Source organism: Microbacterium sp. NPDC028030 (assembly GCF_040637855.1).
In the GTDB taxonomy this organism is placed as follows: Bacteria; Actinomycetota; Actinomycetes; order Actinomycetales; family Microbacteriaceae; genus Microbacterium.
Genome location: NZ_JBEZXF010000002.1, coordinates 337663 through 393681 on the forward strand (window position 1 = coordinate 337663; position 56019 = coordinate 393681).

At 68.4% G+C, this 56019-nt stretch carries 52 protein-coding genes and 4 tRNA genes (1 of these 56 only partly in view); 28 read left to right on the forward strand and 28 right to left on the reverse strand.

The genetic code is table 11. From position 1 onward, the window contains the following. Nucleotides 1-131: 131 nt before the first annotated feature. Nucleotides 132-1370, forward strand: a complete 1239-nt coding sequence (locus AB0E56_RS10460; RefSeq protein ID WP_359798716.1) for an RNA polymerase sigma factor — start codon at nt 132-134, stop codon at nt 1368-1370. Further along, nucleotides 1370-2062, forward strand: a complete 693-nt coding sequence (locus AB0E56_RS10465) for a coenzyme F420-0:L-glutamate ligase (protein ID WP_359798717.1) — start codon at nt 1370-1372, stop codon at nt 2060-2062. The genes AB0E56_RS10460 and AB0E56_RS10465 overlap by 1 nt, the downstream gene beginning before the upstream one ends. A gap of 62 nt (nt 2063-2124) precedes the next feature. Here AB0E56_RS10465 and AB0E56_RS10470 read toward each other — a convergent pair whose 3' ends face one another. Beyond that, complete coding sequence (locus AB0E56_RS10470) at nt 2125-3141, reverse strand: sugar-transfer associated ATP-grasp domain-containing protein (RefSeq protein WP_359798719.1); 1017 nt, start codon at nt 3139-3141, stop codon at nt 2125-2127. A gap of 80 nt (nt 3142-3221) precedes the next feature. On the opposite strand from AB0E56_RS10470, the gene AB0E56_RS10475 reads away from it, so the two are divergent. Both AB0E56_RS10475 and AB0E56_RS10480 read left to right on the forward strand, forming a co-directional pair. Then, nucleotides 3222-3926, forward strand: coding sequence for an alanine racemase C-terminal domain-containing protein (locus AB0E56_RS10475; RefSeq protein WP_359798720.1), 705 nt, complete (start codon nt 3222-3224; stop codon nt 3924-3926). Further along, nucleotides 3923-4963 (forward strand): alanine racemase, encoded by a 1041-nt coding sequence (locus AB0E56_RS10480; RefSeq protein ID WP_359798721.1) that lies wholly within the window; start codon nt 3923-3925, stop codon nt 4961-4963. The genes AB0E56_RS10475 and AB0E56_RS10480 overlap by 4 nt, the downstream gene beginning before the upstream one ends. Before the next feature lie 18 nt (nt 4964-4981). On the opposite strand, the gene AB0E56_RS10485 is transcribed toward AB0E56_RS10480, so the two are convergent. Beyond that, nucleotides 4982-5200 carry a hypothetical protein gene (locus AB0E56_RS10485; protein WP_359798723.1) on the reverse strand — a complete coding sequence of 73 codons (219 nt, stop codon included), beginning with the start codon at nt 5198-5200 and terminating at the stop codon, nt 4982-4984. Between the two features lie 177 nt (nt 5201-5377). Between AB0E56_RS10485 and AB0E56_RS10490 the strand changes: the two genes are divergently transcribed. Next, complete coding sequence (locus tag AB0E56_RS10490; protein WP_359800036.1) at nt 5378-7507, forward strand: DNA topoisomerase IV subunit B; 2130 nt, start codon at nt 5378-5380, stop codon at nt 7505-7507. 75 nt (nt 7508-7582) lie between these two features. On the opposite strand, the gene AB0E56_RS10495 is transcribed toward AB0E56_RS10490, so the two are convergent. Beyond that, the gene (locus AB0E56_RS10495) at nt 7583-10024 is read right to left on the reverse strand and encodes a DNA topoisomerase IV subunit A (RefSeq protein WP_359798724.1); all 2442 of its coding nucleotides are present in this window, start codon (nt 10022-10024) and stop codon (nt 7583-7585) included. Nucleotides 10025-10068: 44 nt separating this feature from the next. On the opposite strand from AB0E56_RS10495, the gene AB0E56_RS10500 reads away from it, so the two are divergent. Continuing rightward, nucleotides 10069-11190, forward strand: a complete 1122-nt coding sequence (locus AB0E56_RS10500) for a nucleotide pyrophosphatase/phosphodiesterase family protein (RefSeq protein ID WP_359798726.1) — start codon at nt 10069-10071, stop codon at nt 11188-11190. Nucleotides 11191-11193: 3 nt separating this feature from the next. On the opposite strand, the gene sepH is transcribed toward AB0E56_RS10500, so the two are convergent. Next, complete coding sequence (gene sepH / locus AB0E56_RS10505) at nt 11194-12237, reverse strand: septation protein SepH (RefSeq protein ID WP_359798728.1); 1044 nt, start codon at nt 12235-12237, stop codon at nt 11194-11196. Between the two features lie 198 nt (nt 12238-12435). Here sepH and AB0E56_RS10510 point away from each other — a divergent pair, with 198 nt between their 5' ends. Beyond that, nucleotides 12436-12729 carry a DUF4193 domain-containing protein gene (locus AB0E56_RS10510; protein ID WP_046747247.1) on the forward strand — a complete coding sequence of 98 codons (294 nt, stop codon included), beginning with the start codon at nt 12436-12438 and terminating at the stop codon, nt 12727-12729. A gap of 72 nt (nt 12730-12801) precedes the next feature. On the opposite strand, the gene AB0E56_RS10515 is transcribed toward AB0E56_RS10510, so the two are convergent. Continuing rightward, entirely contained in the window at nt 12802-13266 is a 465-nt protein-coding gene (locus AB0E56_RS10515) for a DUF3093 domain-containing protein (RefSeq protein ID WP_359800038.1), read from the reverse strand. Between the two features lie 12 nt (nt 13267-13278). Between AB0E56_RS10515 and dut the strand changes: the two genes are divergently transcribed. The 5 genes from dut to dxs all read left to right on the forward strand — a co-directional run bounded on the left by dut (nt 13279) and on the right by dxs (nt 20149). Continuing rightward, a complete protein-coding gene (dut, locus tag AB0E56_RS10520) occupies nt 13279-13752 on the forward strand; it encodes a dUTP diphosphatase (protein ID WP_359798729.1) in 474 nt (157 codons plus the stop codon). Next, complete coding sequence (locus AB0E56_RS10525) at nt 13745-14332, forward strand: DUF3710 domain-containing protein (protein WP_183150117.1); 588 nt, start codon at nt 13745-13747, stop codon at nt 14330-14332. Before dut ends, AB0E56_RS10525 begins: the two co-directional genes overlap by 8 nt. Then, nucleotides 14329-15063, forward strand: a complete 735-nt coding sequence (locus AB0E56_RS10530) for a DUF3159 domain-containing protein (protein ID WP_359798731.1) — start codon at nt 14329-14331, stop codon at nt 15061-15063. Before AB0E56_RS10525 ends, AB0E56_RS10530 begins: the two co-directional genes overlap by 4 nt. A gap of 108 nt (nt 15064-15171) precedes the next feature. Further along, the gene (gene acnA, locus AB0E56_RS10535; RefSeq protein ID WP_359798732.1) at nt 15172-18051 is read left to right on the forward strand and encodes an aconitate hydratase AcnA; all 2880 of its coding nucleotides are present in this window, start codon (nt 15172-15174) and stop codon (nt 18049-18051) included. Between the two features lie 157 nt (nt 18052-18208). After that, a complete protein-coding gene (dxs, locus tag AB0E56_RS10540) occupies nt 18209-20149 on the forward strand; it encodes a 1-deoxy-D-xylulose-5-phosphate synthase (RefSeq protein WP_359798734.1) in 1941 nt (646 codons plus the stop codon). A gap of 48 nt (nt 20150-20197) precedes the next feature. Here the strand turns inward: dxs and AB0E56_RS10545 are convergent, their stop codons facing one another. The 3 genes from AB0E56_RS10545 to AB0E56_RS10555 all read right to left on the reverse strand — a co-directional run bounded on the left by AB0E56_RS10545 (nt 20198) and on the right by AB0E56_RS10555 (nt 23060). Further along, entirely contained in the window at nt 20198-20893 is a 696-nt protein-coding gene (locus AB0E56_RS10545; protein WP_359798736.1) for an SPFH domain-containing protein, read from the reverse strand. Nucleotides 20894-21033: 140 nt separating this feature from the next. Further along, nucleotides 21034-22485 carry a glycerol-3-phosphate dehydrogenase/oxidase gene (locus tag AB0E56_RS10550; RefSeq protein ID WP_359798737.1) on the reverse strand — a complete coding sequence of 484 codons (1452 nt, stop codon included), beginning with the start codon at nt 22483-22485 and terminating at the stop codon, nt 21034-21036. Next, nucleotides 22482-23060 carry a helix-turn-helix domain-containing protein gene (locus tag AB0E56_RS10555; RefSeq protein ID WP_359798738.1) on the reverse strand — a complete coding sequence of 193 codons (579 nt, stop codon included), beginning with the start codon at nt 23058-23060 and terminating at the stop codon, nt 22482-22484. Before AB0E56_RS10555 ends, AB0E56_RS10550 begins: the two co-directional genes overlap by 4 nt. A 20-nt stretch (nt 23061-23080) precedes the next feature. On the opposite strand from AB0E56_RS10555, the gene AB0E56_RS10560 reads away from it, so the two are divergent. From AB0E56_RS10560 to AB0E56_RS10570, 3 genes are read left to right on the forward strand one after another with little or no spacing between them, the layout of a single operon-like run. Beyond that, a complete protein-coding gene (locus tag AB0E56_RS10560; RefSeq protein ID WP_359798740.1) occupies nt 23081-24703 on the forward strand; it encodes an FAD-binding oxidoreductase in 1623 nt (540 codons plus the stop codon). A 1-nt stretch (nt 24704) separates the two neighbouring features. Next, nucleotides 24705-25610: a YegS/Rv2252/BmrU family lipid kinase gene (locus AB0E56_RS10565; protein ID WP_359798742.1), complete on the forward strand. Its 906-nt coding sequence runs from the start codon at nt 24705-24707 to the stop codon at nt 25608-25610. Further along, complete coding sequence (locus tag AB0E56_RS10570) at nt 25603-27234, forward strand: GMC family oxidoreductase (RefSeq protein WP_359798744.1); 1632 nt, start codon at nt 25603-25605, stop codon at nt 27232-27234. The genes AB0E56_RS10565 and AB0E56_RS10570 overlap by 8 nt, the downstream gene beginning before the upstream one ends. A gap of 128 nt (nt 27235-27362) precedes the next feature. On the opposite strand, the gene AB0E56_RS10575 is transcribed toward AB0E56_RS10570, so the two are convergent. The 4 genes from AB0E56_RS10575 to AB0E56_RS10590 all read right to left on the reverse strand — a co-directional run bounded on the left by AB0E56_RS10575 (nt 27363) and on the right by AB0E56_RS10590 (nt 32561). Beyond that, nucleotides 27363-29507 carry a 3-hydroxyacyl-CoA dehydrogenase NAD-binding domain-containing protein gene (locus tag AB0E56_RS10575; protein ID WP_359800040.1) on the reverse strand — a complete coding sequence of 715 codons (2145 nt, stop codon included), beginning with the start codon at nt 29505-29507 and terminating at the stop codon, nt 27363-27365. Between the two features lie 8 nt (nt 29508-29515). Then, nucleotides 29516-30721, reverse strand: a complete 1206-nt coding sequence (locus tag AB0E56_RS10580; protein WP_359798745.1) for a thiolase family protein — start codon at nt 30719-30721, stop codon at nt 29516-29518. A gap of 72 nt (nt 30722-30793) precedes the next feature. Next, nucleotides 30794-31987, reverse strand: coding sequence for an HRDC domain-containing protein (locus AB0E56_RS10585; RefSeq protein ID WP_359798746.1), 1194 nt, complete (start codon nt 31985-31987; stop codon nt 30794-30796). After that, nucleotides 31980-32561 (reverse strand): DUF3000 domain-containing protein, encoded by a 582-nt coding sequence (locus AB0E56_RS10590; RefSeq protein ID WP_359798748.1) that lies wholly within the window; start codon nt 32559-32561, stop codon nt 31980-31982. The genes AB0E56_RS10585 and AB0E56_RS10590 overlap by 8 nt, the downstream gene beginning before the upstream one ends. A gap of 25 nt (nt 32562-32586) precedes the next feature. On the opposite strand from AB0E56_RS10590, the gene AB0E56_RS10595 reads away from it, so the two are divergent. Beyond that, a complete protein-coding gene (locus AB0E56_RS10595) occupies nt 32587-33741 on the forward strand; it encodes an alpha/beta fold hydrolase (protein ID WP_359798749.1) in 1155 nt (384 codons plus the stop codon). Here the strand turns inward: AB0E56_RS10595 and AB0E56_RS10600 are convergent. Both AB0E56_RS10600 and AB0E56_RS10605 read right to left on the reverse strand, forming a co-directional pair. Further along, nucleotides 33725-34156: a SufE family protein gene (locus tag AB0E56_RS10600; protein WP_359798751.1), complete on the reverse strand. Its 432-nt coding sequence runs from the start codon at nt 34154-34156 to the stop codon at nt 33725-33727. The genes AB0E56_RS10595 and AB0E56_RS10600 overlap by 17 nt on opposite strands. 19 nt (nt 34157-34175) lie before the next feature. After that, on the reverse strand, nt 34176-35069 hold the full coding sequence (locus tag AB0E56_RS10605) for a sulfurtransferase (RefSeq protein ID WP_359798753.1): 894 nt from the start codon (nt 35067-35069) through the stop codon (nt 34176-34178). A gap of 145 nt (nt 35070-35214) precedes the next feature. On the opposite strand from AB0E56_RS10605, the gene zapE reads away from it, so the two are divergent. The 3 genes from zapE to AB0E56_RS10620 all read left to right on the forward strand — a co-directional run bounded on the left by zapE (nt 35215) and on the right by AB0E56_RS10620 (nt 38230). After that, a complete protein-coding gene (zapE, locus tag AB0E56_RS10610; protein WP_359798754.1) occupies nt 35215-36252 on the forward strand; it encodes a cell division protein ZapE in 1038 nt (345 codons plus the stop codon). A gap of 134 nt (nt 36253-36386) precedes the next feature. After that, nucleotides 36387-37625, forward strand: coding sequence for an ammonium transporter (locus AB0E56_RS10615; RefSeq protein ID WP_359798756.1), 1239 nt, complete (start codon nt 36387-36389; stop codon nt 37623-37625). A 20-nt stretch (nt 37626-37645) separates the two neighbouring features. Continuing rightward, nucleotides 37646-38230: a type II toxin-antitoxin system PemK/MazF family toxin gene (locus AB0E56_RS10620; protein ID WP_359798758.1), complete on the forward strand. Its 585-nt coding sequence runs from the start codon at nt 37646-37648 to the stop codon at nt 38228-38230. A 28-nt stretch (nt 38231-38258) separates the two neighbouring features. On the opposite strand, the gene AB0E56_RS10625 is transcribed toward AB0E56_RS10620, so the two are convergent. From AB0E56_RS10625 to AB0E56_RS10650, 6 genes are read right to left on the reverse strand one after another with little or no spacing between them, the layout of a single operon-like run. Beyond that, nucleotides 38259-39134, reverse strand: a complete 876-nt coding sequence (locus AB0E56_RS10625; RefSeq protein ID WP_359798760.1) for a DUF1684 domain-containing protein — start codon at nt 39132-39134, stop codon at nt 38259-38261. A gap of 2 nt (nt 39135-39136) precedes the next feature. After that, a complete protein-coding gene (locus AB0E56_RS10630; protein ID WP_359798762.1) occupies nt 39137-40519 on the reverse strand; it encodes an acyl-CoA thioesterase/bile acid-CoA:amino acid N-acyltransferase family protein in 1383 nt (460 codons plus the stop codon). Continuing rightward, complete coding sequence (locus AB0E56_RS10635) at nt 40516-41490, reverse strand: Ldh family oxidoreductase (protein ID WP_359798764.1); 975 nt, start codon at nt 41488-41490, stop codon at nt 40516-40518. The genes AB0E56_RS10630 and AB0E56_RS10635 overlap by 4 nt, the downstream gene beginning before the upstream one ends. 10 nt (nt 41491-41500) lie before the next feature. Continuing rightward, on the reverse strand, nt 41501-42316 hold the full coding sequence (locus AB0E56_RS10640; protein ID WP_359798766.1) for an ABC transporter permease: 816 nt from the start codon (nt 42314-42316) through the stop codon (nt 41501-41503). Beyond that, entirely contained in the window at nt 42313-43077 is a 765-nt protein-coding gene (locus tag AB0E56_RS10645) for an ABC transporter ATP-binding protein (protein ID WP_359798768.1), read from the reverse strand. Before AB0E56_RS10645 ends, AB0E56_RS10640 begins: the two co-directional genes overlap by 4 nt. Then, complete coding sequence (locus AB0E56_RS10650) at nt 43074-44135, reverse strand: ABC transporter substrate-binding protein (RefSeq protein WP_359798770.1); 1062 nt, start codon at nt 44133-44135, stop codon at nt 43074-43076. The genes AB0E56_RS10645 and AB0E56_RS10650 overlap by 4 nt, the downstream gene beginning before the upstream one ends. 181 nt (nt 44136-44316) lie before the next feature. Here AB0E56_RS10650 and AB0E56_RS10655 point away from each other — a divergent pair, with 181 nt between their 5' ends. After that, nucleotides 44317-44703, forward strand: a complete 387-nt coding sequence (locus AB0E56_RS10655) for an SPW repeat protein (RefSeq protein WP_359798772.1) — start codon at nt 44317-44319, stop codon at nt 44701-44703. Nucleotides 44704-44770: 67 nt separating this feature from the next. On the opposite strand, the gene AB0E56_RS10660 is transcribed toward AB0E56_RS10655, so the two are convergent. Both AB0E56_RS10660 and AB0E56_RS10665 read right to left on the reverse strand, forming a co-directional pair. Then, the gene (locus tag AB0E56_RS10660) at nt 44771-45241 is read right to left on the reverse strand and encodes a hypothetical protein (RefSeq protein ID WP_359798774.1); all 471 of its coding nucleotides are present in this window, start codon (nt 45239-45241) and stop codon (nt 44771-44773) included. Between the two features lie 103 nt (nt 45242-45344). Then, nucleotides 45345-45764 (reverse strand): GIY-YIG nuclease family protein, encoded by a 420-nt coding sequence (locus AB0E56_RS10665; protein ID WP_359800041.1) that lies wholly within the window; start codon nt 45762-45764, stop codon nt 45345-45347. Nucleotides 45765-45901: 137 nt separating this feature from the next. Here AB0E56_RS10665 and AB0E56_RS10670 point away from each other — a divergent pair, with 137 nt between their 5' ends. The 3 genes from AB0E56_RS10670 (at nt 45902) to AB0E56_RS10680 (ending at nt 49690) form a co-directional block, all read left to right on the forward strand. Beyond that, entirely contained in the window at nt 45902-46987 is a 1086-nt protein-coding gene (locus tag AB0E56_RS10670) for a PQQ-dependent sugar dehydrogenase (protein ID WP_359798776.1), read from the forward strand. 76 nt (nt 46988-47063) lie between these two features. Then, a complete protein-coding gene (locus AB0E56_RS10675) occupies nt 47064-48029 on the forward strand; it encodes a TIGR03885 family FMN-dependent LLM class oxidoreductase (RefSeq protein ID WP_359798778.1) in 966 nt (321 codons plus the stop codon). After that, nucleotides 48026-49690, forward strand: coding sequence for an alpha-amylase family protein (locus AB0E56_RS10680; RefSeq protein ID WP_359798780.1), 1665 nt, complete (start codon nt 48026-48028; stop codon nt 49688-49690). The genes AB0E56_RS10675 and AB0E56_RS10680 overlap by 4 nt, the downstream gene beginning before the upstream one ends. 5 nt (nt 49691-49695) lie before the next feature. Here AB0E56_RS10680 and AB0E56_RS10685 read toward each other — a convergent pair whose 3' ends face one another. Then, nucleotides 49696-50061: an SdpI family protein gene (locus tag AB0E56_RS10685; protein ID WP_359798782.1), complete on the reverse strand. Its 366-nt coding sequence runs from the start codon at nt 50059-50061 to the stop codon at nt 49696-49698. A gap of 158 nt (nt 50062-50219) precedes the next feature. Continuing rightward, nucleotides 50220-50295: transfer RNA gene (locus AB0E56_RS10690), tRNA-Val, on the reverse strand. A gap of 151 nt (nt 50296-50446) precedes the next feature. On the opposite strand from AB0E56_RS10690, the gene AB0E56_RS10695 reads away from it, so the two are divergent. The 3 genes from AB0E56_RS10695 (at nt 50447) to AB0E56_RS10705 (ending at nt 50743) form a co-directional block, all read left to right on the forward strand. Then, nucleotides 50447-50519: transfer RNA gene (locus AB0E56_RS10695), tRNA-Gly, on the forward strand. A 54-nt stretch (nt 50520-50573) separates the two neighbouring features. Beyond that, nucleotides 50574-50644: transfer RNA gene (locus AB0E56_RS10700), tRNA-Cys, on the forward strand. A 27-nt stretch (nt 50645-50671) separates the two neighbouring features. Further along, nucleotides 50672-50743 (forward strand) — tRNA-Val (locus AB0E56_RS10705). A gap of 176 nt (nt 50744-50919) precedes the next feature. Here the strand turns inward: AB0E56_RS10705 and AB0E56_RS10710 are convergent. Beyond that, complete coding sequence (locus AB0E56_RS10710) at nt 50920-51342, reverse strand: hypothetical protein (RefSeq protein WP_359798784.1); 423 nt, start codon at nt 51340-51342, stop codon at nt 50920-50922. A 159-nt stretch (nt 51343-51501) separates the two neighbouring features. On the opposite strand from AB0E56_RS10710, the gene AB0E56_RS10715 reads away from it, so the two are divergent. Continuing rightward, complete coding sequence (locus AB0E56_RS10715; RefSeq protein WP_359798786.1) at nt 51502-52344, forward strand: PhzF family phenazine biosynthesis protein; 843 nt, start codon at nt 51502-51504, stop codon at nt 52342-52344. Between the two features lie 13 nt (nt 52345-52357). On the opposite strand, the gene AB0E56_RS10720 is transcribed toward AB0E56_RS10715, so the two are convergent. From AB0E56_RS10720 to AB0E56_RS10730, 3 genes are all read right to left on the reverse strand, one after another. Beyond that, nucleotides 52358-53092, reverse strand: coding sequence for an SDR family oxidoreductase (locus AB0E56_RS10720; RefSeq protein WP_359798788.1), 735 nt, complete (start codon nt 53090-53092; stop codon nt 52358-52360). 375 nt (nt 53093-53467) lie between these two features. Then, a complete protein-coding gene (locus tag AB0E56_RS10725; protein WP_359798790.1) occupies nt 53468-54823 on the reverse strand; it encodes a deoxyribodipyrimidine photo-lyase in 1356 nt (451 codons plus the stop codon). 90 nt (nt 54824-54913) lie between these two features. Next, nucleotides 54914-55324 carry a hypothetical protein gene (locus AB0E56_RS10730; protein ID WP_359798792.1) on the reverse strand — a complete coding sequence of 137 codons (411 nt, stop codon included), beginning with the start codon at nt 55322-55324 and terminating at the stop codon, nt 54914-54916. 178 nt (nt 55325-55502) lie between these two features. Here AB0E56_RS10730 and thrS point away from each other — a divergent pair, with 178 nt between their 5' ends. Further along, a protein-coding gene (thrS, locus tag AB0E56_RS10735; RefSeq protein ID WP_359800042.1) for a threonine--tRNA ligase crosses the window boundary here: on the forward strand, nt 55503-56019 show its 5' portion. 1409 nt of this gene lie beyond the right edge of the window; the window shows 517 of its 1926 coding nt (coding positions 1-517); it begins with the start codon at nt 55503-55505; the stop codon falls past the right edge of the window.

Genomic DNA, 56019 nt, shown 5'->3' on the forward strand with positions numbered 1-56019 from the left:
TCGCCACACGTGTGCGATACTAGGACTCTGACCCGTTGTCAATCAGTGTTTTCGAGCGCTGGACTTGACAAGGGTCTTACTAGTGTCCGAAATGTCCCGGGGCTACACAGCAGCTCCGTGAAAGGCGAAACGTGACTCCTGCCACGACGAAGAACACCCGGACGAAGAAGGCTGCCGAAGAGACGACCGCCGACGCTCCGGTCGAGACCGATGCACCCGAGAAGCCTGCGCCCCTGAGCGCGGCGAAGCGTGCCGCTGCGAAGCGCGCCCCCGTCAAGAAGAAGAAGTCCGAGGACGTCGTCGAAGAGGACGAGGCTCCCGCAGCTGCCGCTGTGGAGGACGACGAGGACGAAGACGCCAAGCCCAAGTTCACCGAGCCGCTGCCGACCGGCGCCATCGTCATCTCGTCGAACGACGACGAGGACGTTCCGGTCTACTCGACGCAGATCACCGGCGCCACCGCCGACCCGGTCAAGGACTACCTGAAGCAGATCGGCAAGGTCGCACTGCTGAACGCGGCCGAAGAGGTCGAGCTCGCGATGCGCATCGAGGCCGGACTGTTCGCCGAGGAGAAGCTCTCCGCGATGTCGGTTGCGGAGAAGACGAGCCAGCTCGGTCTCGATCTGCAGTGGGTCGCGCGCGACGGACAGCGGGCGAAGAGCCACCTGCTCGGCGCCAACCTGCGTCTCGTCGTCTCGCTCGCCAAGCGCTACACGGGACGCGGCATGCAGTTCCTGGACCTGATCCAGGAGGGCAACCTCGGCCTCATCCGCGCGGTCGAGAAGTTCGACTACACCAAGGGCTTCAAGTTCTCGACGTACGCCACCTGGTGGATCCGTCAGGCGATCACCCGCGCGATGGCCGACCAGGCGCGCACGATCCGCATCCCGGTTCACATGGTCGAGGTCATCAACAAGCTCGCCCGCGTGCAGCGGCAGATGCTGCAGGACCTCGGTCGCGAACCCACTCCGGAAGAGCTCAGCCGCGAGCTGGACATGACGCCGGAGAAGGTCGTCGAGGTGCAGAAGTACGGCCGCGAGCCGATCTCGCTGCACACGCCGCTCGGCGAAGACGGAGACAGCGAGTTCGGTGACCTCATCGAGGACACCGAGGCCGTCGTTCCGGCGGATGCGGTGGGCTTCACGATGCTGCAGCGTCAGCTCGAGCAGCTGCTCGACTCGCTCTCCGAGCGCGAGGCCGGCGTGATCCGCATGCGCTTCGGCCTCGGCGACGGACAGCCGAAGACGCTCGACCAGATCGGCGACACGTTCGGCGTGACGCGTGAGCGCATCCGTCAGATCGAGTCCAAGACGATGGCGAAGCTGCGCCACCCGAGCCGTTCGCAGTCGCTGCGGGACTACCTCGAGTGATGCAGGCGAACGACGGCAAGGCGCTCGAGACGAGCGTCGACGGAAACAGCTATGCGCGGATACCTCTGCGTACCCGTGTGGTCATGCCGGACGACGACCTCGACGCCATCATCACCGAGTACGCGAAGGATGCGGTACAGCCGGGCGACCTGCTGTTCGTGACCGAGAAGATCGTGGCGATCACCCAGGGCCGCTCCTACCGCCTGGACGAGATCAAGCCCCGCAAGCTCGCGCTCTTCCTGTCGAAGTACGTCACCCGCACGCCGTACGGCATCGGTCTCGGCATGCCGGAGACGATGGAGATGGCGCTGCGGGAGTGCGGCACTCCGCGGATCCTGTTCGCCTCTGCCGTGGCCGCTGTGACCAAGGCGTTCGGCCGCCGTGGTGACTTCTACCGCATCGCGGGCGACAAGGCGAGGGCGATCGACGGTCCCACCAAGCACACCATCCCTCCGTACAACGAGGCTGTCGTGCTCGGGCCGAAGGATCCGGACGGCGTCGCCGCCCGCGTGAAGAAGCTCATCGGCGGCCAGGCTGAGGTCGCCGTCGTCGACATCAACGACCTGGGCGGCAACATCCTCGGTTCGACGCTCGACAAGGCCGGCGAGAATCGGCTGGTCAAGATCCTCGGCGACAACCCGCTCGGCCAGGGGTTGGAGTCCACGCCGCTCGGCATCGTCCGCGCGATCTGAGAAGACCTGTCACGACGAAGGCCCCGGATGCTCGGCATCCGGGGCCTTTCGCGTTCGCAGTCTCAGAAGCCGATGACCTCGCGATAGCGCGGCTTGTGACCCGTGCGGATGCCCGTGACGCTCGGCTTGTTCTCGTAGACGCCGGCACCCCAGTTGCCCTCCACGAGGACCGGGCCGTCGGGGGACACGACGATGTCCCAGCCGACGTACTGCACCTGGGGCACGACGCGGGCGACCTCGTCGATGAACGCGCGCACCTGGTCCATGTGCGGCAGTTGGAAGTCCGCGATGCGGAAACCCGAGTCGGGGTGCGTCTCGTGCACATGGCCGTGCGAGTCGTACCCGGCGCCGACCGCGTGACCGTTCTCGTCGAGCATGGTGTAGAACCCGCCGAAGGTCATCTGGTCGCTCACCGCGCCACGGCCGAACTTCTGGGCCATCGCGAGGATGTGGGCCTTCTCGCCGTCGAAGAACGCGGTGATCCTGGTCGTGTTCACGGTCCCCGGGCACACGGCGGCGAGAGCGTCGTGCTGACGGATCACCTCTTCGATCAGGAGCTCTCCGCGCTCGAGGAGGCCACGGTGGAACGCGTCCCAGTCGTCGATGTCGGCGGCGTGGTAGCGGTGCACGCCGGTGCCGGCCTGGCCGACAGGTTCCTTCGTGACGATCGTGCCGAGGCGCTGCGTGAGCTCACGGACGGCGTCGGCGTTGCCCGCTTCGACGACCAGCCACTCGCGCCGCAGGAACGGCGAGAACTGCTTGTCGAACTCGACCTTGTCCTGGAAGATCCAGCGATAGTCGGGGTGGTCGTACCGCTGTGAGAGCTGGTTGGATACCGGGTGCGTCATGTAGGTCTCACGCTCGGCCTTCGTCAGCATCGCGAAGTCGTAGTCGATGTAGTCCTGGAACCCGACGTTGTGACGCGCGGCCGACCACAGCATGTCGACGACGATCGCGGGAACGGCCTTGTGGTGCTGCGCGGACGCCTCCTTGGCGCGTTCCACCACCGATCCGACATCGATGCGGCGGGCACGTCCCAGCAGGTAGCGGATGCGGGGCGCGAGGGAAAGACGAGACATGAGGCTCCAGGGTCGGGGTCCTCACCAGTCTACGGGGGCGCGAACGCTCGACCTGGGAGCCGGAAGCTAGGCTGGAGGACGTGTGTGAGACGACCTCCAGCGCCCTGCCGCTCGCGATGATCTCCCGGTCCGCCCTGGCATCCGCGGCCTCCGTCGCCGTGTCAGCGGGAGGTCGCACGGCGGATCTCCGGCGCGACGCCTGGGGTCACGGACTCCTCGCCGTGGCACATGCCGTCACGGCGGCGGGCGCGGAGAAGGTGCTCGTCGATGCCTCCGGAGAGGTCGAGGCGCTGCGCCTGGAGGGCATCATCGGTGTCACGTCGGGTGAGCCGGACATCGATTCGACGCTGCTCTACGGTCTGCCCGATGCGAGGGGGGCACTCGCGACGCGCCCCGTGATGCGCCTGACCGGCCGCGTCATGTCCACCAAGAGGCTCCACCCCGGTGACGCCGTCTCCTACGGGTACACGTTCCGGGCCGAGGCCGCGACCACCGTCGCACTCGTGACCGGAGGATACGCCCAAGGCATCGTGCGAGCGCTCGGAAACCGCGCCGATGTCGAGATCGATGGGAAGGCGCATCCGATCGTCGGGCGCGTCGCGATGGACGTCTGCGTCGTGGACCTGCAGGGCGACGACGCCGCGCCAGGTGACGAGGTCACATACTTCGGCGGCGAGGGGCCGGCTGCCACGGGTATCGCACGATGGGCGGAGATCACAGGCTTGGAATCGTCGGAGCTCGTCACCGTCTCGGGCGCCCACGCGGTGCGGGGGTGGGAAGCGTGACCCGTCCGGAGCTGCGTCTGCGCAGCAGCACTCTCCGCGCCAACATCGTCGCCGTGCGCGAACGGGTGTCGCCGTCGGCGCTCATGATCGTCCTGAAAGACGACGCCTACGGCCACGGACTGGCCTGGGCGGTCGAGAATGCTCTGCGAGCGGGCGTCGAGTGGTTCGGCAGCTACGACATCCGCAGCGGGATCGTCACGCGTCAACTCGTCGGCGGTGAAGCCAGGGTCTTCGCCTGGGCCACTTCGACCGACACGGAGATCGATGAGGCGCTGCTGCAGGACATCGATCTCGGGGTCGGGACCGTCGAGTATCTGCGGCGGATCGTCGCGCGTGCCGCCGTCCTCGGTGTGCGCGCCCGCGTGCACCTCAAGATCGATACGGGACTGCACCGCAACGGTGTGCTCGCCGAGGACTGGGCGTCGGCGATCGCGGAGGTGCGCGGCGCGGAGAAGGCGGGCCTCGTGGAACTCGTCGGCGTGTGGAGCCATATCGCCGAGGCCAGCGATGAGGAGGACGACGAAGCGCAGGCGATCTTCCTCGACGCGGTGCGTGTCGCGGAGCGATCCGGCACCGCGCCGTCGGCGCTGCACCTGACGGCGTCGGCTGCGTCCTGGTGGCGTCCGGAGTTGCGGGGCACCGTCTCGCGGATCGGCGCCTTCTGTTACGGCATCCGCTCTGCCGAAGGACCGGAACTCGAAGGCGTCGACCCCGCCGCGCAACTCATCGCCACCGTCACCGAGGCGCGGGAGGACGGCGTGACGATCGACATCGGCAGCTTCGACGGTCTTCCATCGACGCTCGCCGGGGTGACGGTCGGAACACCCGCCGGAGGACGAGCCGTCTTGCGGGTGGGCCACACATCGTCCGAGGTGGACGCGTGGTCAGGCGCTCGCGTCGGCGATGAGGTCGCGCTGTTCGGCCCCGGAACCTCGGGGGAATGGTCGGCGACCTCGCTCGCCGAACACATCGACACGGTCGGCGAGGAGATCCTCACCAGACTGACGTCGCGGGTGCGCCGCGTGGTCATCGACTGACCAGCGGCGCCCTCGCGGTCAGGGGGCGTCGATCAGGCGGGCGGTCTCGTCGTGCCAGCTGGTGGCGACGCTGCGGAGCTTCTCTTCGTACTTGCGGCCGTGGTGGGCGCAGAACAGGAGTTCGGATCCGTTGACCTCCGCGGCGATGTACGCCTGAGCGCCACAGGAATCGCAGCGATCCATGGCCGTCAGACGGAACTCGACGGTGGAGGTGTCACGTTCGGTCGTTGCATTCATCTCGGCGCCTCCTCGGGTGTCGGCTTCGCGGGGGATTTGGTCAATACAACCACGCTGTACCTGTGTGCATGCCCGGTTTGCGGCGTGTTTCGCTCAGCGCGTACGGGCGGGCCTCCGGCTGGTCCCGTCCTGCGAGTGTCTGCGGCCGGAGTCGGGGTGGCGAGAATAGACTCGGAGATTGTGAATGCCGAGTATTCCGCCCATCATCTCCAGGTCCTCGAGGGACTCGAAGCTGTCCGCAAGCGCCCCGGCATGTACATCGGATCGAACGGTTCGCCGGGGCTCATGCACTGCCTGTGGGAGATCATCGACAACGCCGTCGACGAGGCGGTGGCCGGCAACGGCTCGAAGATCGACGTCATCCTGCATGCCGACGGCAGCGTCGAGGTGCACGACCGCGGGCGCGGCATCCCGGTCGACGTGGAGCCGCGCACCGGCCTGACCGGCGTCGAGGTCGTCTACACCAAGCTGCACGCCGGAGGGAAGTTCGGCGGCGGGTCGTACGCGGCCTCCGGCGGTCTGCACGGCGTCGGCGCCTCGGTCGTCAACGCGCTCTCCGAACGGCTGGATGTCGAGGTGGACCGCGGCGGCAAGACCTACGCGATGTCGTTCCACCGCGGGGAGCCCGGCGTCTTCACGGATTCCGGCGAGAAGCGTCCCGATGCCCCGTTCACCCCGTTCGAGGAGAACAGCGAGCTCCGCGTGATCGGGAAGGCCCCGCGCGGTGTGACCGGCACACGCGTGCGTTACTGGGCGGATCGTCAGATCTTCACCAAGGATGCCGCCTTCCAGCTGGGCGACCTCGAGACTCGGGCGCGCCAGACCGCGTTCCTCGTTCCCGGCCTCGAGATCGTCGTGCGGGACGAGCGGACCGACCGCAGCGCGGACGTCGCCGGGGACGCCGAGGACACCACCGGTCAGACCGGCGTCATCGAGACCTCGTACCTCTACGAGGGCGGGATCTCCGAGTTCGTCGACTACCTCGCCATCGACCCGCCGGTGACCGACACCTGGCGCATCCAGGGCGAGGGCACCTTCAAGGAGACCGTCCCGGTGCTGCAGGCGGACGGGCACATGGTCGCGACCGAGGTCGAGCGCGTGTGTGCCGTAGACCTCGCGCTGCGCTGGGGCACCGGCTACGACACGCGCGTCCGATCGTTCGTGAACATCATCGCGACCCCGAAGGGGGGAACGCACCAGCAGGGCTTCGAACAGGAGCTGCTCAAGGTGCTCCGCACGCAGGTCGAGCAGAACGCGCGCCGGCTCAAGGTGGGCAATGACAAGCTCGAGAAGGACGACGTCCTCGCCGGGCTCACGGCGGTGCTCACGGTCAACGTGCCAGAGCCGCAGTTCGAAGGCCAGACCAAGGAGGTTCTCGGGACCCCGGCGGTGCGGCAGATCGTGGCGCAGGTGATCCGGAAGGACCTGGCACAGCGGTTCGGTTCGACCAAGCGCGACGACAAGAACCAGGCGTCACAGCTTCTCGACAAGATCGTCTCCGAGATGAAGGCGCGCGTGTCCGCGCGCGCTCACAAGGAGACGCAGCGGAGGAAGAACGCACTGGAGTCGTCGACGCTCCCGACGAAGCTCGTCGACTGCCGCACGAACGAGGTCGAGCGCAGTGAGCTCTTCATCGTCGAGGGAGACTCGGCGCTCGGTACCGCGAAGAATGCGCGCAACAGCGAGTTCCAGGCGCTGCTGCCGATCCGGGGCAAGATCCTCAACGTGCAGAAGGCGTCGGTCGGCGACATGCTGTCGAACGCGGAGTGTGCGTCCATCATCCAGGTGATTGGGGCGGGCTCCGGTCGTACGTTCGACATCGGCGCCGCGCGGTACGGGAAGATCATCCTGATGAGCGATGCCGATGTCGACGGCGCACACATCCGTACCCTGCTGCTCACACTGTTCTTCCGCTACATGCGCCCTCTGATCGAAGACGGTCGCGTGTTCGCCGCGGTTCCGCCCCTGCACCGGATCATCGTGATGAACCCCGGCTCCAAACCGAACGAGACGATCTACACGTACAGCGAGCAGGAGATGCATGCGCTGCTGGCGAAGCTCCGCAAGGCGGGCAAGCGCTGGCACGAGCCCATCCAGCGCTACAAGGGTCTCGGTGAGATGGACGCCGAGCAGCTGGCGAACACGACGATGGACCGCTCCGGACGCCTTCTGCGTCGTGTGCGGATGGAGGATGCCGAGGCCGCGGGGCGCGTCTTCGAACTGCTCATGGGCAACGAGGTCGCCCCGCGTCGCGAGTTCATCATCGACTCCTCCGACCGCCTGTCCCGCGAGTCGATCGACGCCTGACGTCAGCGGGTAGCCGAGACGAGAAGAGGGACCCGGTAGTCCGGGTCCCTCTTCTGCTGTCCGTTGCGCGATGCCTCAGACGATCGTGCGGCCGATGCTCCCGATCACACCGTCGATGGGCTGACCCGAGGCGTCTCGGCGAGCGCCCGTCTCCGGCAGCTTGCGTACCGCTCCGGTCGGGTCGACGGCTTGCGGCGGGTTCGGTCCGACCCACGCGACCGTGAGGCGGTCCTCGCCCTTCAGGAACGCATGCGCGCGCACACCACCCGTGGCGCGGCCCTTCGCGGGGTACTCCGCGAACGACGACACCTTCGCGCGGCCGGGGTCCGTCCCGGGGAGGATGCTCTCGCCGCCGGACACCGTCGCGACGACCGCGTCCGTCGTTGGATCGACGGCGCCGAAGAAGAGGACGGACGCGCGGGAGCCGAGCTTGACGCCGGCCATGCCGCCCGCCGGGGCTCCCTGCGGTCGAACCGTCGAGGCGGGGAAGCGGAGCAGCTGGGCGTCGGTCGTGACGAACACGAGATCGGTGCCGTCCGGAGCCTCGGCCGCACCGACGACGGTGTCGCCCGGCTTCATCCCGATGACCTCGAGGTCGGGTCGCACGGGGAGCGAGGAAGGCACGACGCGCTTGACCGTGCCCTGGGCGGTTCCGAGTGCGACCGGGGTGTCGCTGTCGAAGCGGACGAACGCGAGGATCTTCTCACCCTTGGTCGTGATGCCGAGGTAGTCGCGCAGCGGTGTGCCCGCGGCCAGCTGCACCGATGTCGACGGCACAGACGGCAGGTCGACGGGAGAGAAGCGCACGACACGCCCCAGACTCGTCACGGCACCGATATCCGCGCGGACCGTCGTCTCGAGTGTGGTGAGGATGGCGTCATGTTTGCTTCGCCGCGCCGGGACGGCGAGTTCCTGCCCCTCGCCGAGGTCGACCCGCACGGCACGACCCGTGGTCGACAGGACGAGCACTGTGGGGGCATCGGCGATCTGCAGGTCGACCGCGCCCTTCGTGGCACGCGGCTTCGGAGGCGCAGCGTTCATCAAGAGGGTTCGACGAGGCGTCCCGTAGGCATCGGCGGCGGCGTCGAGCTCGCGCGCGACGGCGGCGCGCAGCAGCACCGGACTCCCGAGGAGCTCCCGCAGCGACGCGATCTCGGCCAGCAACGCGTCGCGTTCGGTCTCGAGCTCGATGCGCGAGAACTTGGTCAGGCGACGCAGCCGCAGTTCGAGGATGTACTCGGCCTGCAGCTCGCTCAGATCGAAGACGGAGCGAAGACGCGTCCTGGCCTGCTCCGAGTCGTCGGAGGAGCGGATCACCTGGATGACCTCGTCGATGTCGAGGATCGCGATGAGCAGCCCCTCGACGAGGTGCAGTCGTTCTTCGCGTCGTGCGAGGCGATAGCGACTGCGACGCGTGATGACCTCGAGGCGGTGCCCGACGTAGACGCTCAGCATCTCCTTGAGGCCGAGAGTGCGCGGCTGGCCGTCGACGAGCGCGACGTTGTTGATGCTGAAGGAGTCCTCCAGCGGGGTCAGACGGTAGAGCTGCTCGAGGACGGCGTTCGGGTCGAATCCCGTCTTGACCCCGATCGCGACGCGCAGCCCGTGGTTGCGGTCGGTGAGGTCGGTGACGTCGCTGATGCCCTGCAGTTTCTTGGCCTGCACGGCGTCACGGATCTTCTCGATAAGTCGTTCGGGCCCGACCATGTACGGGAGCTCGGAGACGATGATGCCGGTGCGTCGAGGGCCGAGCGGCTCGATCGACGTCTTGCCGCGGACCTTGAGAGCGCCGCGGCCGTTCGTGTATGCGTCTTTGACCCCGTCGAGTCCCATCAGGATCCCGCCGGAGGGGAAGTCGGGTCCCGGTACGAACTCCATCAGCTCCTCGGTGGTCGCGTCCGGGTTCTCGAGCAGGTGGGTGGCAGCGGCGACGACCTCGATGAGGTTGTGCGGGGCCATGTTGGTCGCCATGCCGACGGCGATGCCGCTGGCACCGTTCACGAGCAGGTTGGGGAATGCCGCGGGGAGCACCGCAGGCTGCTGGAACTGCCCGTCGTAGTTCGGGATGAAGTCGACGACGTCCTCGTCGAGATTCTCGGTGAGCGCGAGAGCGGCGGCGGCGAGACGAGCCTCGGTGTATCGGGCGGCAGCCGGACCGTCGTCGAGCGAGCCGAAGTTGCCGTGGCCGTCGACGAGGGGCACGCGCAGCGCCCACTCCTGTGCCAGCCGCACCAGGGCGTCGTAGATCGCCGAGTCGCCGTGCGGGTGCAGCTTCCCCATCACTTCGCCGACGACACGGGCGCTCTTGACGTGTCCGCGGTCGGGGCGCAGGCCCATCTCGGCCATCTGGTAGAGGATGCGCCGTTGCACCGGCTTCAGGCCGTCACGGGCATCGGGCAGGGCCCGCGAGTAGATCACCGAGTACGCGTACTCGAGGAACGAACCCTGCATCTCCGAGGAGAGGTCGATGTCCTGGATGCGTTCCTCGACGGGCTCGGGCGGCGGCGTTTTCGGCATGGACTTCCTGAAGGCGTACGGGAGCCTGTGTCAGACTGGCTCGGATGTCCCTCATGCTACCGTCCGAGTCGCCGAGCGTCCGGAGCGTCGTCGGGGTGGCGGCGGACCTGTCGTCCGCGCTCCGCGGTGAATCCGCTGTGCTGCCGCGCGTCGATTCGGCCGTCCTCGTCGTGATCGACGGCCTCGGTGCGATCAGCCTCCGCGGTCACGCCGGACATGCGCGCGCACTGACGGCCGGGATGGCGAAGAAGGACGTCGCCCGAACCGTGTTCCCTTCCACCACCGCAGCGGCGCTCACGAGCATCGTCACCGGTGTGTGGCCCGGCGAGCACGGACTGGTGGGCTACCGCGTGCGGGACGCGAGCCGCGACGTCCTCGTCAACCAGCTCAGCGGCTGGGAGACGGACGGCATCGACCCGCTCACCTGGCAGGCGGCGGACACGATCTTCGAGCGCGTGGGTCGCGTCGGGCACCCGAGCTTCGCGGTCGGCTTCGGCGGCTACGCGCACAGCGGGTTCACCAAGGCCACCCTCCGAGGGGCGGAGTTCGTCGCGGCGACGACGGCTGCCTCCCGCATCGAAGCCGCGTACGCGCTGGCCCAGGGGAACCCGGGTTCGCTCGTCTACTGCTACCTGCCAGAGGTCGACAAGGCTGGTCACAAGCACGGCATCGCCTCTCGCGAGTGGGTCGCCGCGCTCGAGGACATCGACGCGGCCCTTTCGGTGCGGGTGCCTCCGGGAATCGGGGTGCTCGTCACGTCAGACCACGGGATGGTCGATGTGCCGGTGAACCGCCAGGTCGTGCTCGACGAGGAGCATCTGGTCGGGGTCCGCCACCTCGGCGGCGAGCCTCGGATGCTCCATGTCTATCTCGAACCCGACGCCGACTCCGCCGCGGTGACCGCGCGCTGGAGAGCCGACCTCGAGGGCATGGCCGACGTGATCACGCGTGAAGAGGCCGTTCAGTCCGGACTGTTCGGTCCGACCGTGACAGAGGCGGCCGCATCCAGGATCGGCGACCTGCTGGCGATCGCACGCGGCGCATGGGCCATCTACGACGGAACGGCCGCCGACCAGCGAGGGCGTGGAATGATCGGCCAGCACGGCGCACTCACGCCCGAGGAGCGACAGGTGCCACTGCTGCGCCTGGGGGCGTTCGCGCGCTGACCCTCACTCGTCGGTGCGTGCCCCGAAGACGATCTCGTCCCATGAGGGCATCGCGTTGCGTCGACGTCGCCGACCGCTTGAGTCGCCCGTTTCCGAGGGTGATGCCTGAGAAGACGGTTGCGTCGGCTGGGGTTCCTCTTGCTGCTGCTCGAGCGCATCGAACAGCGCGATCGGGTCGGAGTGATCGTCATCTTCGGCGTCTTCGAGCACGGGCGCGGTCTCGCGCTGACCGCGTCGGCGACGGAGCGCCTCGAGCAGATCGGCGGTCTCCGGGTTGGTGCTCTGTCCCGAGGGCGCGCGCTTGATCGCCGCATCCTGTGCGGCGACGTCGGAGCGCGCCGGAAGTGCGGGGTCGTCGATCTCGGCCTCAGGCGTCGGGAGGAGGCGGGGCCCGAACGCTCCGGAGTCGAAGCGACTCTCATCCTTGTAGGGAGATGTGGCGCGGTCTGCCTCGACCGCACGCAGGCGCGGGATGAGGCCCTCGGGGAGGGAGCCTTGGCGGGAGAGCTGCGTCGCATCCGCGTTCAACGGCGAGAGGGCGCTGCGACGCGGATCGAAGCTCCAGCGTGCGTCGTGTTCGACATCGTTGGCGGTGAACTCGAGCTTGACCGTCCAGCCCGTGTCTTCCTTCCAGCTGGCCCAGCGTTCCGAGGTGGCCGCGACCTCGGCGAGCTTGGCACGGACGGCGGCGCCGAAGGTCGGCTGGGCGTCTGGCTCGACCTCGCTGCCGATGAGCACGGGCACCGCGAGGGCCTGACCGATGATGTGCTCCCGCTCGGCGAGGACCGGGCCCTCGAATCGGGCGACGTCGTCGACGCTGATCCCGAGGAGCTCGGCGACCTCCGGAGCTGTGAGGCCGGCGCGGATCTGCGCCTGGATGTCGCGCGGGCTCGCGGCGAGCTTCTGGGCGGTGGGCTCTGACTGGCGCGTGGCGCGACGGATCTCTCGCTGCAGCATGTCGTCGATGGGCAGCGCGAACCGCTCGCCCGACTCGGTCGCGAGTACGAGGACTCCTGCTTCTGTGCCGACGATGGTGACGTTTTCCATGCGAATGCCCCTCTGATGGGTGTCCGTTCATGGTGTCACGCGACGGGCGCAGCGGCGGGGAATACCTTGGGCGTGCCGTGAGTTTGCTCTGTCGCACGGACCCGCATTTGCGTTATGCCTTTGGGTCGTGCAAACTATGGCCGCCGAATACCCGACGGCGCACCACCCACTCGCACCATGAAAGTGGAGATCTACCGCATGGCAACCGATTACGACGCCCCCCGAAAGAGTGAAGACGACTCCGAGTCGATCGAAGCCCTGAAGGAGCGTGTGCCGGACAAGAACTCCGGCTCAAGCGGGGACGAAGACTCCGACAACCCGTCGAGCTTCGACCTCCCGGGTGCCGACCTTTCCGACCTCGAGCTCGATGTCGTCGTGCTGCCAGCGCAGCAGGACGAGTTCACGTGCATGAGCTGCTTCCTCGTGAAGCACCGCTCGCAGCTCGACCACGAGGGCGCATCCGGGCCCATCTGCAAGGAGTGCGCTGCCTAGCAGCTCTCCGAGCGACGTCTCACGCGCCCCCGACCATCGGTCAGGGGCGCGCTGTCGTTTACCGGGTGTCCGTCAGGCTCTGGCAGCTCGGATGGCCGCAGCGAGGCGATCGGGGGTACGGCTGGAGATCGTCCAGGCGACGACAGGGTCGTCCGCATCGATGTTCGGCACGACGACGATGCCGTCGATGCCGCCGCGGATCAGGTGCCAACCGCGGGCGGGAAGATCGGGTCCACGTGCCTGTCTGGCTTCTTCGCCGGTCAGTGCGACGGGTTCACCCAGGAACTGTGCGTCGATGTGCGCGCGTCCTGCGCGAAGGACGGGGCCCTCCACGGCGACGACGGGGGTCGCGAGGACGAATCCGAGCACGAGGAGCGCGGAGACCGCCGCTCCCAGCACGAGGGCGAACGTCGAACCGATGGGGACGAAGACGAGCGACACCATCGGCCCGGCCACGGCGACGGTGACGAGAAGCCACAGGCTCGGGGAGAGCCGTTCGCGATAGCGGGTACGTGCGTCTGTGGCGGGGTTCTGCATTAGCCTCATGGGGTGACCGATTCCGTTGATGTCCCCATTATCGCTGCAGTCACTCCCGCGTACGCGCATCCGGGAGACGCCGGTGCAGATCTGGTCGCGGCCGAGGCCGTGCATCTCGAGCCGGGGGAGCGGGCTCTGGTCGCGACGGGCGTGCGCATCGCGCTCCCGGATGGATATGCCGCCTTCGTGGTGCCGCGGAGCGGACTCGCCGCGAAGCACGGCATCTCGATCGTCAACTCGCCCGGCACCGTCGACGCCGGGTACCGCGGTGAGATCAAGGTGAGTCTGATCAACACGGATACCCGCAGCGCGTACGATGTGGCGGTCGGCGATCGCATCGCGCAGCTGATCGTCATGCCGGTGACGCGTGCCACGTTCCTCCCGGTCGATGAGCTGCCAGACAGCGTCCGCGGTGACGGGGGATTCGGATCCACCGGATACCAGGCGGCGCTCCACCAGAACGAAGCAGGACAAGCCAATGACTGACAACAACGACACCCCTTCGAAGTCGGCGCCCGAGAACCGCGCCACCGACGGACCCTTCGACGACTCCGAGGCGAACCCGGTCCGGCCGTACATCGATCTCGGGGGGATCAAGATCCTTCCTCGTGAAGGCCTCAACCTGCGACTCGAGGTGGAGGAGCAGACCAAGCGCATCGTGGCCGTCGGCCTGGACTACGCCGACTCGTCGTTGCAGGTGCAGCCGTTCGCGGCGCCGCGATCCGGCGGTCTCTGGGATGAGACCCGTGTGCAGCTGCGCGATCAGGTGAAGGCGCAGGGCGGCCGGGTCGAGGAGCGCGACGGTCCGCTGGGCAAGGAGCTGCTCGCCGAGGTCCCGGCGACGGCGAGCGAGGGTTCGGGTCTGCGTCTCGCGCGCTTCATCGGCATCGACGGTCCGCGCTGGTTCCTCCGTGGGGTCATCGGCGGCGCGGGTGCGTCGGACCCGGAGGCCGGCGCCAAGGTCGAGGATCTGTTCCGATCGATCGTCGTCGTGCGCGGTGGCTCGCCCATGCCGCCACGCGACCTGATCCCGCTGAAGATGCCGGCGACACCGGGCTCCGCGTGAGCACGCCGGAACACGAGCCGGAGCGTGAGAAGCGCACCTCGGAACTCCTCGGAGAGGCGCTGGGCAGTGCGGCTCGCCGTGCCGGGCTCGACCCGGCGGAGAGCGCCAGCACCCACAAGGTCGTGTGGTCGGCCATCGGCGGGGTTCGCGGCATCCTGGAGTCGGTGCTGCCCAGCCTCGCGTTCGTCATCATCTTCACGATCCGTCCCGAACCGCTGATCCTCTCTCTGGGGATCTCCGTCGGCCTCGCCGCGGTCTTCACGGTCGTGCGGCTGCTGCAGAAGTCGCCGCCGTCCGCCGCAATCGGCGGGCTGGTGGCCGCGGTGGCTGCGGCCGGACTGGCGCTGTGGACGGGGCGCGGGGCCGACAACTTCGTCCCCGGCCTGATCACGAACGCCGTGTACGGCACGGTCATCCTGGTGTCGGCGTTGATCGGATGGTCGCTGATCGGCCTCGCCGTCGGGTTCCTGATGGGGGAGGGCACCACCTGGCGCAACGATCGACGCAAGCGTCGCGCATACTTCTGGCTCGGCATCGCATGGGCGGCGCTGTTCTTCGCGCGGCTCGCGGTGCAGCTGCCGCTCTACCTTGCCGGCGACGTCACAGCGCTCGGCACGCTCAAGCTCATCATGGGGCTGCCCCTGTTCGCGCCCCTCATCGCCGTCACCTGGCTGGTCGTCCGAGCGCTCCATCCTCGGGAGCCGGCGCGCGAGGATGCCGCCGAGGCATGATAGATTTATCTTGACATCAAGATAAATCGCAGGCTTTCGCCGGCGCGCAGGGCGGAGCAGACTGGTTAGGTCCGCCTTGCTAGCCGCAGGAGCTCGCTGGCGAGCAAGATGGAGGCGCCTGTCGCTCCCATCCGAATAGAAGGAGACGGATTCGTGTCCACGGTGAACAGCTTCGGTGCCAAGAGCACCCTGACAGTCGGCAGCACCGACTACGAGATCTTCCGCATCGACACGGTGCCCGGTTTCGAGAAGCTCCCCTTCAGTCTCAAGGTCCTCCTGGAGAACCTGCTCCGCACCGAGGACGGCGCGAACGTGACGAAGGCGCAGATCGAGGCACTGGGGTCGTGGGATGCCGCGGCAGAGCCCAACACCGAGATCCAGTTCACGCCGGCCCGTGTGGTCATGCAGGACTTCACCGGTGTGCCCTGCATCGTCGACCTCGCCACCATGCGCGAGGCCGTGACGGCGCTCGGCGGCGACGCGAACAAGATCAATCCGCTCTCGCCCGCCGAGATGGTCATCGACCACTCGGTGATCGCCGACCTGTTCGGCTCGGAGAACGCCCTCGAGCGCAACGTCGAGATCGAGTACGAGCGCAACGGCGAGCGCTACCAGTTCCTTCGCTGGGGTCAGACCGCGTTCAGCGACTTCAAGGTCGTCCCGCCCGGAACCGGCATCGTCCACCAGGTGAACATCGAGCACCTCGCGAAGGTCATCTACGACCGCACCGTCGACGGTGTGCTCCGTGCGTACCCCGACACCTGCGTCGGCACCGACTCGCACACCACGATGGTCAACGGCCTCGGCGTGCTGGGCTGGGGCGTCGGCGGTATCGAGGCGGAGGCGGCCATGCTCGGTCAGCCCGTGTCGATGCTCATCCCGCGCGTCGTCGGCTTCAAGCTGTCGGGCGAGATCCCCGCCGGCGTCACCGCGACCGACGTCGTGCTCACGATCACCGACCTGCTGCGCAAGCACGGCGTGGTCGGCAAGTTCGTGGAGTTCTACGGCGAGGGCGTGGCATCCGTGCCGCTCGCGAACCGCGCCACGATCGGCAACATGTCTCCGGAGTTCGGCTCCACCGCGGCGATCTTCCCGATCGACGACGTCACCCTCGACTACCTGCGCCTCACCGGCCGCAGCGAAGAGGCCGTCGCACTGGTCGAGGCGTACGCCAAGGAGCAGAAGCTCTGGCACGACGCCTCGCACGAGCCGACCTTCAGCGAGTACCTCGAGCTCGACCTCGGCACTGTGGTGCCGTCGATCGCCGGCCCGAAGCGCCCGCAGGACCGCATCCTCCTCTCCGAGGCGAAGTCGCAGTTCGAGCAGGACATCCTGAGCTATGCGACGCCCTCGACGAGCGACGACATCGTCGACCTCGAGTCGAAGCACTCGTTCCCGGCGTCCGACCCGGGACAGGTCCCCGGCGAAGAGGAGCCGACGACGCGTCCCGTGCACATCAGCAGCGGTGCGCCGACGAACGCCTCCAACCCGGTGCCCGTGACGACCCCGTCGGGGGAGAAGTACATCCTCGACAACGGCGCCGTGACCCTCGCGGCGATCACCTCGTGCACCAACACGTCGAACCCGTCTGTCATGATCGCCGCAGGTCTCGTCGCGCGCAAGGCATTGGAGAAGGGCCTCAAGCAGAAGCCGTGGGTCAAGACCACGCTCGGACCCGGCTCGAAGGTCGTCACCGACTACTACGAGAAGTCCGGTCTCGACAAGGACCTCGAGGGGCTCGGCTTCTACACCGTCGGCTACGGCTGCACGATCTGCATCGGCAACTCGGGACCGCTCATCGAAGAGGTCTCCGAAGCGATCAACTCGCACGACCTCGCCGTCACGGCCGTCCTCTCGGGCAACCGCAACTTCGAGGGGCGCATCAGCCCCGATGTGAAGATGAACTACCTCGCCAGCCCTCCGCTGGTGATCGCCTACGCTCTGGCCGGCTCGATGCACTTCGACTTCGAGAACGACGCGCTCGGCAAGGGCAGCGACGGACAGGATGTCTTCCTGAAGGACATCTGGCCGACGCCCGACGAGGTGCAGGAGATCGTCGACTCGTCGATCTCGCGCGACCAGTTCATCAAGCAGTATGCGACGGTTTTCGACGGCGACGAGCGCTGGCGCAACCTCCCGACGCCGGACGACGACACGTTCCAGTGGGACGAGAACTCGACCTACGTCCGCAAGGCACCGTACTTCGACGGCATGACCATGGAGCTCACCCCGGTCAAGGACATCGAGGGCGCGCGCGTGATGGCGACGCTCGGCGACTCGGTCACCACCGACCACATCTCGCCGGCCGGAAACATCAAGCCCGGTACGCCTGCGGCGCAGTACCTCACAGAGCACGGCGTCGACCGTAAGGACTTCAACTCCTTCGGTTCGCGTCGTGGCAACCACGAGGTCATGATCCGCGGGACGTTCGCGAACATCCGCCTGAAGAACCTCATGGTCTCGGCCGTCAACGACGGACAGGTCGTGGAGGGCGGCTTCACGCGCGACTTCACGCAGCCCGGGGGCCCGCAGTCGTACATCTACGACGCGAGCATGAACTACCAGGAGCAGGGCACCCCGCTCGTCATCTTCGGCGGCAAGGAGTACGGCTCCGGCTCGTCGCGTGACTGGGCGGCCAAGGGCACGAGCCTGCTGGGCGTCAAGGCCGTCATCACCGAGAGCTTCGAGCGTATCCACCGCTCGAACCTCATCGGCATGGGCGTCGTCCCGCTGCAGTTCCCCGCAGGCGAGAGCTGGGAGTCGCTCGGGCTCGACGGCACCGAGATCGTCTCGATCTCGGGTCTGGAAGAGCTCAACAACGGTGTGACGCCGAAGACGGTCAAGGTCACGGCCACCCCGAGCGAGCACTCGCCCGAGGGCAAGCAGACCGTGGAGTTCGACGCCGTCGTCCGTATCGACACCCCGGGTGAGGCGGACTACTACCGCAACGGCGGCATCCTGCAGTACGTGCTGCGTTCGCTGGTCTGATCGCACAGACGGAAGGGGCTCGGGTCTTCGGACACGAGCCCCTTCCTCGTGTCAAGGGGGTCTCCGTGCAGCATGGTCTGCGGGGCCCGCGGGGTAGGATCGAGAGGCGCCCGCACCCTCGTCGGGCGCTTCCGGCGGAGCCTGTGAGGAGGCGCAGATGCCCATTCTTCCGAGCATCTCAGGACCCCGTGATCTGGACGCCCTCTCGGCCGACCAACTGGAGCAGCTCGCCGCGGAGATCCGGGAGTTCCTGGTCGACAACGTCTCCCGGACGGGGGGCCACCTCGGGCCGAACCTCGGAGTGGTCGAGCTGACCATCGCACTGCACCGGGTCTTCTCCTCCCCGGACGACCCCTTCATCTTCGACACGGGCCACCAGTCCTACGTGCACAAGCTGCTCACCGGTCGGCAGGACTTCTCCGCCCTGCGGGTGCGAGGAGGCCTTGCCGGGTACCCGCAACGCGGGGAGAGCGCCCATGACGTCGTGGAGTCCTCCCACGCCTCGAGCTCGCTCAGCTGGGCCGACGGCATCTCCCGGGCGCTCACGGCGACCGGTCGTGCCGATCGCCATGTCGTCGCGGTCGTCGGCGACGGTGCTCTCACTGGCGGCATGACGTGGGAGGCGCTGAACAACATCTCCGACGACAACGACCGCAATCTCGTGATCGTCGTCAATGACAACGGGCGCTCATACGCCCCGACGATCGGTGGCATGTCGCGGTACCTCAACAGGGTGCGCACCGCCGCGGCGTACAAAGACCTGCATCAGCGCTCCGACCGCCTGTTCCGGGCCTTCGGCCCCGTCGGCCGAGCCGTCTTCCGTGGGGTCCGAGGGGGAACGCACGGCTTCCTGTCACGGTTCACCAACAACGAGGCGCTGTACTCCAACCTCGACATCAAGTACCTGGGTCCGGTCGACGGGCACGACCTCCCGGCACTGCTGGAGACCCTCGAGCTGGCGAAGTCGTACGGCGCCCCGGTGATCGTGCACGCGATCACCGAGAAGGGCCGTGGATACCAGCCGGCGCGCGACGATGAAGCCGACCAGTTCCACGCCGTCGGGAAGATCGATCCGACGACCGGGGAGACGCTGTCGTCCGGCGGCCGAGGATGGACCGATGTGTTCTCCGATGCCCTCGTCTCCGTAGGTGAGCAGCGCGGCGACGTGATCGCGATGACGGCCGCGATGCTGCGGCCGACCGGTCTCGCTCCCTTCGCTGAGCGGTTCCCCGATCGGGTGTACGACGTCGGCATCGCCGAACAGCACGCGGTCGCGTCCGCCGCCGGACTCGCCTTCGGGGGGCTGCACCCTGTGGTGGCGCTCTATGCCACGTTCATGGGGCGAGCGTTCGATCAGGTGCTGATGGACGTCGCCCTGCACCGCGCCGGAGTCACCTTCGTGCTGGATCGCGCCGGGGTGACCGGCCCGGACGGTCCCAGCCACCACGGCATGTGGGACCTGGCCATGCTCCAGATCGTCCCGCACATCCGTATCGCCGCTCCGCGAGACGGCGCCCGGCTGACGGAGGCCCTGAACGAGGCCGTCGAGGTCGACGACGCCCCCACGGTCATCCGCTTCCCGAAGGGCGAGGTCGCCGAGGATCTCCCGGCGATCGAGCGCCTGCGTGATGGCGTCGACGTGCTCGCCCGCGGCGAGAGCGAAGACGTTCTGATCGTGGCGATCGGTCCCTTCGCGGAACTCGCCTTGGACGTCGCCGATCGTCTGCGCGCGCAGGGGATCGGGGCGACGGTCATCGATCCGCGCTGGGCCATCCCGGTGCAGCCGTCCATCGTCGAGCTCGCCGGACATCACCGGCTCGTCATCACGCTCGAAGACGGGATCCGCGTCGGCGGTATCGGCACCCGGGTCCGCCAGGTCCTCCGCGAGGCCGGCATCGACACGGCGGTCGACGAGCTCGGCCTGCCGGATGAGTTCATCGACCATGCCAGTCGCGACCAGATCCTCGCGGATGCGGGACTCACGCCGTCGAAGATCGCGCAGGACATCGTCGCGCAGGTTCTCGGAACCCGCATCCCGAAGGCGCGCCACGCCGGGGAGACGGGTGCGATCGACCTTCCGCTGCACGAACGGCACTGAGCCGAGCGTCTTGAGCCGACGTCTTCCCCGGCACCGCGTCGGCGGGCGTCAGTTCAGCGCGTGCAGAGCGGCGACGGCCTGAGCGCCGCGGTCGACGTCGCGGAGTGCCGTCGAGAGGAGATACCCGTCGGTCAGGGCGTCGCCGGTCACCATGACGCGCACGAGCTCCACGCCGCAGGCGCGACGCACCTCTTCGGCACTCGCGGCGATGACGCGGTTGTTGATCTCGTCGTTGTGCGGCAGCTCGGTGCCCTCGAGTCCGCGGATGACATCTCTCAGTGCTGCTCCGACGATGTTCGAGGCCCGCTCCTTGACGTTCACGACGTCGAGCTCGAACACCCGCAGATCTCGACCGCTCGGTATCGGTCGCCATTCGAACGATGCGTGGACCCGGTGCTGGTGCCCGTTCGCTCCGCCCATCTCCCGCACCGGGAGATCGGTGGCCCGACAGCGGACGTCGATCAGGCGGTACCAGTAGAACAGCGGGAACGCGCCGTGCGAGCCCGGATCGAGCACGACCACCTCGCCGACCGCGCCTCCGCGATTGGTCGGGCGTCGCTGGGGACGATTGCGGATGATGGGCTTGCCGTTCCGCGTCCGGATGGCGGCCCAGCCCTCGTCGACGGTGACGATGAAGAGCTTCAGGAGAGCGGGAAGAACCAGGAGGGTCGTGAGGATCGCCGTTCCGGTCTTCATCAGCCCCGACATCCCTTTGCCGCCCAGCATCGTGAAGAGCATGTCCATGACACCACTGTGCAGGGCGATGTTGCGCGAGGAGGCCGAAGGAGAGCATGGATCGGGGGAGTTCATGCGCTGTTCCCCGGTCGTTCCCCAGGGCGCCGTGCCGCGGATACGGGGCGACGCGGAGCGGTCGGGGGCGGAGCTCAGCCGACGTCGGCGAGGGTGCGCGCGACGACCGGCTCCACGACCGGAAGGCACCGGTCGCGATCGGCGTCGACGAGACCGACACGGGTGCGCCGGTCGACCACGTCCTCGGCGGTCAGGGCACCCTCAACACGCACGGCGAACTCGACTTCCGCCCGGGTGAGCCCTGTCGTGTCATCGAGCACCTCACTCGCGGTGGGGACGTCGCGATCGACGAGGCGCAGCGTGGCGGTGCGACTGGGGGCCGCCTGAAGACCACGCACCTCCGACGCCAGATCCACGGCATCCTCGGCCATCCGCCGATACGTCGTCAGCTTCCCGCCGAGCACCGTCACGAAACCCGCATCGGAGACCGCCACGAGGTGTCGCCGTGAGACGTCGGCCGTCGCATCCGTCCCGCTGTCGACGAGGGGACGCAGGCCTGCGAACGCGCCGCGCACCTGATCGCGTCGGATCGGTGTCGTGAGCACCCGGTTGAGGCTTCGCAGGAGGAAGTCGATCTCCGGTGCGGTCGGTTGCGCCACGCGGGGCACGGTCCCCGGAGCGTCCTCGTCCGTGAGACCGACGATGATCCGTCCATGCGGCTGTGGGAGTGCGAAGACGTAGCGACTGATCGAACCCTCGTGCGGGATGGTGAGGGCCGTCATCGGCGACCCCAGGTCGGCGGCGTCGAGCACGATGTGTGTCCCGCGACTGGGTCGCACGCGGATGGCCTCATCGAGCGAGCCGGCCCACACGCCGGTGGCGTTGATCACGGATCGGGCGGCGATCTCGAATCGCTCTCCCGTGAGCACGTCCTCGGCGCTCGCACCGTCATCTCGGAGCATCGTCGCTCGGACCCTGGTGAGGATGCGCGCACCGCGGGCCGCGGCAGTACGCACCACCGTCGTCACGAGGCGCGCGTCGTCGATCAGCTGTCCGTCGTACGACAGCATGCCGCCCCGGAGGCCGCGTGAGTCGAGGGCGGGCGCCAGTCGGGCTGCCGCCTGCGCGGAGACGATGTGCGGCGCGGGCAGCACCTCCCGGGGCGTGTGCGCCCGCATCCGGAGCAGGTCGCCGAGCCCCATGCCGACCGCGCCCGCCATGCGCTGGCGCAGAGTGACGTCGCGGCTGAAGGGCAGTAGTTGTCCGAGTGGTCGGATCAGGTGCGGAGCGATCGTCGTCATGAGCAGGTGCCGCTCCAGGGCGCTCTCCTTCGCGGTCGCGACGTCGCCTGTCGCGAGGTACCGCAGCCCGCCGTGCACGAGTTTCGAGCTGAAGCGACTGGTGCCGAAGGCGAGGTCCTCCGCTTCGATCAGCGTCACGGTGAGGCCGCGAGAGGCGGCGTCGAGCGCCAGGCCCGCGCCGGTGATGCCCCCGCCGATGACGAGGACATCCGCCCGCTCATCGGCGGCGAAGGCCAGGTCGGTCCTCCGGCGCGCGGCGTTGAGCGCGGATGACGGCGTGCTCATGGGCGCAGCAGCCCGTCGAGCGCGGCGCGCAGCTCCCGCTCCCACGCGGCCTCGGAGATGAGATCGGCGACCGTGCCGTGCGAGAGGACAGCGGACTGCGCGATGAGCATCAGCATGACCGCGATCTCCTGCGGTGCCCCCGGCCTGACCGACCCGTCCGCCTGCGCGGAGCCGATGGCGGTCGCCAGCCACTGCAGGATCATGCGCTGACTCGAGCCGACACGGTGCAGGGTGTAGCGCGTGAAGGCTTCAGGCTCGTCGTCGAGCAGCCGCGCGTACAACGGGTCGTTGCGGAAGAGCGTGGTGAAGCGCAGCACATCGTCGACCAGCGCGGTGCGGGTGTGTGCCTCGGCGGTGAACGTGCTCAGGATGCCGTCGACGCGGCGGAGGAGCGCCGCGCGGACGACATCGTCGGCGTCGCTCCAGCTGCGGTAGATCGTGGGGCGGCTGAGCTCGGAGCGGCGTGCGAGTTCGGCGATCGTCACCCCGTGGACTCCGCGACGTTCGATCAGGGTGTCTGCGGCGTCGAGGATGCGCGTCTGCGTGGCGTCCCAGAGTGGTTGACGTTCTTCCATGATGTGTCACACTGTAATGCATGGGCCGAGACAATGGCAGGGTCGAGGACGACCCGTCGATGAGGTGGAACGGCTGGGGCGAGCCAGGCAAGGCGAAGGGCCTTCCGCTGGCGGTACGCTCCCTGCTGCCACTGCTGCTCGGACGCATCCGCAAGCCCGACGCCGCGGTCGAGCTCGCCCAGGTGCGGGTGACCCCCTCGACACTGAGCGATGAAGACCTCGTGGCGTTCCGCGCCGTCGTCGGCCCGCAGCACGTGGACGTCACAGCGGAGGGGCGCATCCGTCATGCCGGGGGACGTTCGACTCCCGATCTCCTCCGCCGACGACAGCGCGAGCAGGACGTCCCTGATGCAGTGGTCCGTCCCGCGAGTCACGACGAGGTCCGCGGCTGTCTCGATGTCGCGGGCCGGCACGGCGTCGCGGTCATCCCCTTCGGCGGTGGCACGAGCGTCGTCGGCGCGTTGGACCCGGAGAAGGGCGACCAGCACGCGGTCGTGAGCCTCGACCTTCGACGTCTGAGCGGGCTGCTCCGCCTCGACGAGGTGAGCGGCGAAGCGGTGCTCGCGGCCGGCACCACGGGTCCGGAAGCCGAGTCGCTGCTCGCCGCTCACGGCCTCGAGCTCGGTCACTATCCGCAGAGCTTCCGGTACGCGACGATCGGCGGCTTCGCGGCGGCGCGCTCCTCCGGTCAGAACTCCGCGGGCAACGGACGCTTCGAGACCATGGTCACGGGGATACGCGTCGCGACGCCGAGCGGAGATATCGATCTCGGGCGTTCACCCGGCTCCGCCGCCGGCCCCGACCTGATCCGGGTGTTCCTCGGCTCGGAGGGCATCTTCGGCGTGATCACCGAAGTCCGCGTGTGCGTGCATCCGATCCCACGGGAGCGGGTGTTCGAGTCGTGGTCGTTCCCGGACTTCGCCGCCGGCGCCATGGGGCTGCGAAGCGTGGCGCAGCAGGGCGGCGGGCCCACCGTCATCCGCCTGTCCGACGAGGCGGAGACGGCGGTGAGCCTGGCCCAGGTCGGCAAGATCGGCAAGGCGCTCGCGAAGGGCGCGAGTGTCGTGACCGTGTATGAGGGCGAGGGGATCGCCGAGCGTCGAGCCCGCGCCAGTGCCCTGCTGTCGGCTGCGGGCGGTACATCGGCCGGTGAAGGCGCGGCCGAGGAATGGGTGCAGGGTCGCTTCGACGGTCCGTATCTGCGGGACTCGCTGTTGGACGCCGGAGTGTTCTGCGAAACGCTCGAGACCGCGACGACCTGGTCGAACCTGCTCGACCTGCGTGCGGCCGTCGAGTCCGCGCTCAAGGAGGGGTTCGCGGAAACCGGGGCCCGGTCGTACGTGATGTGCCACGTCTCGCACGTCTATCCCACGGGGGCCTCGCTGTACTTCACCGTCCTCGCCGGCATCCGCGCCGATCCGCTCTCGGTGTGGGAAGCAGTCAAGTCGCGGGTGAACGACGCGATCATCGCGACCGGCGGCACGATCAGTCATCACCACGCCGTTGGCCGTGACCACGCCGCGTGGCTCGAGCAGGAGATCGGCCACACCGGCATCCGCATCCTCCGTGCGATCAAACGTGAACTCGACCCGGCAGGCATCCTCAACCCGGGCGCCGTGATCCCTCTCGAACGGATGCACTGACGTGGCCGAGCACATCGCCGTGCTCGCGAATCCGTTCTCCGGCAAGGGGCGAGGCGGGCGAGCAGCCGAAGCGGCCGTGCGGCTCCTTCGAGAGCGCGGCGCCGACGTGCGCGCCTACGCGGGCGGTTCCGCAGCGGACACGGCACGGCTCGCCGTCGCCGCGCTGGCGGATGGGCCACGTGTGCTCGTGATCGTCGGCGGTGATGGCACGCTCTCCGGCGTGCTCGACACGGTGTGCGCCGCCGATGTCCCGGTCGTCCTGGTGGCGGCGGGCACGGGGAACGATCTCGCCCGTGCTCTCGGACTCCCGCGCGGCGACGCGCGAGCTGCCACCGAGCTCGCCCTGACCGGCGTGCCGCGGGCGATCGACGTCGGCGTGGTCCACACAGCGATGGGCAGCCGGAAGTTCCTGACCATCGCGGCGCTGGGGTTCGACGCGAAGGTCAGCGATCGCACCAACCGCCTCCGCTGGCCGCATGGTGCTCCCCGCTACTATCTCGCTCTGCTGATCGAGCTCGTGCGGCTGCGGGCCATGGACTTCACACTCGCGGCCGACGGAGAGACCGCCAGGAACGCGCCGGGCACGCTGATCGCGGCCGGGAGCACCTCCAGCTACGGCGGCGGGATGCCGATCTGCGCTGGAGCCGTCCCCGACGACGGGCTGCTCGATGTCGTCCACGTCGCCCCGCTGGGCCGGCTGCGTCTGCTGCGCCTCTTCCCGCTGCTGCTGCGCGGGACGCATCTCTCCCGCGGTGAGGTCGCGCATCGCCGCGCACGGTCGGTCACGGTGTCGGCCCCCGGCCTCGTGGTCTACGCGGACGGCGAGCGGATCGGCGAGGATGACTGCACCATCTCGGTGCTTCCCGGCGCGCTCACGATGATGGTGCCGAAGGAGACCGATGACTGAGTTCGACGAGGACGTCGTGATCGTGGGTTCGGGCTTCGGAGGCTCGGTGGCGGCTCTGCGCTTGGCGGAGAAGGGCTACCGCGTCCGGGTCTACGAGGCGGGCCGTCGTTTCGAGGACGATGACTTCGCCAAGACCAGCTGGAACGTCCGCCGGTACCTGTGGGCACCGGCTCTCGGCTGTCACGGGGTGCAGCGCATCCACCGACTGCCGCACGTGATGATCCTGGCCGGGGCCGGTGTGGGAGGCGGGTCGCTCAACTACGCGAACACGCTGTACCAGCCGGGGACGGCGTTCTTCGAGGATCCGCAGTGGCGGGGCATCGCGCAGTGGGAGTCGGAGCTGGTACCGCATTACGCCACGGCGAAGCGCATGCTCGGCGTCGTCGAGCAGTACCCGCACACAGGGCCGGTGGAGCGGATCATGGCCGGCGCCGCAGACGACCTCGGTGTCGGTCCCACGTTCCGGCGCGCGCCGGTCGGGGTCTGGTTCGGGAAACCGGGGGAGCGCACCGCGGACCCGTTCTTCGGCGGCGAGGGCCCCGATCGCACCGGATGCACCCTCTGCGGCAATTGCATGGTGGGCTGCCGCGTCGGCGCGAAGAACACGCTCATGAAGAACTATCTGGCCCTCGCGGAGCGTCGAGGAGCCGTGATCGAGCCGCTGCGCACGGTGAGGGAGGTACGGGAGCTTCCCCGTGGCGGCTTCGCGGTGACGACGCAGCGCAGCGGAGCGTGGTTCCGGCATGCACGGAGGACCGTGACCGCCCGGCAGGTGGTCTTGGCAGCAGGCACCTGGGGAACGCAGCAGCTGTTGCACCGGATGAAGGACTCCGGAGCTCTGCCGCGGATATCGGCATCGATCGGTCGTCTCACACGCACCAACTCCGAGGCGTTGGACGGCGCAGTCGCCACGAGCGTCCCGGAATCGCTCCAGCTCGCCCGGGGCGTGGCCATCACCACCTCGTTCCACATCGACGATCGCACGCATGTCGAGAACGTCCGCTACGGCCCGGGATCGAACCTGATGGGTGCGCTGGCGACCCTCATCGTCCCCGGCGATCGACCCCTGGGGGTGCGTCTGCGCAGCCTCGTCGCGCAGATGCTCCGCTCCCCGCTGCTGCAGTTCCGGCTCGGCAGCCTCCGCCGCTGGAGCGAGCGCGGAATCATCGCGCTGGTGATGCAGACGGCGGACAACTCGTTGACCGTCTCGCTGCGCCGTCGCTTCGGTCGCCTCGTCCTGACGAGCGCGCAGGGGCACGGGCAGCCGAACCCCAGCTACCTGCCCCAGGCCCACACGGCCGCGGTGGCGATCGCCGCGCGGGTCGAGGCCGAGGGCGGGGTGCCCGCGGCCGCACGCGGATCCTGGCCGGAGGTGTTCGGCATCCCGCTCACCGCGCACTTCCTCGGGGGCGCCGTGATCTCCGCGTCACCCGCCGACGGTGTCATCGACGCATACCACCGGGTCTGGGGGCATCCAGGCCTGCACGTCGTCGACGGTGCGGCGGTTCCGGCGAACCCCGGCGTGAACCCCTCGCTCACGATCACCGCGCTCGCAGAGCGGGCCTTGTCGTACTGGCCCCGAAACGGTGAAGACGACAGCCGACCGGCTCAGGCCGCGAGTTGAGCCTCGGCGACGCTGGTCTGCCGGAGGTCGTCGATCGAGGAGGGGGCCTCGTGCCGCGGCGGACGACGAAGCGCCCCACCGGATCCGCCGGGAATCCCGTGGGGCGCTTCGCCTGATGGCCTCCGCGATCAGCGGCTCTCGACACCTCGGATCTGCGGGGTGTGGAAGGATCCGCCGAATGCACGCTCGGATGCGCCCTCGCGGTCGAGGTAGGGCGAGGCGCCGCCGTCGATGAACGGCCAGCCGGCGCCGAGGATCAGGCACAGATCGATGTCCTCGACCTCGGGTACGACGCCCTCGTCGAGCATGAGCTTGATCTCCTGAGCCAGGCCGTCCTGCACACGCTGGAGGATCGTCGCGGCGGGCGCCGGGGTCTTGCCGACGGCGGGCTTCAGCACCTTCTCGGCCTGCTTGCTCCAGCCGACGACTCGTCCGCCCTTGTCCTTCTCCACGACCTGATCGAGCTCCGCGAGCGCATGGAAGTTCTCGTTCGCGTAGAACCGATCGGGGAAGGCCTTCACCATCGTGTCCTGCACGTGCGCTGCGACCTTCCAGCCCACCAGGTCGATCAGCTGGAACGGCCCCATCGGCAGGCCGAGCGGGCCGAAGGCCTTCTCGACGTCGGCGATCGGGGTGCCTTCGTAGACGGCGCGGGCGGCTTCACCCATGACCTTGGCGAGCAGACGGTTCACCACGAAACCGGGGGCATCGGCGGTGAGGACCGCGTTCTTGCCCAGGCCCTTCGCGACGACGAAGGCCGTCGAGAGCGCCGCGTCGTCCGTGGCGGGCGTCTTCACGACCTCGATCAGCGGCATCACCGCCACCGGGTTGAAGAAGTGGAAGCCGACCAGACGCTCGGGGTGCGCGAGCTTCGACCCGATCTCCTCGACCGAGAGCGACGACGTGTTGGTCGCGAGGATCGCGTCCTCGGCGATGATCTTCTCGATCTCGCCGAACACCTGCTGCTTGACGCCGACCTCTTCGAACACGGCTTCGATCACGAAGTCGCAGTCCGCGTAGAGGCTCTTGTCGGTCGTGCCGGTGACGAGCGCACGCAGCTTGTTCGCGCTGTCGGAGTCGAGACGTCCCTTGGCCTCGAGCTTGCCGATCTCCTCGTGGATGTAGGCGACGCCCTTGTCGACGCGTGCCTGATCCAGGTCGGTGATGAGCACAGGCACCTGGAGCTTGCGCACGAACAGCAGGGCGAACTGGCTGGCCATGAGACCGGCACCGATGATGCCGACCTTGGTGACCTTCTTCGCCAGGGCCTTGTCGGGAGCGCCGACGGGCCGCTTGGCGCGCTTCTGCACGAGATCGAACGCGTACATCGAGGCGGCGAACTGGTCGCCCGTGACGAGCTCGGCGAGCGCCTCGTCCTCGCGGGCGAAACCCTCCGCCTTCGTGCCGCTCTTGGCCTTGTCAAGCAGCTCCAGTGCGGCGTACGGCGACTTCGGCACGGTGCCGATCTTCGACTCCAGCACGCCGCGGGCCATCTTGATCGCGATCGGCCACTTGGTGAGGCGCTCGATCTTGCCCGGTTCGTTCTTGCGCTCGACCTTCTTGCCGCCGAGCACCGCGTCGGCCCACGCCAGCGAGTTCTCGAGATAGTTCGCGGCGGGGAAGATCGCGTCGAAGATGCCGAAGTCGAACGCCTGCTGCGGCTTCAGCATCCGATTCTGCTTGAGCGGATTCGAGATGACGACTTCGAGCGCGTTCTCGATGCCGATCAGGTTCGGCAGCAGGTAGGCGCCGCCCCAGCCGGGGATGATGCCGAGGAAGACCTCGGGCAGCGCCACCGCCGCTGCGGACGCGTCGACCGTACGGTAGGTGGAGTTCAACGCGATCTCCAGGCCACCGCCGAGGGCGAGGCCGTTCACGAAGGCGAACGACGGCACGCCGAGGTCACCGAGCTTGCCGAGCACCTTGTGGCCGAGCTGAGCGATGAGGCGCGCATTGTCGCGCGAGCCGACCTTGCTGATGTCCGAGAGATCGGCACCGGCGGCCATGATGTACTGCTTGCCGGTGATGCCGACCGCCTGGATCTCGCCGGCGGCCGCGCGTGCCGTGAGCCCGTCGAGAGTCTCGCCGAGCTGCGTGAGCGTCGCGGGTCCGAGCGTGTTCGGGCGGGTGTGATCACGACCGTTGTCGAGCGTGATCAGTGCGAGGACCTTGCCGGACGCGAGCCGGATGTCGCGCACGGGGGAGTGCGTTATGACCTCGCCGTCGGTGAGCGCCTGGATGGGGGAGAAGTCGATGTCGTCGTAGTTCGTCACGGGGGCGCTCACTTCTTCTTCTTGCCGTCGTAGTGCGGGTTCTCCCAGATGACCGAACCGCCCTGCCCGAGGCCGACGCACATGGCGGTCAGGCCGTAACGGACGTCGGGGCGCTCGGCGAACTGCGCCGCGAGCTGGATCATCAGACGAACGCCGGATGCTGCCAGCGGGTGTCCGAGCGCGATCGCGCCGCCCCACTGGTTGACGCGGGGGTCGTCGTCGGCGATGCCGAAGTGGTCGAGCAGGGAGATCACCTGGATGGCGAATGCCTCGTTGAGCTCGAAGAGCCCGATGTCGGCGATCGTGAGACCGGCCTTCTTCAGAGCCTTCTCGGTCGAGGGGATCGGACCGATGCCCATGATCTCGGGCTGCACCCCGGCGAAGGCGAACGACACCATGCGCATCTTCGGCGCGAGTCCGAACTCTTTCACCGCACCCCCGCCGGCGAGCAGCGACATGGTCGCGCCATCCGTGAGCGGGGAGGAAGTGCCTGCCGTGACACGGCCATGTGGACGGAACGGCGTCTTCAGGGAGGCGAGATCCTCCATCGTCGTCTGCGGGCGGCGCCCCTCGTCCTCGGTCGCAAGGCCCCACGCGCCGTCGGCGCCCTTGGTGGCGACCGGAACGAGGTCGGGCTGGATCTTGCCGGCGTCATAGGCCGCCTGCACCTTGTGCTGGCTGAGCATGCCGAAGCGGTCGGAGCGCTCCTTGGTCAGGTGCGGGAAGCGGTCGAAGATCCGCTCCGCCGTGACACCCATGTTGAGGGCACCTGGGTCGACCATCTTCTCCGCGACGAACCGCGGGTTGGGGTCGGCGTTGCCGCCGATCGGGTGATGTCCCATGTGCTCGACGCCGCCGGCGAGGGCGAAGTCGTACATGCCGACGCCGATCGAGGCGCCCATGGTCGTCACGCTGGTCATCGCTCCGGCGCACATGCGCTCGACGGCGAGTCCCGGCACGGTCTGCGGGAGCCCGGCGAGGATCGCCACCGAACGGCCGAGGGTCAGCCCCTGGTCTCCGGTCTGGCTCGTCGCCGCGATGGCGACATCGTCGATGCGGTCCGCCGGGACGGCGGCGTTGCGCTCCATCAGGCCGATGGTCGCCTTGACCGCGAGGTCATCCGCGCGGGTGTTCCAGTACATGCCTTTTTCGCCGGCGCGCCCGAAGGGGGTGCGTACTCCATCGACGAAGAAGACGTCCGAGATCTCGGCCACTCTGCCTCCAAGTTAGTGCGTGACCTCAGTCTATGAAGCCCGAGAAACGGGGAGGAATCGGTTGGATCGAACCTACGAAGCCGGTGCGGGGGTGGTGTCGGGCGATTGCGCGGCCTCTACAAAGGCGTCTGCGATCTTCTGTGCAGTACGTGCAACCTGCCACGGACGAGCGCCGAGCGTCGTCAGCGCCTGGGCGATGTCTTCTGCCGTCTCGCCAGGAAGCTCCCAGGCCACGCGGCGCAGGTACTCCGGTGTGAGGAGGTTCTCGGTCGGCATCCCGAGTTCTTCGGCGACGGCCTCGACCACGGGCCTGGCAGCCTTGAGGCGCGCGTCGGCCTCGGGGTTCCGATCCGCCCAGGCGCGCGGCGGCGGAAGAGTGTCGCTCGGGACGCGTTCGCGCGGGAGGTCTTCGGCCGCACGGCCGTCGACGATGGCCTGCCACCAGCGGTCGAGCTGGGTGCGGCTTGCGCGACCCTGGAACTCCTTGACTCCGGCGAGGGCCTGCTTCGACGGCGGGTTCGCCATGACGGCGGCGACGAGGGAGCGATCCGGCACGAGTCGGCCGGGGGACACGTCCTGCTGCTGCGCGTACATCTCCCTCGCTTCCCAGAGCGCTCGGGCCACCGCGAGGTTGCGCGATCCGCGCACCTGGTGCAGGCCGCTGAGGCGTCGCCAAGGGTCCTCCCGCGGCGGCTTCGGCGCACGGGCGAGCGTCGCGGCGAACTCCTCGGCGGCGATCGCGGTCTTGTCCTGTTCCGCCAGCTCGAGGACGAGGACGTCGCGGACGTCGATCAGATGCAGCACGTCGAGCGCGGCGTACTCGAGCCACGAGTCAGGGAGCGGCCGAGTCGACCAGTCCGCAGCCGAGTGCTCCTTCTTCAGCGTGATGCCGAGCGCGTCCTCGACGACGGCCGCCAGCCCGACGCGCTCGTGGCCCAGCAAGCGTGAGGCCAGCTCGGTGTCGAAGATCACGGCGGGCTCGAGGTGGAGTTCCCGGAGGGAGGGGAGGTCCTGGCTCGCCGCGTGCAGCACCCACTCGGTCTCGCCGATCGCCGCCTGCAGCGGGGCGAAGTCGCCGATCGCGGGAGGGTCGAAGAGGAACACGCCGGCATCGCGGCGGAAGACCTGCACCAGGTAAGCGCGCTGGGAGTACCGGAAGCCGGACGCGCGCTCCACATCGACGGCGACGGGGCCGGTGCCTGCGGCGAGCACGGCGCAGGCGGCGCGGAACTCCTCGGCATCCGAGATCACGGAGTATTCAGTCACGTACAGCCTTTCGCGCGCCGATCACGGCGATGCCCTCGGAGCCGGGCGGAAGTCCCGCCAGCATTCCGACCAGCTCGGCCCAAGCTTCGACGTGCGGTCGGATCGGGCCCTCCGGTGTCCAGGACGCACGCAATTCTATCTGGGCACCGTCGCCTTCGACCGCGAGACCTCCGAAACCCTTCGAGAGGGTCTTCGTGGAGGTGCCGGATGCGGAGTGATAGCTCGCTCCGCGGGAGTCGAGGGCATCCACGAGCCAGGACCACGTCACATCCGCGAGGAGGGGGTCGGTGCCGATCTCCGTCTCGAGTGGCGCCTGCGCGAAGATGACGATGCGCCAGGGGCCGCCCCAGGCGCCAGGCGCCTCCGGGTCGTGGAGAAGGACGAACCGTCCGGTGCCGTACACCGACTCCCCGTCGCCCTCGGGGCGCACATCGGCGGCCAGTGCGTGGGCGAACGGCGCGAGACCCTGCGGCGTGGCGATCTCGCGGACCGTGATGTCGTCGCGGAACACGGTCTCGCGCAGGTCGGTCACAGCGCTGTCGAATGGCGTCCCGGCTTCGGGGTGTGCGGTCACGGCAACAGGCTAGAGTCAGGAAGCGATGAAGAGTCTCAGGCACGCCGTTGCGCTTCTTGTCCCCGCCGTGCTCGCGATCGGCGCCGCAGCGGCCGTTCTCGTGTTCGCCGTCGCCCGTCGTGTGGTCACACCCATCCGGCGGGCCATGGACACCGAGATCCTCGCGGTCGACACGGGCGCGCAGACGATCGAGCTGCAGCGCACGCTCGACACCGAGCTGCCGGGTCGGTACGGGCTCTTCACGACAGGCACGTACGGGTACGTCAAGCTCGGTGCCGTCCTGAGCGCCGACGGCGCGAGCGTCCGCCGCAAACTCCTGACGCAGATCGAGCCGGGCTCTCGCGTGGACCGCGCCGCGGCTTTCAGCGGCTACTACTACTCATCTCCGAGCGAACTCCATCTGCCCTGGGAGAATCTGCTCATCGGTTCCCCCGCCGGACCCTGTCCGGCCTGGTTCTTCCCGGGATCGTCCTCCACCTGGGTGATCCAGGTGCACGGTCGGGGCGCCACGCGCGCCGAGTGCCTTCGTGCCGTCCCCGTCCTGCACGCCGCAGGACTGCCCACCCTCGTCGTCTCCTACCGCAATGACGGCGAGGCCCCACGCACCAGGGCCGGGGCCTACGCTCTCGGAGCCTCGGAGTGGCGGGATGTGGACTCCGCGATCGCCTACGCCCTCCGCCACGGTGCCGAGCGCGTGATCCTGATGGGATGGTCGATGGGCGGCGCTGTCTCTTTGCAGGCGGCGGTGACCTCAGGGCACCGCGACCGTATCGCGGGAATCATCCTGGAGTCGCCGGTCGTCGACTGGCGCACGGTGCTGCGATTCCAGGCACGCCTGGCCGGGGTGCGCGCGCCTCTGCCGACGCTCGCCATGGGTGCTCTGCAGTCACCCCTGACCGCGCGTCTCAGCGGGGCCGACGAGCCGATCCGCTTCGATCGTCTCGACATGGTCGCGCGTGCAGACGAACTCTCCGCCCCGATCCTGATCCTCCACAGCGACGACGATGGATTCGTGCCTGCAGACTCCTCGCACGCGCTGCAGGAGGCCCGTCCGGATCTGGTCACCATGCCGAGGTTCACCGTGGCCCGGCACACCAAGCTCTGGAACTACGACGAGACCGGCTGGAGCACGGCGATCACCGAGTGGCTGGAAGCACAGGGGCTCAGCGCTTCTGAATGACCTGGTTCTTCGCGCGCATGAGCATGCCCGTCATCCCGCCGATCCGCAGCGGTGAGACCGCCTTGGTGAGCCCGATCGACTGCGGGTAGTCGTTCGGGATCGCCAGCACCTCGTCTGCGGTGAGTCCGGTGAGTCCCTGCACCAGGATGCTGGCGAAACCACGCGTGGTCGGAGCCTCCGGGGGAGCCGTGGCGTGCATGGTGACGATATCGTCGTGCACCTCGACGTGGATGTACACGGGGGACTGGCACTCCGCGACCCGCTCGTACATCTCGGGGTGGGCGGCGACCTCCGCCGACACGTCGGGGAGTTCATCGGAGTACTCGAGCAGCAGCAGGAGCCGATCGGACTCCGGAGTCTCCAGGAAGCCGTCGCGGATCTCGGCCAGTGCCTCAGGAACTTCGCTCGCGCTCATCCCCCACATTCTCCCACGTTCAGAGGGCGCCCGGTTCGGTCCCCGTGACGATCGGAACGCGGACGGCGCTGCCCCACTCGGTCCACGAGCCGTCGTAGTTGCGCACGTTTTCGAAGCCGAGGAGGTGCTTGAGCACGAACCACGTGTGGCTCGAGCGCTCACCGATGCGGCAGTACGCGACGACATCATCGCCGTCGCGGAGCCCTGCGCCGTCGCGGTAGATCTCGTCGAGCTCGGCACGGCTGCGGAATCCGCCGTCCTCCGCCACGGCCTTGGCCCACGGCACGCTCTGCGCTGTGGGGATGTGTCCGGCGCGCAGCGTGCCCTCCTCCGGGTAGGCGGGCGCGGTCGTGCGCTCACCGCTGTATTCCTCGGGGGAGCGGACGTCGATCAGCGGGCTGCCGATGTGCGCGAGCACGTCCTCCTTGTATGCGCGGATCACGGAGTCGTCGCGCTCGACCACCGGGTATTCCGTCGCTGGGCGGTCCGCGGGCTCCCTGGTCAGTTCCCGTCCCTCTGCGATCCAACGATCGCGGCCGCCGTCGAGGAGGCGCACATCCTCGTGACCGAAGAGGGAGAACACCCACAGCGCGTACGCCGCCCACCAGTTGTTCTTATCGCCGTAGATGACCACCGTGTCGTCGCGGGCGATGCCCTTGCGGCTGAGCAGCGCGGCGAAACCCTCCCCATCGACGTAATCGCGCACCACCGGGTCGTTGAGCTCGGTGTGCCAGTCGACCTTGACCGCACCGGGGATGTGGCCGGTCTCGTAGAGCAGCACGTCCTCGTCGGACTCCACGACCACGAGACCTGGCGTCCCCAGCCGTTCCGCGAGCCACTCGGTGGTGACGAGGCGGCCGGGCTCGGCGTACTCGGCGAACTTCGGGGAGGAGGAATCGAACTCGACGGCCATGGGATCTCCAAGCATTGCGCGGGCGAAGGGGCGGGTGCGGACGGCGTAGTGTTGATCCGTCCCCTTCGACGATAGATCCCCGCTGAGCCCCCTGCGCCCGATTCGTAAGACTTCGACACAGGCCGGCACCCGATCCAGGACCGTGATGACCGACCCGACCAGCCGCACCGGAATCGTGCACCTCACCGAGCGCCAGCCGACCGTCAGCGGACCCGAGATGCTGGCTAGCCTCGTGCCACCACCGCAGTTCGACTCCGCGACCTTCGAAAGCTATCGGGTCGACCCCGCGTACCCGTCCCAGGAGGATGCGAAGCAGACGCTCATGCGCTTCGCCGGACGCGGCACTCCCGCCAAGCGAGGGGGTCTGTTCAGCCGGGCCAAGAAGGAGCCTGAGCTCAAGCCGGGCGTCTACCTCGACGGCGGATTCGGCGTCGGCAAAACGCACCTGCTGGCCTCGATCTACCATGCGATGCCCGCACGTCGGAAGTACTTCGGGTCGTTCATCGAGTACACGGCCCTCGTGGGTGCTCTCGGCTACAAGAACACCGTCGACCTGCTCAAGGGCGCGGATCTGCTCTGCATCGACGAGTTCGAGTTGGACGACCCGGGCGACACGATGGTGATGACCAGACTCATCGGCGAGCTCGTCCCCACCGGCACGCGACTCGCTGCGACGTCGAACACCCCGCCGAACGCGCTCGGCGAGGGCCGCTTCGCCGCGCAGGACTTCCTCCGAGAGATCCACGCCATGTCGGACAGCTTCCAGACGCTGCGCATCGACGGTGTCGACTTCCGCCAGCGCGCACTCGACGGTCATGCGCTCGTGCTCGACGACGACACCTACGCTGAGGCCTCGGCGAGGGCCGGCGCCGAGAGCATCGTGTCGGACGACCGGTTCGACGACCTCATCCGTCATCTCGCGCAGGTCCACCCGTCGCGGTACATCCGCCTCATCGAGGGCCTCGACCGGGTCGGGCTCCGCGACGTGCATCAGCTCACCGACCAGTCGGAGGCGCTGCGTCTTGTCGCCTTCGTCGACAGGGTCTACGACGCGCAGATCCCGATCATCGCGACGGGCCTGGGCCTCGACTCGGTGTTCTCCGAGGAGATGCTGGCGGGGGGATACCGCAAGAAGTACCTTCGCGCGGTGTCGCGTCTGAACGCCCTGACACATTCTGCGTAAGCACGCAGGCCCGCGTAACGCGATGTTCACGCGCGGAGCCCCGCTGTAACCCTGCGGAAACAAACCTCACGCATCCACGAAACGGTGCGTCGTCACACTGAAGCTCTCAATTACTTCGGATGTGAGGTTTTCCTATGGATGCTCCCGGCAACATCTCGTGGGCGATCACCGCCACGGCGCTGGTCCTGCTCATGACGCCCGGCGTCGCCTTCTTCTACGGCGGTCTCGTCAAGGCCAAGAGCGTCGTCAGCATGATGATGATGAGCTTCGGCTCCATCGGACTCGTCGCCGTGCTGTGGATTCTCTTCGGCTTCTCGATGAGCGCCGTCGACAGCCCGACGGCCTTCGCCGGCAACCCGTTCGCGGATTTCGGACTCTCGAGCCTGGCATCCGGTGAAGGATCCAATGTGGCGCTCCTCGGCGTCGCCTACGGCGCGACCTTCGCGATCATCACGGTCGCGCTGATTTCCGGCGCGATCGCGGACCGCGCGAAGTTCGGCAGCTGGCTGATCTTCGCCGGCATCTTCGCCACGGTCGGCTACTTCCCGGTCGCCGCCTGGGTCTGGGGCGGAGGCTGGATCATGAACCTCGGCACCACGCTCTTCGGCGAGGACAGCGGGATCGGCGTCATCGACTACGCGGGTGGAACCGCCGTGCACATCAACGCGGGCGCTGCCGCCCTCGCGCTCGCCCTCGTCCTCGGCAAGCGCATCGGCTTCCAGAAGGGCATCCTCAAGCCGCACAACGTCCCGCTCACGCTGCTGGGCGCCGCGCTGCTGTGGTTCGGATGGTTCGGCTTCAACGCCGGAGCGGAGTGGCTCGCGGAGGACATGGGCGGTGTCGGCCTCATCGGTCTGAACACCCTCGGCGCCACGGCGGCCGCCATCCTCGGCTGGATCCTCATCGAGCGCATCAAGGACGGCAAGGCGACCTCGGTCGGTGCTGCCTCCGGCGCCGTCGCGGGTCTGGTCGCGATCACCCCCGCGTGCGCCAACCTCACCCCCGGGTGGTCGCTGCTGCTGGGCGCCGTCGCCGGTATCGTCTGCGCGCTGGCCGTCGAGCTGAAGTTCCGCCTCGGCTTCGACGACTCGCTCGACGTGGTCGGCATCCACCTCGTCGGCGGTCTCATCGGAACCGTGTACCTCGGGTTCTTCGCCACGGACACCGGCCTGTTCGTCGGCGGCGATGCCCGTCAGCTCGCGGTCCAGGTCATCGCGGCGCTGGGCGTGCTGATCTACTCCTTCGTCGTGGCGTTCATCATCGGCTTCGCGATCCAGAAGACGATCGGTTTCCGCATCACGAACGAGGACGAGATCGCCGGTGTGGACCAGGTCGTCCACGGCGAGGAGGGCTACGCACTCGCGGACGCGTGATCAGCGATTAGGGTGACCGTGTGAGCAAGACCAACGGCATCCTGACAGCACTCGCAGAGATCCTGCTCAAGGCGGTGGGATCCGACCGGGCGTCTCGGACATCAGCTCCGAGGCGCCCGGACGCGCGTCTGCGGACGTCCGCGGAGCGATCGCCGATCACGGAAGGCGCGACGGACGCGGGTCGTGTGCGGGGGACTGAGACGGTCCGCATCGATCCGCGCCGGATCGGCGACCTGCGGGTCGCGTATTCTCCGCAGCGCGACGGCGCCCCGGATGCGGGCGAGGTCGTCTGGACCTGGGTGCCGTACGAGGAGAACGACGGGCGTGGCAAGGATCGCCCTGTGCTCGTGATCGGTCGGCAGTCGGCGGACCGTGTGTACGCCGTCCGGATGACGAGCAAGCCGCACGAGGGTGACCGCGACTATCTCTCGATCGGCAGCGGCGCGTGGGACTCGCAGGGGCGCGAGTCCTGGGTCGACATCGAGCAGCTGTACAGCGTCCATGAACGAGGCCTGCGGCGCGAGGCCGCCGTGCTCGATCGTCGGCGCTACGACCGGGTGAGCGCCGCGCTCACCCGGCTGTACGGGTGGGCCGCTGCCGGGTGAGCGCCCGGAGCGCGCGGATGACCCCCGATCAGGCGTTGTGGAACGTGAGCACCCGATCGATGTCGACGGCCGGCTTCTTCTCGCCTGCCTGCACTTCGAAGTCCAGGTGATTCTGGCTCGGCGGAAGCGGGCAGGTGACGAAGTTCGTGAACGCGCAGGGGAGCGCGGTCAGGTAGTTGAAGTCGATGTGATCGATCTGCTCGCCGTGCGCGTCGGCGAACTGCAGCTCGACGACGCGCCCGGCACCGTACGTCGTCTTTCCGCTGGTCAGGTCGCGGATGTGTGCGACAGGCTGCACGCCGTAAGAGGCGTCCTTCCCGATCAGCGCGAGCTCGTACGTGCGGTCGCCGTACTCGAAGGAGAGGGTGCCGATGCGCGCCGTGGTCTCACGGACGCCCGTCTCGACCGTGACCTGCTCGATGTCTTCACGGACCGCCGGGGTGAAGCGCGCCGGAATGCGCCAGGCCGGGTCGTAGTCGTAGGCGGCGAGGCCGGAGAAGTCCTTTCGAGCCGACTCCCGCGGGTCGCGCACACGCACGGCGAAGATGCGGTCGCCGTCGTCGGTGGTACGGGGGATGGTCTCCACCTCGCTCACGCCGAAGTAGACGGGCACGCTGCGGCCGTGCCCGTAGGTCTGATTGCGTCCGGGGACGATCTCGACGGGCGCGGTGGGGTACTCTCCGTCGACGACGAGGTTCGGCCCATCGGATGGCGGTGTGTACACGACACGTCCGTCTTCCGCGCCCCAAGTACCGGGGAGACCGTCGAGGACGAGACCGGTCTCCCCGTCGCGCAGCCAGTGCTGGGCGACCAGAGCGGTCCACCCGTACGGGCGCGTGAGCTCCGAGACACGGGCGTGCCGCCACTCCCGCCATTGACCTTCCAGATGCTCCTTCGCGGGCATGGCTACCGTCCTTCGTGGTCGATGTCGATCGCGTCGGCGGCTGCGGCCGCGTCGGCGGTTCGGTGGATGAATGCGCAGATCTGCTCGAACGAGTGCTCGCTCGCGACGGCGTTGCCGCGGGGAGTACCGCCGTTGGAGTAGTGGACGCCCGAGACGGGGTGCACCCGCTCGATGTCGGTGCTGGGGAGGTGGGGGAGCGCGATGCCGTGCCCGGCCTCCTCGTAGTCGAGGTGCAGGCGCTCGGCGCCGTGCCCGTGACGCTCCAAGGTGTCCAGCACCATGCGCGAGGCCATGCTCGACGGCCATGCGCGATCGTCCAGCCCCGATACGCAGGCGACGGGTCCGGAGAACCTCTCGATCGGGATGCGCGAAGCCCGGGCGAGTTCCCGGTCATGGAGGCCGTCGATGTACACGTCACGATGCCGCGTCGGGGCGGGTGCATCGTTCCAGGGCTGCCAGGTCACGCCGCTGTTGTCGTGCCAGAGGTGTTCGAGGGGGTCACCACCTCGCGTCCAGGTCGGCCCGTCCCAGCCCTCGGCGGGATCGGCTGCACCCTGCGCACCGAAGACGAAGGCACCGGGAACGAACGGCGCGATTCCGAGAACGAGTTCGGGGTAGGTGGCGGCCAGCAGGAGCGACAGCTCACCGCCACGGGACTGACCGCTCACGAGCGGGAGCCCGCCTTTCGGGGACAGGGTGCGTGCGGCGTATCTCAGCGCGCGTTCGAAGTACTCCAGCGGTGTACGGGAGATGTGCGCGGGAAGACCCGGAGCACGGAAGTACCCCAGGGCGAGCGCTTGCACACCCCGGGAGGCATACTGCGCAGCGCGGGCCTCGTTGATCCCTCCTCCGGAGCCGTTGAGCACGATCACCGTGGGGAGGGGGCCGTCGTGCCGGGGGCGGAACAGCGTTCCCACCAGACCGTCGGCTCGGAGTTCGCTGCGCTCGACGTCTTCGCTGCGGATCCACTGCGTGACGACCACCGTGACCTCGGCTTCGGGAGCCCCATCGCCCGCAGCGTCGAGGTGCCCGGTTCCCGGCTCGGCCCACGCCGTGACGACGGTCGAGATCGGCCGATCGACATCGGTCGGCTCAGCGGATCCGGTCGTGCCCGGTTCACGGCGCTGCGACCAGAACAGACCCATCGAATCCGCGACGCGGTAGTCGCCGGACACCGGGGCCTGGGTGGCGAGGTCGACCGTCCCGTGACGGTCGGCGAGGAACGTCGCCTGCGCCGCCCAGTCGCCGCCGTCTCTCGCGGTGACCGCGCGCACGGTGACCAGCGACCCGGGGACGGCGCCGGTGACCCGGAGCGACCGACGCTCCCACAGGGGGCCGGCCTGCGGCCTCACGGCGAGGGTGAACGTGGCAGAGGAGTCGCTCATGCTCGCGCGGCTCCCGACGCCGTGTCGCGGAGCCAGGCCACGTCGTCGCCGCCGAGGTCGACCGAGCCCGGCAGATCTGCGGTGTCGGTCGCCAGGACGTCGAAGCGCGCGGGCAGGTGACCGCCTGCACCGCGCCAATCGCGATCGAGAGCGGATGCGGCGGCGGCCGTATCCGCTCCGCCCGCACGAGCCGGGTCGAAGGCGATGAGCAGGGCTCCGCGGCTCGACGGCAGTTGCGGGTCGGTGACCCGCCCGCCCACCGCGACGCCCGCGAGAAGCTCGACCACGAGACCGGTCAGGGAGCCCACGAGTCCGGCGGGGAGCAGGGCGGCGACCGCGTCGGGGTCGGTCGTGGATGCACCGTCCGCATCGACGGCTCCTCCCTCGGGAAGCCGGGCTCCGGAGGCACGTGCCTCCCGGACGGCGGCGAGCGTCAGCGCCGACGTCGCATAGTCGATCACGAGAGGTGGGGCATCGGCACGAGGGACCGCCACAGCGAGGGGGTTCGTGCCGATCGCGACGGTGTGCGCGCCCCAGGGAGCGACCGAGGCCGGCGACTGCGCCGCGAGGAGCGCGACCGCTCCGTCCGCGGCGAGCGACCGCGCGGCAAGACCCAGGATGCCGAGTGCTCCGGCGCCGCGGATCCCGATGATCGCCAGCCCGTGCGCCTCGACGCTCCGACGCGCACGCCGCACGGCGGTGGCCAGGGCGACCACACCGGGGACGCCGGTCGCATCGACGGAGCCGATCGCCGCGTCGTCGTCGCTCGGCGTCGACCCGGCAGGGTCGACGCCGGCCAGCCGGTCGAGGTCGCGCCGCAGCATCCGGATGCCGAACTCCGGGAGGCCGAGCATCTCCGCCTGGAGCACCCAGAGTGCCGCCAGGGCGACGTCGTCCGTCTCCGCCACCGGGACGGCGTTCCGGAGCAGGTCGCGCAGCGCCGCGACTGCCTTCTCAGCGTCGATGTTCATGGGACTCCGCTCAGTACTTCACCCACGGCACGACGCGACGCTCCAGGAGCGCCCACAGCGCGGTGGCGGCATAGCCGAGCACCGAGATCGTCACGATGCCGACGTACATCTTCGATACGGCGAACGTGCCCCACGAGCTCCAGATCATGTAACCAAGGCCGCTGTTCGCACCCACGAACTCGGATGCGGCGATGATCACGAAGGCGCCGCCGGTGGCGAGCTTGATGCCGGTGAAGATCGAGGGAAGCGCATAGGGGAACGACACGGTCATCCAGCGCTGCAACCGTGTCGCTCCATTCGCGTTGGCCACGTCGTTCAGCAGCGGCGGCGTCTGCATGACCCCGCCGAGCGTATTGAAGAGCAGGTAGAAGAACACGCCGATCGCGACGATGACGTACTTGCTCGTCTCGCCGAGGCCGAAGATCAGCAGCAGCAACGGGAAGATCGCGACCTTCGGCACCGGCAGCAGCGCGGAGAAGATCGGGTCGAGCAGAAGTCTCAGCGTGCGCACGGAACCGAGGAGGACCCCGAGGATGATGCCGGGGATCGCACCCAGCACGAAGCCGATCGCGATGCGGGAGAGCGTGATGCCGATGTGCTCCAACAGGACGCCGGAGACCAGCAGCTCGAAGAACGTCTCGATGATCGAGGTCGGCGCCGGGAAGAACCGCGCATCGAGGATCCCGGTGCGGCTCGCGATCTCCCACACGAGGAGGATGAGCACAGGGGTGTAGGGGCCGAGCCGACGCACCCACACGGAGCCGCGCTCGGCGCGCACGGCCTCTTTGAGCTGTGCCTCGATCTGCGGGTCGGCGATCGTCGTCATGACGCCAGCTCCTGTTCCGTCGCGTTCTCGAGCAGCGACCACAGTCGAGCCGTGATCTCGCCGTATCGGGGATCGCGACGCAGGCCCGCGATGTCACGCGGCCGACCGAACGGGACGGCGATGTCGTCGATGATGCGTCCTGGTCGATGCGACATGACGACGACGCGGTCGGCGAGCATGAGAGCTTCGTCGACGCTGTGTGTGATGAACATGACCGACTTCGACGTGCGCTCCCAGATCTGCAAGAGCTCCTGCTGCAGCGTGACGCGGGTCTGCTCGTCGAGGGCCCCGAACGGCTCGTCCATCAGGAGCAGGTCGCCGTCGTCGGCGAGGGCGCGGGCCACCGAGGTGCGCTGTCGCATGCCTCCGGAGATCTGCGCGGGGTAGAACCCGCCGAAGTCGGACAGCCCCACGAGGTCGAGCAGCTGATCCACCCGGTCCTTCCGCTGCGCCCGGGAGAGGCCACGGAGCTTCAACGGATAGCCGATGTTCTGCGCGACGGTCAGCCACGGGAACACTCCGTGCTCCTGGAACACCACCGACGGCCGGCTGGAGGTCGCGATGGAGCCGAGGCTCGGTTTCTCGAGGCCGGCCGCGAGGCGCAACAGAGTGCTCTTGCCGCATCCCGACGGCCCGAGGACGCAGACGAACTCGTTGTCGGCGATCTCCAGGTCGATGTCCTGCAGGGCGACGAGGAGGTCGTCCTTGCGGTCGGCGTTCGCGTACGCCTTCCAGAGGCCCTGGACGCGGAGCCCGGTCATTTCTTCGAGGAGGCCAGGTCGCCGCTCTCCTGCAGCGTGATCGCGTCCTTCAGGATGTCGTCGCGGTAGATGTCCTCGATCCCGGAGTCCCCGTCGAACTCGAGAGCATCCCGGTCGCGGAAGAACTGCTCCTGGCGGGCGACATCGGCCCAGTCGATCGCGCCGCTCGGGTCCTGCGTCGTGAGGGCGATGGACGTCAGCGTCTCGACCGGCAGGTCGGTGTACTCGGCGATGATCTCCTGCGTCGCGGGATCGCTCCAACCACCCTCTTCGAGTTCCTTGACGGCCTGGAGGTAGGCGGCGGTGAACGCGGTGACGGCAGCCGGGTGCTTATCGACGTACTCGGTGTTGAACACCATGGCGCCCAGTTCCACGCCCGCCTGGTAGTCGATGGGCAGCACCTCGTGGGCGATGCCCTGCGCGATGACAGCGGAGGAGATCGGCTCGATCGACCAGCTCGCGTCCACGGAGCCGTTCGCGAGAGCAGCGGGGATGTCGCCGGGGCTCAGGTTGACGAGCTCCACATCGTCGACGCTCAGGCCGGCGGACTCGAGCGCGAGCGCGACGGAGTAGATGCCGAATCCGCCGTCACCGGGGATGCCGATCTTCTTGCCCTCGAGGTCTGCGGCGTCCTTCACGTCCGAGGCATCCGACGCGATCAGCGGCGAGGGGTTCGGCCCCGACTCCGGGATGCGCGAGACGCTGGCGATCACGGAGATCGACGCGCCCGACTTCGTGGCGTTGAAGAGGCCTGCACCCCACGTCGCACCACCCGCCGTGATGTTGCCGGTGCTCACCTGCTGGTACGTCTCGCCGGAGCTGCCGCCCTTGGCGACGAGCTCGACATCGAGCCCTGCGTCTTCGAAGTAGCCCTTCTCCTCAGCGAGGAAGAAGGGGGCGTAGTCGGCGTAGGGGGAGTAGAGGAAGGTGATCTTGGGAGCATCCTCCGCCTTCTCGGTCGCCGCCTCGCCCGAGCCGGAAGAGCTGCAGGCGGTGACCAGGAGCGCACTGGTGAGGACGAGAGCGGCACCGACGAGGGCACGACGACGAGAGGTCATTTTTTGTTGCTCCAGGGGTTCGGGTGGGATGCACGGGCAGCATCTGCCCTCGAATCTATCGATTCGTTTGACCTCCGAGTTCCCGCCGCCGTCATATTCGGAAACCCGGGAGCAATCCGATCCACGGTGCGCGCCGAACCAGTGGTGAGTCGCCTCGAGCGACGCCACACAAGGAGGAATCATGCGCTTCATCCCCACCAAGGTCCACGGAGTCCTCGACTACATCGTCGGCATCGCCCTGATCGCCGCGCCCTGGCTCTTCGGCTTCGCCAGCGTCGGCGGTGCCGCGGTCGTCATCCCGATCGTGCTCGGCGTCGGGCTGATCGTGTACAGCCTCTTCACGAAGTACGAGTGGGGTCCGTTCGGCTTCATCCCGATGCCCGTGCACCTCGTGTTCGACATCGTCGCGAGCCTCTTCCTCGCGCTGTCCCCGTGGTTGTTCGGCTTCGCGGACGAGGCTCTGAACGTCTGGCTGCCGCACGTCGTCGTGGGTGCCGCCGTGATCGTGGTCGTGCTGTTCTCGCAGCCGCAGCCGGTGACGACGCGAGGTCGCGCAGCGACGGCCTGATCACCGCGAGACGCGATGCCGGGTGACGGGACTCACCGAGCCGTCGCCCGGCATCGTCATGTCGGCGTCACTCGAAGACGCCGCCACCCACGTTCCCGACGTACTCGACGTTCAGCTGAGCCGGAGCCGAGCTGACGGTATACGTGCTTCCCTGGGGGAAGTCGCCGGTGATCGAGAAGGTTCCCAGATCCCCCGTCTCGTTCGGGGGGAGCGCGACGCCGTTGGAGATCGAGACGATGTTGTCGGTCACGGACACGACCCACCCGCCCGGGGCATCGACGGCGAAGACGACGCCTTCGGGCAGGACGAACGTGAGGACGATCTCTCCCACCGCATACGTCTGATTCGCGTCGAAGCCGTTGTAGTTGGAGCCGCTGAGGAAGATACCGGCGCCACCGAACGCATTGCCCGTGACGAAGAGGGTGCCGCCTCCGGTGCTCGCGGCGGCAAGCGGCGTCGCGAGGGCGAGCGCGATCACGGGGACGGACCACGCCCCCGCAGTGATGACGGTGCGGCGGGAAACTTCGGCGTCGTCCATGTCGCTCCTCTTGAGGTCGCCTTCGGGTCAAGGCTAGACGCCGACGGCTGCTCGGCGAAAGGAGGGATTGCCGGACTGCATCCCGGCGAAGGCCGTGCGGGGGTCAGCCGCGCAGCGCGGTGCTGAACCATCGGGCGTACAGGCTCCACGGATCGCCCGCGCGGCGCAACTCGGCGACGTGCGTTCGGACCTCACCCGTATACGTGAACCACTCGCCGCCCTCGCGGAGTGCCGCGAACTCGCGATGCCGCTGCTGCTCGAGGGCATGCCCGCCCTGCTCGAAGGCCAGCACCTCGTGATGTCGGATGCTCGAGAGCCGCTGCCGCGGTCGACGACTCGTACCGATCTTCACCCGACGATCGAAACGGATGTAATAGACCACGTCGACGCGGGGGAGAGGGAGCTCGGGGTCGGGCGCGTCACCGTAGCGCCATCCGCACAGGCCGCAGTACCACGCGTCGTCGGTGCGCGTGCCGGACGTGCTCGCGCACAACGGACACGGACCGGGAAGAGTGCGTTGCATCGCCACGATCGCACCCTACGACGGACCTCGGACATCGACACAGGAGCGCCGCGTCGACGACGCCTTCTGCGCAGCGTGCCGTGAGCCTAGGGTCGAGGTGGGGTGAGAAGGACCTCAGCGCCCGGGACGGAGCCAGGATGATGACGGATCGCCGCGGATGGGGTGCGTTCCTCACGGCTTCGGCCGTCGCCTGTCTCCTCGCCGCGTGCGCTCCTGCGGACCCCGCACCACTGCCGTCGCCGGCTCCGGCGACGACTTCCAGCGCCTCGCCTTCATGGCAGGAGGTCACGATCGCGGAGGGCTTGACGGCGCCATGGTCCATCGCCTTCCACGACGGCACCGCGCTGATCAGTGAACGCGACAGCGCGCGGATCGTGGAACTGAGCGCAGACGGCACGATCCGCGAGGTCGGGGAGATCGCGGGTGTGGAAGCACGCGGCGAGGGAGGTCTGCTGGGGATCGCCGTACGCGACGACCGGCTGTACGCCTACTCCACGACCGCGGACGGCAACCGCGTGCAGCGGTTTGAGCTGAGCGGATCCGCCGGCTCCCTCGAACTCGGCGAGCCCGAGGCGATCCTGTCCGGCATCCCCTCGGCGATGAACCACAACGGCGGACGGATCGCGTTCGGTCCCGACGGAATGCTCTACGTGACGACGGGCGACGCCGGGGACCGTCGGAGTGCGCAGGATCTGGAGTCGCTCGCGGGGAAGATCCTCCGCATCTCGCCGACGGGCTCGATCCCGGCCGACAACCCCTTCGAGGGCTCGCCCGTCTACAGCTACGGTCACCGCAACCCTCAGGGGCTCGCGTGGGACGACGAGGGGACGCTGTACGCGAGCGAGTTCGGTCAGGACACCTGGGACGAGCTGAACGTGATCGAGGCCGGCAGTGACTACGGGTGGCCCGACGTGGAGGGCATCGCGGATCGGTCGGGCTTCGTCGATCCTGTCCAGCAGTGGTCGCCGTCCGACGCCAGCCCGAGCGGCATCGCGATCACGGACGGGCGTCTCTTCCTCGCGAACCTGCGGGGCGAGAGGCTTCGTGAGATCCCGTTGGACGACCTGGCGGCGTCTTACGAGCATGTGACGGGCGTGTACGGCCGGCTGCGTGACGTGGTGGTGGCTCCCGACGGGGCCGTGTGGATGCTCACGAACAACACGGATGGGCGCGGCGATCCGCGACCAGGGGATGACCGGGTGCTCCGCGTGACCCTCGATTGACGCCGTCCGCTGCCACTCCTCGACGTCTCCTGTCAACCACCGCGGAGAACCGGGCCGCTGTCGGCAGACTCGGCGCATGGTCTTCATCGGATTCCACGCCTCGCATGAGCAGCTTCCGCCGAGTGCTCTGCTGGAGGCGGTCGTGGCGGCGGAGGACGCGGGCTTCGACGGTGCGATGTGCTCGGATCACCTCTCGCCCTGGCTGCCGGAACAGGGCGAGTCGGGCTTCGCTCTGAGCTGGATCGCCGCCGCCCTGGCCCGCACGGCCTTCCCGATCGGCATGGTCAACGCACCGGGACAGCGCTACCACCCCGTCGTGGTCGCCCAGGCGTTCGCGACGCTCGAGGAGATGTTCCCCGGACGGTTCTGGGCTGCGCTCGGCAGCGGAGAAGCCATGAACGAACATGTGACGGGTGACGGGTGGCCCGCGAAGTCCGTGCGCAACGAACGCCTGGGAGAGAGCGTCGGCATCATCCGTCGACTGCTCCGAGGCGAGGAGGTCAGCCATGAGGGCCACGTCCGCGCGCATAGGGCGAGGATCTGGAGCCTCCCTGCGCAGTCTCCACCCCTGTTCGCGACCGCGGTGAGTTCCGAGACCGCGGCGTGGTCGGCGTCGTGGGCCGACGGGCTGGTCACGGTCGCCCAACCGCCCTCGGTGCTGCGACGTGTCGTCGAGGAGTACCGCTCGGCCGGCGGCACCGGTCCCTGCTCTCTCCAGGTGCACCTGAGCTGGGCCCTCACCGACGCGGAAGCGTTCGCGCTCGCCCGCGAGCAGTGGCGCAACGGCGTGCTCGCCCCGCCCCTGACGTGGAACATCGAGCAGCCGGAGGAGTTCGACGAGGCGATCGGGGCGGTGGATGAGACCGCGCTGAGACGCGCCGTCCTGATCGATCACGACGCGTCGTCCCTGGTCGACAGGATCGCCACGCTGGTGGCTGTCGGGTTCGACCGCGTATACCTGCATCACGTCGGGCGGGAGCAGGTGGGGTTCCTCCGCTTCGCGCACTCCGACCTCATCCCCGCCTTGAAGGGACGATTGTGAAGATCACCGACACGAGCGACCTCTGGTGGAAGACCGCGGTCGTGTACTGCCTCGACGTGGAGACATTCCTCGACACGGACGGCGACGGCGTGGGCGACCTCCGTGGCCTGGCGCAACGCATCGACTACCTCGCGCAGCTCGGGGTGACGTGTCTGTGGCTGATGCCGTTCTATCCGACCCCCGACCGCGACGACGGCTATGACGTGAGCGACTTCTACGGGATCGATCCCCGGCTCGGCGACCACGGCGACTTCGTGGAGGTGGTGCGCACCGCAAGGGACCGGGGCATGCGCGTGATCGTCGACCTCGTGATCAATCACACCTCGGATCGCCACCCGTGGTTCCTCGCGGCGAAGCGGAGCGTGTCGTCTCCGTACCGCGACTATTACGTATGGCGCGACGACGCCCCGCCGAAGGGGCAGCAGAACGCGGTGTTCCCCGGGCAGGCCGACGGCATCTGGACGAAGGACGAGGCGTCAGGGCAGTGGTATCAGCACAGCTTCTACGAGCACCAGCCCGACCTCAACATCGCCAACCCCGCCGTGCGCGACGAGATCGCGAAGGTGATCGGGTTCTGGTTGCAGCTGGGCGTCTCCGGATTCCGCGTCGACGCGGTGCCCTTCCTCCTCGAGGTCCCGCGCGGAGCCGACGTCCCCGATCCCCACGAGCTGCTGCGCGACATCCGACGGTTCCTGCAGCGGCGATCCAGCGAGGCCGTGCTGTTGGGCGAGGTGAATCTCCCGTATCACGAGCAGATCGACTACTTCGGTGGATCCGAAGGCGACGAGCTCACCATGCAATTCGACTTCGTGGCGATGCAGGCGCTGTACCTGTCGCTCGTGCGGCGGCAGCCTGCTGCGCTGATCGAGGCGCTGAGCGCGCGACCCGCACTTGGGCCCGAGGTGCAGTGGGCGAACTTCCTGCGCAACCACGACGAACTGACCCTCGACAAGCTGGCCGACGCGGAACGTGAGGAGGTCTTCGAGGCGCTCGCACCCGATGAGAGGCAACGGGTGTTCGGTCGCGGCATCACTCGTCGTCTTCCCTCGATGCTCGAAGGCGACCCGCGACGCATCCGGATGGCGTACAGCCTGCTCTTCACCCTGCCCGGAACCCCCGTGCTGTTCTACGGCGAGGAGATCGCGATGGGGGAGAACGCCGAAATGGAGGGCAGGGAGGCGGTGCGGACTCCGATGCAGTGGTCGTCTGGGCGCAACGGCGGTTTCTCGGATGCGGCGCCGTCGCGGCTGACGGCGCGTCCTCCCGCTGACGGCTACGCGCCCGAGCACGTCAACGTCGCAGACCAGCTCGACGATCGAGGCTCGATGCTGCACTTCATCCGCGAGCTCGCGGCGCGCTATCGGGTCTCACCCGAGCTCGGCTGGGGGGAGTTCGCGGTGATCGAGCAGGCCGCCGATGCCGTGCTCGTGCACTCGCTCACGGCGGATGTCGGCCGGCTCGTCGCGGTGCACAACTTCGCGGAGGTCCCTGCGACCGTGAGGTTCCGGCTCGAGAGCGAACCGGAGGGGACCGAGCTCGTCGGTCTGCTCGAGTCCGAGCGGTTGACGCTGGACGCGGATGGTGAGGTCGTGCTCGAAGTGCCGGCGTACGGCTACCGCTGGCTCCGGGTCGCGCGGCCCGGAGACGGACGCATCGCCTGAGATGGCTACGACCCCGACGTGTCCCGGGTGGACCGGGCTGCCGAGGCGGCCGGAAGTGCGGACCCGATAACGAAGACCAGCCCCCACACGACTGCGCCACCGAGCAGCACTCGACCGACAACCGGGTGGCCGACCAGGACCGCAGTCGCGGCGGCGAGTCCGGCCAGGACGACCCCGCCTCCGGCGACGAAGAGGAGGGGCGCCATCGCCCGGTGGGCGGAGACCCAGGCGTCGCCGTCGCGGAGCGTGCGCGACGTCCGGTACCCGAGTATCCGCTGCCGGGGGAAGGTGCCGCGACGGCTCGCGCGGGCCCACCAGAGCAGGGCTGCCCCGAACAACACCATGACGCCGGCGCCTGCGATCTCCATCATCGGTCCTCCTGCTCCCTGCTGTCGTCTGCCTTCGAGGCTACGAGGTGCACGAGGGGGTGATCGACATTCCACGGTGCTGATCGCCGCTCTCCGTGTCGTACCGCGGTATGACTGCGGGCAGGTGATCCGGGGCCGTTTTCGTGCCGGGGGAGTCGTGGTGGTGGGCGATACCGGACTCGAACCGATGACCTCTTCCGTGTGAAGGAAGCGCGCTACCAACTGCGCCAATCGCCCATACCCGTGGGGTACGTCACCCGATACTACCCGACGCCCGGGCGCCCTGTTGACCAGTCTGAGAGACACGCGCGAGAATCGCTGCCGGTTTGGCGAAGGGCAGATCTTCGGCTAATGTTTCATGAGTGCCCGGGACGACCGGGAACGAAATGCGGATGTAGCGCAGTTGGTAGCGCACAACCTTGCCAAGGTTGGGGTCGCGAGTTCGAGTCTCGTCATCCGCTCGAGTGCAGCAGGTCTTCTGTCGAAGATCCGCGGCACGTGGGGTCAATCCACACGGTGGCGTGGCCGAGCGGCTAGGCACCGGCCTGCAAAGCCGTTTACACGGGTTCGAATCCCGTCGCCACCTCACGGGAAAACTGAATAGCCCCAACGGGCGCGATTGGCGCAGCGGTAGCGCGCTTCCCTGACACGGAAGAGGTCACTGGTTCGATCCCAGTATCGCGCACAGACAAACCCCCGGTTCTCCGGGGGTTTTTTCGTGCCTGCGGAGCGACAGTTCCGCGTGCTCATCGCCCTCGGCATGGCCGCGTACCAATCGTCAGGCTGCCGTTGCCCGCCACGGTGTAGGTGTTCGTCTCGTCCTCCGCCCCCACGGTCCCGCAGCACACCGTCTCCTCGTCGTCATCGACCGACCTCGTCAAGCGGAATCAACTGCGCCCCGCCCTGACCGAGCACGATGGGCATGACGATGAGGATCAGGGCGATGCTGACCACCGGCACTATCGCGGCCATGGTGCGCAGGGATCTTCGCTCCTCACCCTCGGCCCTGCGCGCTCCGACGAGCGCGAGGATGATCGCGACAAGCAAGAGCACGGCCCAGACGGCGAAGAAGAAGATGCCTGCGGTGATTCCCAGGTCCGCTTCGTCATCCCATGACGATGACGCCCAGAACTGCCAGTCGCTCCAGATGACTCCGACCATCCCGAGACACAGCAGCCCGACGCCCGCCGAGATCGTGCCGAAGATGCCGCACAGGAGCGCGCCGAGCCCTTGGCTGCCGGTGCGCGAAGTCGGCAATGCGGTGTCATCGGATGCTGTCGTCATGCCCTGCAATATATGACGCCGGGACGCGAGGTGCAGGAGCGCCGTCCCCAGGGCCGTGAGTCCGAGAGCTTCGCCGGGTTCTCGCGTCGCCCGGAGAGCTCGGCGCGGAGCTCTTGGCTCCTCCTGGTGCGAGGTCCTGCTCCCGATAGCATCGGTGGTATGCAGCGACGTTTCCGCCAGGTCGACGTGTTCAACGATGGGGTGGGGCTGGGGAATCCTGTCGCGGTCGTGCTCGATGCGGAAGGGCTCTCCACGTCGGAGATGCGGCGGTTCTCCGTGTGGTCGAACCTCTCCGAGTGCACGTTCGTGCTGCCGCCGACGACCCCGGAGGCCGACTATCGCGTCCGCATATTCAGCCTGAACAACGAGTATCCGTTCGCTGGTCATCCGACTCTGGGCACCGCGCGCGCCTGGCTCGATGCCGGAGGTGTGCCGGCGGACGCGACTCGCGTGGTGCAGGAGTGCGGGGCGGGTCTCATCGCGATTCGCGTCGAGGGCGACGAGCTCGCGTTCCGGTCGCCTCCGTGCACGAGATCGGGTGCTGTGGAACCGGAGATCCTTCAGGCGGTGATCGACATCCTCGGCGTCGAGGACGAGAAGATCGTCGATGCCGCGTGGGTCGACAACGGCCCGGGCTGGGTCGGTGTGCTGCTCGACCACGCGGACACGGTGCTGTCGTTGCGCCCGGATGCCTCGGGCCACCCAGGCCGCTGGGACATCGGCGTCGTCGGGGCGCACGATCCAGGCTCCGATGTCGACATCGAGGTGCGCGCGTTCTTCACCGAGGGAGGCGAACCGCTGCGCGAGGATCCGGTGACCGGTTCCCTGAACGGCACGTTCGGAGAGTGGCTTCTCGCCACGGGCCGCGTCACGCTCCCGTACGTGGCGCGACAGGGCACGGTGATGGGACGGGATGGCCGAGTGCAGGTCAGCCTCGTCGATGACGCCGTCTGGGTTGGTGGGCGCGCCGACGTGGTCATCTCGGGATCAGCGCAGGTGTGAGCATCCCGGGCCGCTACATCCCGCCGGCCACGCGGATCATCGTCCCGGAGACGTAGCTCGCCGCGGCGGAGAGCGCGAACGCGACGACCTCAGCGACCTCCTCCGGCTGAGCGACTCGTCCCATCGGATGCCGAGCTGCGACGCGCGATGCTCGCTCTGGGTCACCTGCATCGGCGTGGACATCGGTGTCGACCGTGCCCGGCGCAACGCCGACCACACGGACGTGCTGTGCCGCGGCTTCGATCGCGAGCCCCTTGGTGAGCGCATCGACTCCTGCTTTGGCTGCCGCGTAGTGCACGTACTCTCCCGGCGCGCCTGTCGTCGCAGCGCCAGACGACACGTTCACCAGCACTCCGCCGGTGGGCAACGCCTGGAGGGAACGGCGGGCGACAAGCACGGCGGACGTGAGGTTCAGGTCGATCACGCGACGGATCACGTCCGTCGGGGTGTCGACCAGCGGCCCCACATGGAGGGTGGCTCCGGCGTTGTTCACGACGCCGTCGATACGAGGAGCCCATTCCTCTGCTGCGGAGAACAGCGTCTCGATCCCGTCGTCGGTCGTCAGGTCGGAGCAGACGGTCAGGCACTCCGCCCCGAGTGCCTGCACCGCAGCCAGAACCTCGGCTGCAGCTTCGTGGTTGCGTGCGTAGCCCAAGACCAGTCGGTGGCCCTCAGCCGCGAGTCTGAGGGCGCAGGCCCTGCCGATTCCACGAGTTCCTCCGGTGATGATGACCGTTCGCTGCTGCACGTGATCAAGCCTAGCCAGGCGGAGCATGATGATTCGCCGTGCTGCCGGTTCTCGCCGGCACGACGGCCGGAGAGAATCCCGCCATTCACAGCCGCGGAGCTACTTCTGTCGTCCAGCGTCTAGCGCTGGGCCGATTGACGCCGGTCACCGTAGCCGTCCCGGCGTGGGTGGGCGCGCCGACGTGATCATCTCGCGATCTCCTCGGGGAGACGTCGCGGGCATCCTTCATCGTGCTTCCGGGGAAGCCCGTCCGCGACCCGGCGGTTCCGGCGGGGCACATGTCGGACGACCGGACGGATGTCGGACGAGACGACCCCGTTTCGCACGGCATCCGTCCCTCCGTCCGACATCCGTCCCGAGGTGGGTGAGCGGGGGTCAGTCCCGATCGGGTGCGCGCGGGGCGCGTTTGACCTCGTCGTACGCGGCGAGCGCCGCCTTGCGTGTCTCACTCAGGTCGACGATGGGCTCCGTGGGCGCGTCTGCGGCCCAGCGGGAGATGTAGAGGCGCTGCGGGTCGAACTTCTTCGCCTGCAGCTCGGGGTTGAACACACGGAAGTACGGTGCGGCATCTGCGCCCGACCCCGCGACCCACTGCCAGTTGAACGGGTTGTTGGCTTCGTCGGCATCGACCAGCGTGTCCCAGAACCACTCTTCGCCGAGGCGCCAATCGATGAGCAGATTCTTCACGAGGAACGACGCCGTGACCATCCGGACGCGGTTGTGCATGTAGCCCGTGTGCCAGAGCTCGCGCATCCCGGCGTCGACGAGCGGAACACCCGTCTCTCCGTGCTGCCAGGCGTCGAGGTGCGCGGGATCGAGGGGTGGCCACGGGAAGGCGTCGAACTCCGGGCGGAGGTTCTTCGTCGCCATGTCGGGGGAGTGGTAGAGGGTGTGCCAGGCGAACTCGCGCCATCCCAGTTCCGACAGGAAACCGCCGGCTCCGTCCACCTCGACCGCCTCGTGCCACACGGTGTACGGGCTCACCTCGCCCCAGCGCAGCCGCGGAGACAGCATCGAGGTCGCGCCGGCCGCCGGCTCGTCCCGCGCGCGGTCGTAAGAGGGCAGGTCGTTCTTGAGGAACTCGCGAAGGCGTCGTCGGGCCGCAGGCTCTCCCGGTTCCCATGTGTCGCGCAGTCCGGACGCCCAGTCGGGAGCGGTCGGCAGGAGGCCCCAGGCGTCGAGCGCGTCGGACTTCGGAGGAGCGGGGAACCCTCGGACTTCCCGGGGCTCGGGAAGCGGTGCGCGCGGTGCGGGAAGGGACTGACAGGCGCGCCAGAACGGTGTGAACACCGAGTAGTGCGTGCCGCTGCCCGTCGTGACGGTCCATGGTTCGTGCAGGAGGGATCCGGCGAAGGAGGCGACCTCGACTCCCTGTGTGCGCAACGTGGTCTTCAGCGCGGCGTCGACTTCGCGCTCCGGACCTCCGTAGCGGCGGTTCCAGAAGACCGCGCCGGCGCCGACCTGCGCCGCCAGCTCGGGGATCATGCGGCCTGCCGGTCCGCGTCGGAGGACGAGGGCGCTGCCGCGTTCGACGAGCCGCTCGGCGAGGGAGGCCAGCGAGTGATGCAACCACCAGCGCGCTGCGCCGCCGAGTCGGCGGAACCCTGGGGATTCCTCGTCGAGGACGAACACCGCGACGATCGGCTCGTCGCGATCGATGGCGGCGCGCAGGGCGGGGTTGTCCGCGAGGCGCAGATCGTCGCGGAACCAGACGAGGGAAGGCGAGGACATCCCCCCATTCTCGTCGAGGGGGCATCATCCGCCGTCGGGGGTCGAACCCGCGCCGAGAAGCTGCTAAAGAGATCGAGGCAAGAGCACGGTCTAACGACCGGTCGGCCTGATGCGTGCTCCGGAATCGGACGTCGCCCACAGCGCCCACGCGACGAGGACCGGCTGCAGGAAGAGCCGCCCGAGTCGCCGACCGTCGGTGTCGAGCCCGGGGGTGGAGCGCCGCGTGCGCCATTGGTGGACGTTTCCAGGGAACACCGCGACGAAGAAGGCCGCTGTCGCCCATCCGATCCGGCGGCGCTCGCGAGGCAGGGCGAGGAGTCCTGCGGCGAGCGCGACCTCTGCGGCCCCGGAGGCGACCACGATCGCATCCTTGTCCAGACGTGTCAGCCTCGATGCCCAGTCGGGCACCACCACCCGGAATCCTCGTGTGCTCAGGAAATGGGCCACCCCGATGCCCCCGAGCGCGATGGCGAGGATCCAGCGCGCGACTGCTCTGCTCATCCGCTCACGCTACAGGGCGATCCCGTCGCGCGCCCGCCGCCTCTGCGACCTCGGCAGCGGTCAGGACACGGTGCTCATGCGAGTAACCTGGGTACCGACCAGATGGAGAGTTTCTGTGCCTGAAAACGCCCGGCCGAATGACGGCTTCGCCCTGTTCACTGACCGAAACGTCGTCGCGATGCGCGTCAACGGCGAGCTCAAGGATCTCGCCACGACCGTAACGGACACCGACGAGGTCGAGGCGGTCACGATCGACAGCGCCGACGGACTGAACATCCTGCGTCATTCTGCGGCCCACGTGCTCGCCCAGGCGGTGCAGCGCATCAACCCCCAGGCGAACCTCGGCATCGGACCTCCCATCACCGACGGCTTCTACTACGACTTCGGCGTCGACACCCCGTTCACCCCCGAAGACATCAAGGCCATCTCGAAGGAGATGCAGCGCATCGTCCGGGAGGGGCAGCGCTTCGTGCGCCGTGTCGTGACCGACGATGAGGCGCGCGCCGAGCTCGCGGACGAGCCGTTCAAGCTCGAACTCATCGGCCTCAAGGGCGGGAAGGAAGCCGCGGAGGGCGCCTCGGTCGAGGTCGGCGAGGGCGAGCTGACGATCTACGACAACACCACCCGCGACGGCGAGGTCGTCTGGAAGGACCTCTGCCGCGGACCTCACCTGCCCAACACGCGCATGATCGGCA

Coding starts and splice junctions, on each gene's coding strand:
- AB0E56_RS10465 (WP_359798717.1), top strand. CDS start 1,370: ATGCAGGCGAACGACGGCAAGGCGCTCGAGACGAGCGTCGACGGAAAC.
- AB0E56_RS10470 (WP_359798719.1), bottom strand. CDS start 3,141: ATGTCTCGTCTTTCCCTCGCGCCCCGCATCCGCTACCTGCTGGGACGT.
- AB0E56_RS10485 (WP_359798723.1), bottom strand. CDS start 5,200: ATGAATGCAACGACCGAACGTGACACCTCCACCGTCGAGTTCCGTCTG.
- AB0E56_RS10495 (WP_359798724.1), bottom strand. CDS start 10,024: ATGCCGAAAACGCCGCCGCCCGAGCCCGTCGAGGAACGCATCCAGGAC.
- AB0E56_RS10500 (WP_359798726.1), top strand. CDS start 10,069: ATGTCCCTCATGCTACCGTCCGAGTCGCCGAGCGTCCGGAGCGTCGTC.
- sepH (WP_359798728.1), bottom strand. CDS start 12,237: ATGGAAAACGTCACCATCGTCGGCACAGAAGCAGGAGTCCTCGTACTC.
- AB0E56_RS10510 (WP_046747247.1), top strand. CDS start 12,436: ATGGCAACCGATTACGACGCCCCCCGAAAGAGTGAAGACGACTCCGAG.
- AB0E56_RS10515 (WP_359800038.1), bottom strand. CDS start 13,266: ATGCAGAACCCCGCCACAGACGCACGTACCCGCTATCGCGAACGGCTC.
- AB0E56_RS10525 (WP_183150117.1), top strand. CDS start 13,745: ATGACTGACAACAACGACACCCCTTCGAAGTCGGCGCCCGAGAACCGC.
- acnA (WP_359798732.1), top strand. CDS start 15,172: ATGGAGGCGCCTGTCGCTCCCATCCGAATAGAAGGAGACGGATTCGTG.
- dxs (WP_359798734.1), top strand. CDS start 18,209: ATGCCCATTCTTCCGAGCATCTCAGGACCCCGTGATCTGGACGCCCTC.
- AB0E56_RS10545 (WP_359798736.1), bottom strand. CDS start 20,893: ATGGACATGCTCTTCACGATGCTGGGCGGCAAAGGGATGTCGGGGCTG.
- AB0E56_RS10550 (WP_359798737.1), bottom strand. CDS start 22,485: ATGAGCACGCCGTCATCCGCGCTCAACGCCGCGCGCCGGAGGACCGAC.
- AB0E56_RS10555 (WP_359798738.1), bottom strand. CDS start 23,060: ATGGAAGAACGTCAACCACTCTGGGACGCCACGCAGACGCGCATCCTC.
- AB0E56_RS10560 (WP_359798740.1), top strand. CDS start 23,081: ATGGGCCGAGACAATGGCAGGGTCGAGGACGACCCGTCGATGAGGTGG.
- AB0E56_RS10570 (WP_359798744.1), top strand. CDS start 25,603: ATGACTGAGTTCGACGAGGACGTCGTGATCGTGGGTTCGGGCTTCGGA.
- AB0E56_RS10595 (WP_359798749.1), top strand. CDS start 32,587: ATGAAGAGTCTCAGGCACGCCGTTGCGCTTCTTGTCCCCGCCGTGCTC.
- AB0E56_RS10600 (WP_359798751.1), bottom strand. CDS start 34,156: ATGAGCGCGAGCGAAGTTCCTGAGGCACTGGCCGAGATCCGCGACGGC.
- AB0E56_RS10605 (WP_359798753.1), bottom strand. CDS start 35,069: ATGGCCGTCGAGTTCGATTCCTCCTCCCCGAAGTTCGCCGAGTACGCC.
- zapE (WP_359798754.1), top strand. CDS start 35,215: ATGACCGACCCGACCAGCCGCACCGGAATCGTGCACCTCACCGAGCGC.
- AB0E56_RS10615 (WP_359798756.1), top strand. CDS start 36,387: ATGGATGCTCCCGGCAACATCTCGTGGGCGATCACCGCCACGGCGCTG.
- AB0E56_RS10625 (WP_359798760.1), bottom strand. CDS start 39,134: ATGCCCGCGAAGGAGCATCTGGAAGGTCAATGGCGGGAGTGGCGGCAC.
- AB0E56_RS10630 (WP_359798762.1), bottom strand. CDS start 40,519: ATGAGCGACTCCTCTGCCACGTTCACCCTCGCCGTGAGGCCGCAGGCC.
- AB0E56_RS10635 (WP_359798764.1), bottom strand. CDS start 41,490: ATGAACATCGACGCTGAGAAGGCAGTCGCGGCGCTGCGCGACCTGCTC.
- AB0E56_RS10640 (WP_359798766.1), bottom strand. CDS start 42,316: ATGACGACGATCGCCGACCCGCAGATCGAGGCACAGCTCAAAGAGGCC.
- AB0E56_RS10645 (WP_359798768.1), bottom strand. CDS start 43,077: ATGACCGGGCTCCGCGTCCAGGGCCTCTGGAAGGCGTACGCGAACGCC.
- AB0E56_RS10650 (WP_359798770.1), bottom strand. CDS start 44,135: ATGACCTCTCGTCGTCGTGCCCTCGTCGGTGCCGCTCTCGTCCTCACC.
- AB0E56_RS10655 (WP_359798772.1), top strand. CDS start 44,317: ATGCGCTTCATCCCCACCAAGGTCCACGGAGTCCTCGACTACATCGTC.
- AB0E56_RS10660 (WP_359798774.1), bottom strand. CDS start 45,241: ATGGACGACGCCGAAGTTTCCCGCCGCACCGTCATCACTGCGGGGGCG.
- AB0E56_RS10665 (WP_359800041.1), bottom strand. CDS start 45,764: ATGCAACGCACTCTTCCCGGTCCGTGTCCGTTGTGCGCGAGCACGTCC.
- AB0E56_RS10670 (WP_359798776.1), top strand. CDS start 45,902: ATGATGACGGATCGCCGCGGATGGGGTGCGTTCCTCACGGCTTCGGCC.
- AB0E56_RS10675 (WP_359798778.1), top strand. CDS start 47,064: ATGGTCTTCATCGGATTCCACGCCTCGCATGAGCAGCTTCCGCCGAGT.
- AB0E56_RS10685 (WP_359798782.1), bottom strand. CDS start 50,061: ATGATGGAGATCGCAGGCGCCGGCGTCATGGTGTTGTTCGGGGCAGCC.
- AB0E56_RS10710 (WP_359798784.1), bottom strand. CDS start 51,342: ATGACGACAGCATCCGATGACACCGCATTGCCGACTTCGCGCACCGGC.
- AB0E56_RS10715 (WP_359798786.1), top strand. CDS start 51,502: ATGCAGCGACGTTTCCGCCAGGTCGACGTGTTCAACGATGGGGTGGGG.
- AB0E56_RS10725 (WP_359798790.1), bottom strand. CDS start 54,823: ATGTCCTCGCCTTCCCTCGTCTGGTTCCGCGACGATCTGCGCCTCGCG.
- AB0E56_RS10730 (WP_359798792.1), bottom strand. CDS start 55,324: ATGAGCAGAGCAGTCGCGCGCTGGATCCTCGCCATCGCGCTCGGGGGC.